The organism is Saprospira sp. CCB-QB6 (assembly GCF_028464065.1).
Classification (GTDB): Bacteria; Bacteroidota; Bacteroidia; order Chitinophagales; family Saprospiraceae; genus Saprospira.
This window is the reverse complement of sequence record NZ_CP116808.1, coordinates 1095271-1152941: the sequence shown is the minus strand read 5'-3', so window position 1 is coordinate 1152941 and position 57671 is coordinate 1095271. Positions and strand designations below refer to the sequence as shown.

At 46.6% G+C, this 57671-nt stretch carries 39 protein-coding genes and 3 tRNA genes (1 of these 42 running past the window's edge); 28 read left to right on the top strand and 14 right to left on the bottom strand.

Annotation, left to right across the window (positions count from 1 at the left end; genetic code table 11):
- Positions 1–252 precede the first annotated feature (252 nt).
- The gene (locus tag PPO43_RS04405; RefSeq protein WP_272620597.1) at positions 253–1647 is read right to left on the bottom strand and encodes a DASH family cryptochrome; all 1395 of its coding nucleotides are present in this window, start codon (positions 1645–1647) and stop codon (positions 253–255) included.
- Positions 1648–2168: 521 nt separating this feature from the next.
- Between PPO43_RS04405 and PPO43_RS04400 the strand changes: the two genes are divergently transcribed.
- From PPO43_RS04400 to PPO43_RS04380, 5 genes are all read left to right on the top strand, one after another.
- On the top strand, positions 2169–7826 hold the full coding sequence (locus PPO43_RS04400) for an Ig-like domain-containing protein (protein ID WP_272620596.1): 5658 nt from the start codon (positions 2169–2171) through the stop codon (positions 7824–7826).
- A gap of 234 nt (positions 7827–8060) precedes the next feature.
- A complete protein-coding gene (locus PPO43_RS04395; RefSeq protein ID WP_272620595.1) occupies positions 8061–8693 on the top strand; it encodes an ABC transporter ATP-binding protein in 633 nt (210 codons plus the stop codon).
- 193 nt (positions 8694–8886) lie between these two features.
- Entirely contained in the window at positions 8887–9597 is a 711-nt protein-coding gene (locus PPO43_RS04390) for an NRDE family protein (protein WP_272620594.1), read from the top strand.
- On the top strand, positions 9594–10277 hold the full coding sequence (gene mqnB / locus PPO43_RS04385) for a futalosine hydrolase (protein ID WP_272620593.1): 684 nt from the start codon (positions 9594–9596) through the stop codon (positions 10275–10277). Before PPO43_RS04390 ends, mqnB begins: the two co-directional genes overlap by 4 nt.
- 446 nt (positions 10278–10723) lie before the next feature.
- The gene (locus tag PPO43_RS04380; protein WP_272620592.1) at positions 10724–11746 is read left to right on the top strand and encodes a TQO small subunit DoxD; all 1023 of its coding nucleotides are present in this window, start codon (positions 10724–10726) and stop codon (positions 11744–11746) included.
- 738 nt (positions 11747–12484) lie between these two features.
- On the opposite strand, the gene PPO43_RS04375 is transcribed toward PPO43_RS04380, so the two are convergent.
- Together PPO43_RS04375 and PPO43_RS04370 are read right to left on the bottom strand one after the other, a co-directional pair.
- Entirely contained in the window at positions 12485–17188 is a 4704-nt protein-coding gene (locus PPO43_RS04375) for a S8 family serine peptidase (protein WP_272620591.1), read from the bottom strand.
- Positions 17189–17503: 315 nt separating this feature from the next.
- A complete protein-coding gene (locus PPO43_RS04370; RefSeq protein ID WP_272620590.1) occupies positions 17504–19510 on the bottom strand; it encodes a M1 family aminopeptidase in 2007 nt (668 codons plus the stop codon).
- Positions 19511–19968: 458 nt separating this feature from the next.
- Between PPO43_RS04370 and PPO43_RS04365 the strand changes: the two genes are divergently transcribed.
- From PPO43_RS04365 to PPO43_RS04350, 4 genes are all read left to right on the top strand, one after another.
- On the top strand, positions 19969–21000 hold the full coding sequence (locus PPO43_RS04365; protein ID WP_272620589.1) for an alpha/beta hydrolase: 1032 nt from the start codon (positions 19969–19971) through the stop codon (positions 20998–21000).
- A 7-nt stretch (positions 21001–21007) separates the two neighbouring features.
- Positions 21008–21763, top strand: coding sequence for a TerB family tellurite resistance protein (locus tag PPO43_RS04360; RefSeq protein WP_272620588.1), 756 nt, complete (start codon positions 21008–21010; stop codon positions 21761–21763).
- Between the two features lie 222 nt (positions 21764–21985).
- A complete protein-coding gene (locus PPO43_RS04355; protein WP_272620587.1) occupies positions 21986–22336 on the top strand; it encodes a bactofilin family protein in 351 nt (116 codons plus the stop codon).
- The gene (locus PPO43_RS04350; RefSeq protein ID WP_272620586.1) at positions 22309–23328 is read left to right on the top strand and encodes a polysaccharide deacetylase family protein; all 1020 of its coding nucleotides are present in this window, start codon (positions 22309–22311) and stop codon (positions 23326–23328) included. The genes PPO43_RS04355 and PPO43_RS04350 overlap by 28 nt, the downstream gene beginning before the upstream one ends.
- Here the strand turns inward: PPO43_RS04350 and PPO43_RS04345 are convergent.
- The 6 genes from PPO43_RS04345 to PPO43_RS04320 form a co-directional block, all read right to left on the bottom strand.
- Positions 23262–24419 carry a glycosyltransferase family 39 protein gene (locus tag PPO43_RS04345; protein WP_272620585.1) on the bottom strand — a complete coding sequence of 386 codons (1158 nt, stop codon included), beginning with the start codon at positions 24417–24419 and terminating at the stop codon, positions 23262–23264. The two genes, PPO43_RS04350 and PPO43_RS04345, sit on opposite strands and share 67 nt — an antisense overlap.
- Complete coding sequence (locus PPO43_RS04340; RefSeq protein ID WP_272620584.1) at positions 24397–24780, bottom strand: hypothetical protein; 384 nt, start codon at positions 24778–24780, stop codon at positions 24397–24399. Before PPO43_RS04340 ends, PPO43_RS04345 begins: the two co-directional genes overlap by 23 nt.
- Before the next feature lie 192 nt (positions 24781–24972).
- Complete coding sequence (locus PPO43_RS04335; RefSeq protein ID WP_272620583.1) at positions 24973–25323, bottom strand: hypothetical protein; 351 nt, start codon at positions 25321–25323, stop codon at positions 24973–24975.
- The gene (locus PPO43_RS04330) at positions 25310–25621 is read right to left on the bottom strand and encodes a hypothetical protein (RefSeq protein WP_272620582.1); all 312 of its coding nucleotides are present in this window, start codon (positions 25619–25621) and stop codon (positions 25310–25312) included. The genes PPO43_RS04335 and PPO43_RS04330 overlap by 14 nt, the downstream gene beginning before the upstream one ends.
- A gap of 11 nt (positions 25622–25632) precedes the next feature.
- The gene (locus tag PPO43_RS04325) at positions 25633–25956 is read right to left on the bottom strand and encodes a hypothetical protein (RefSeq protein ID WP_272620581.1); all 324 of its coding nucleotides are present in this window, start codon (positions 25954–25956) and stop codon (positions 25633–25635) included.
- A gap of 9 nt (positions 25957–25965) precedes the next feature.
- The gene (locus PPO43_RS04320; RefSeq protein WP_272620580.1) at positions 25966–26271 is read right to left on the bottom strand and encodes a hypothetical protein; all 306 of its coding nucleotides are present in this window, start codon (positions 26269–26271) and stop codon (positions 25966–25968) included.
- Positions 26272–26419: 148 nt separating this feature from the next.
- Between PPO43_RS04320 and PPO43_RS04315 the strand changes: the two genes are divergently transcribed.
- The 3 genes from PPO43_RS04315 (at position 26420) to PPO43_RS04305 (ending at position 30428) form a co-directional block, all read left to right on the top strand.
- Positions 26420–27922: a hypothetical protein gene (locus PPO43_RS04315; RefSeq protein WP_272620579.1), complete on the top strand. Its 1503-nt coding sequence runs from the start codon at positions 26420–26422 to the stop codon at positions 27920–27922.
- A 7-nt stretch (positions 27923–27929) separates the two neighbouring features.
- Complete coding sequence (locus tag PPO43_RS04310) at positions 27930–28973, top strand: diphosphomevalonate/mevalonate 3,5-bisphosphate decarboxylase family protein (RefSeq protein WP_272620578.1); 1044 nt, start codon at positions 27930–27932, stop codon at positions 28971–28973.
- Between the two features lie 273 nt (positions 28974–29246).
- Positions 29247–30428, top strand: coding sequence for an amidohydrolase family protein (locus PPO43_RS04305; protein WP_272620577.1), 1182 nt, complete (start codon positions 29247–29249; stop codon positions 30426–30428).
- 929 nt (positions 30429–31357) lie between these two features.
- Here PPO43_RS04305 and PPO43_RS04300 read toward each other — a convergent pair.
- The 4 genes from PPO43_RS04300 to PPO43_RS04285 form a co-directional block, all read right to left on the bottom strand.
- Entirely contained in the window at positions 31358–33052 is a 1695-nt protein-coding gene (locus PPO43_RS04300) for an amidohydrolase (protein ID WP_272620575.1), read from the bottom strand.
- 12 nt (positions 33053–33064) lie between these two features.
- Positions 33065–33715 (bottom strand): glycoside hydrolase family 73 protein, encoded by a 651-nt coding sequence (locus PPO43_RS04295; RefSeq protein WP_272620574.1) that lies wholly within the window; start codon positions 33713–33715, stop codon positions 33065–33067.
- Between the two features lie 171 nt (positions 33716–33886).
- Positions 33887–35794, bottom strand: coding sequence for a molecular chaperone DnaK (gene dnaK, locus PPO43_RS04290; protein WP_272620573.1), 1908 nt, complete (start codon positions 35792–35794; stop codon positions 33887–33889).
- Between the two features lie 280 nt (positions 35795–36074).
- Positions 36075–37292, bottom strand: coding sequence for a hypothetical protein (locus PPO43_RS04285; RefSeq protein ID WP_272620572.1), 1218 nt, complete (start codon positions 37290–37292; stop codon positions 36075–36077).
- A 204-nt stretch (positions 37293–37496) separates the two neighbouring features.
- Between PPO43_RS04285 and PPO43_RS04280 the strand changes: the two genes are divergently transcribed.
- From PPO43_RS04280 to sppA, 15 genes are all read left to right on the top strand, one after another.
- Positions 37497–37569 (top strand) — tRNA-Phe (locus PPO43_RS04280).
- 624 nt (positions 37570–38193) lie between these two features.
- Positions 38194–38748: a nucleotide exchange factor GrpE gene (locus tag PPO43_RS04275; protein ID WP_272620571.1), complete on the top strand. Its 555-nt coding sequence runs from the start codon at positions 38194–38196 to the stop codon at positions 38746–38748.
- A gap of 18 nt (positions 38749–38766) precedes the next feature.
- Positions 38767–39945, top strand: coding sequence for a molecular chaperone DnaJ (gene dnaJ / locus PPO43_RS04270; protein ID WP_272620570.1), 1179 nt, complete (start codon positions 38767–38769; stop codon positions 39943–39945).
- An 80-nt stretch (positions 39946–40025) separates the two neighbouring features.
- Positions 40026–40101: transfer RNA gene (locus tag PPO43_RS04265), tRNA-Pro, on the top strand.
- A 932-nt stretch (positions 40102–41033) separates the two neighbouring features.
- Positions 41034–41654, top strand: a complete 621-nt coding sequence (locus PPO43_RS04260) for an outer membrane beta-barrel protein (protein WP_272620569.1) — start codon at positions 41034–41036, stop codon at positions 41652–41654.
- A 9-nt stretch (positions 41655–41663) separates the two neighbouring features.
- The gene (locus PPO43_RS04255) at positions 41664–43319 is read left to right on the top strand and encodes a hypothetical protein (RefSeq protein ID WP_272620568.1); all 1656 of its coding nucleotides are present in this window, start codon (positions 41664–41666) and stop codon (positions 43317–43319) included.
- A gap of 463 nt (positions 43320–43782) precedes the next feature.
- On the top strand, positions 43783–44877 hold the full coding sequence (hppD, locus tag PPO43_RS04250; protein WP_272620567.1) for a 4-hydroxyphenylpyruvate dioxygenase: 1095 nt from the start codon (positions 43783–43785) through the stop codon (positions 44875–44877).
- 455 nt (positions 44878–45332) lie between these two features.
- Positions 45333–45419 (top strand) — tRNA-Ser (locus PPO43_RS04245).
- Positions 45420–45565: 146 nt separating this feature from the next.
- The gene (locus PPO43_RS04240; protein WP_272620566.1) at positions 45566–46429 is read left to right on the top strand and encodes a MotA/TolQ/ExbB proton channel family protein; all 864 of its coding nucleotides are present in this window, start codon (positions 45566–45568) and stop codon (positions 46427–46429) included.
- A 40-nt stretch (positions 46430–46469) separates the two neighbouring features.
- Positions 46470–46952, top strand: coding sequence for a hypothetical protein (locus PPO43_RS04235; RefSeq protein ID WP_272620565.1), 483 nt, complete (start codon positions 46470–46472; stop codon positions 46950–46952).
- Between the two features lie 18 nt (positions 46953–46970).
- Positions 46971–47504 (top strand): ExbD/TolR family protein, encoded by a 534-nt coding sequence (locus PPO43_RS04230; RefSeq protein WP_272620564.1) that lies wholly within the window; start codon positions 46971–46973, stop codon positions 47502–47504.
- 18 nt (positions 47505–47522) lie between these two features.
- Entirely contained in the window at positions 47523–47990 is a 468-nt protein-coding gene (locus tag PPO43_RS04225; protein WP_272620563.1) for an ExbD/TolR family protein, read from the top strand.
- Between the two features lie 115 nt (positions 47991–48105).
- Positions 48106–50511: a YfhO family protein gene (locus PPO43_RS04220; RefSeq protein ID WP_272620562.1), complete on the top strand. Its 2406-nt coding sequence runs from the start codon at positions 48106–48108 to the stop codon at positions 50509–50511.
- 199 nt (positions 50512–50710) lie between these two features.
- The gene (locus PPO43_RS04215; protein ID WP_272620561.1) at positions 50711–51487 is read left to right on the top strand and encodes an enoyl-CoA hydratase/isomerase family protein; all 777 of its coding nucleotides are present in this window, start codon (positions 50711–50713) and stop codon (positions 51485–51487) included.
- Positions 51488–51855: 368 nt separating this feature from the next.
- A complete protein-coding gene (gene sppA / locus PPO43_RS04210; protein ID WP_272620560.1) occupies positions 51856–53670 on the top strand; it encodes a signal peptide peptidase SppA in 1815 nt (604 codons plus the stop codon).
- A gap of 136 nt (positions 53671–53806) precedes the next feature.
- Here the strand turns inward: sppA and PPO43_RS04205 are convergent, their stop codons facing one another.
- The gene (locus PPO43_RS04205; protein ID WP_272620559.1) at positions 53807–54790 is read right to left on the bottom strand and encodes a hypothetical protein; all 984 of its coding nucleotides are present in this window, start codon (positions 54788–54790) and stop codon (positions 53807–53809) included.
- A gap of 904 nt (positions 54791–55694) precedes the next feature.
- Between PPO43_RS04205 and PPO43_RS04200 the strand changes: the two genes are divergently transcribed.
- Positions 55695–57671, top strand: partial view of a RelA/SpoT family protein gene (locus PPO43_RS04200; RefSeq protein ID WP_272620558.1) — the 5' portion only. 321 nt of this gene lie beyond the right edge of the window; the window shows 1977 of its 2298 coding nt (coding positions 1–1977); the start codon lies at positions 55695–55697; its stop codon lies off the right edge, out of view.

Genomic DNA, 57671 nt, shown 5'->3' with positions numbered 1-57671 from the left:
GCGCCTTGGCTGAGGGATGGAAAAGGGGGGGCGTAGGCCAGACCGAGCCGCTGTAAGCGGTGGCAACAAGGCTGAAGGCCGCAGTTCGATGACCGAAGGGAGTAACGGCCGAGCGAATAGCGAGCCCTGACAACCAGCCCCTAAAGGGGCGCCAGTTCGACGACCAACGGGAGTACCCCGCCCGACCCGCCTGCAGGGCGGGGCAGCCCCAGAAAATAAAAAAAGTCCAGCAGAAGCGCTGGACCTTGAATATTATTGCTTTGGTTCTTTGGTTATAAATTGGCGGCTATCCAGCTCGTGGATATCGCGGCTATCCACCTCTTGGAGTTCGGGCAGCCAATATTTGATATATTCGCCTTCGGGATCGTAGCGTTTACTTTGGCTGATGGGGTTGAAATAGCGATCTTCTCTGGGGTCGTTGCCAACGCCAGCGATGTAGAGCCAATTGACCCAGTTGCTGGTCACATCATAGTCAATTAGGGTCGATTCGAAATATTCGGCACCTAGTTGCCAATTGACTTTGAGGTCGTTGATCAGGTAGCTAGCGACATTTTGGCGGCCGCGGTTGGACATAAAGCCAGTTTTGGCTAATTCTCTCATGTTTGCATCGATAAAAGGTTGCCCAGTTTGGCCAAGCATCCAATTTTCAAAAGCCTGCATATTATTGGAGAGTGATTTTTTCTTCTTGCCACGGAGTCCGGTGTATAAGAAAATTTGGTGGCCATATTTTTTGCCCATAAGGCGGAAGAAATCGCGCCAGAGCAGTTCAAAATAGAGCCAATAGGTTGATTTATTCTTTTTCCGTTCGTTTTCGTAGCGTTTCAGCTCGGCATAAATTTGTTTGGGGGAGAGGCAGCCTTGGGCGAGCCAGGGGGAGAATTTGCTAGAGTAATCGGGGCCCAGCAGGCCGTTGCGGGTCTCTTTATATTTAGCGATCGCATCGGATTCCCAGAGGTAATAATGTAGGCGTTTGAGACCTTGAGTTTCTCCGCCTTTAAAATGCAACACGCTACGTTCGTCCTTGGGGGGCGTTTCCCAGCCAAAATCGCTTAATTGTGGAAGTTCTCCCAGGGCTAATCGGTGGCTCCAGGCAACAAAACTTTGGGGTTTGGGGAGCGGTTCTCGAACAGGCGTTAGCTTTTCAACTTCCTTGCGAAACTGAGTAAAAACATCGGGTGTATGGGCAATAGGGAAGGGGAGATCTTGGGTGTAGTAGAGCATTTTGCCTCTAAAAAACCGAATTTCTTGCCCAATCGTCCAAAGTTTTTCTTCTAAGCGATTTTGTTGAACTTCTTCCTCATAAGTCTTTTCTCGGTTGCAAAACACCCAGCCTGTTTTGAGTTCTTGGGCCAGCTGAAAAATCTCTTCTTCGGCCTTTCCTGTACGGATAATGAGATCAATGCCAAGGGCTTGCAGTTGTTGGCGCAGGTCGGCCACAGCCTCAATAATAAATTGGCAGCGTCTGGGGCCCGTTTTGGCAAAGCCTGCTTCCGTTTTGCCCTTAAATGTCCGTTCATCAAAGACATAGACGGGGTACACCTCCTCGCCAGCCTTCAGGGCTTCGGTGAGCATTTCATTATCATGTAGTCGCAAATCTAGGCGAAACCAAGCGATAACTCTTTTCGCTTTTTTGGGCGGAGCAGACATATATTAAGACTTATTTTAAATTCTAGCTGTTAAGCTAACAATATCTAGGCTTTTCTTTTTTTTTTTTTCTGCTTTTTTGTCTTTGAGGATGTGTAGTGAAATATATTATTGTTTGAATATGGGTTTGTTTTGGGGCTGCCCCGCCCGAAGGGCGGGTCGGGCGGGGTACTCCCGTTGGTCGTCGAACTGGCGCCCCTTTAGGGGCTGGTTGTCAGGGATCGCTGCTCGCTCGGCCGTTATTCCCTTCGGTCATCGAACTGCGGCCTTCAGCCTTTTTGTCGCCGCTTACAGCGGCTCGGTCTGGCCTACGCCCCCCTTTATCCATCCCTCAGCTAGTCGCTTCGCTCCTAAAGTAGGGCTTTATTGGTCTAGTTAGCGGAGAGAATAAAAACAAAATATGAAGATATGTTATGTAACAGGGATAGGCGTTAAAGAGGGTTTGTTTTCAATTGAAAAATCCTTAACTTTACCTAGGAAGATTTCACTAATTTATAACTCTTCATCAAACTTAAATTTAAACGATGCGAAAAACGTTAACACAATTAGGTTACTGTGTAGCGCTGTTTTTGGCTAGTTGGACCTCTTCGCAGGCTCAGCTAAGCCTCCCTTATAATGAGGATTTTGAGGGCGCCACAGCGGGTACTTATGTAGCCACGACCAACCCTGTTCCTGGCCTTACAGGTACAGGATACCAATGGGAATTTGAGGAAAATACCACGAACTGTCGTCTTCGGACAGATGCTGGCTCTGCCTTTTATCATGGAGGTAGCCGAGCAATGACATTAGATGCAGAAGTAAGTGGTACCTTAGGAATTTCTTATTTAACCTTTACAGGGGATTTATCCCCCTACCTTGGATCTAATGATCTAGAACTTAGCTTCTGGTGGATGGATCATGGTGATGAGGTGCACCCTGAAGATCGCGTTTGGATCCGTGGTAGCAATACTGATGCTTGGATTGAGATCTATGATTGGACTGCAAATACTACTTTAGGGACTTACTTCAATGAAACAGGATTTGATATTGATGCGATTTTAGCCGCCAATAGTCAATTGGTCAGTAGTACTTTTCAAGTGCGTTTTGGTTGGTCCGACAACTTTGAAGCAACTAGTACTACAGGTTCTGACGGATTCACCCTAGATGATTTCAGTATTACAGGAACAGCTCCAGTTCCAGATAATGCTGGAATTACAGCTTTGGTCGCACCAACAGTACCGGGTATCGCTGGTAACCAAGCAGTAGATGTGACGTTGACTAACTTTGGAACTAATGCCCTAAACTCAGTAAATATTGACTGGGAAATGAATGGGGTGATGCAAACGCAGGTAAATTATAGCACTTTAGTAGCACCTCAGGCTAGCGTAAATGTGAACTTAGGTAACTACAACTTTGCTACTGGTTCAACGACAATTAGAGCTTGGACTTCTTTGCCCAACGGCAATACAGATAACTTTCCTGGCAATGATACTTTGACGCTGACATTTTGTACTAGCCTAAATGGTAGCTACACTATAGGAGGTGCTGCTGCCGATTTTGCCACAATTGGAGATGCTGTAGCTGTGATGTATAGCTGCGGAATTAGTGGTCCAGTTACGTTTAATATTCAGCCTGGTACTTATACAGAAAACATTGCTTTGGTTGGCCCTATTGTAGGAGCTTCTGCAACTAATACGGTAACCTTTGATGGTGGAAACCCTGCCACTACTATTGTAACTCATGATGGTTCTGGCACAGATGGTAATGCTACCGTTGCTCTTGATGGAGTAGAGTGGATACGCATCCAAAACTTAGGTATTCAAAGTACTGGATCTACAGATATTTGGGGGGTATTCTTGACTAATTCGGCCAATAATAACCAAATCCTCAATAACCAAATTACAATGCCTTATACATCAGGTATTTTTGATGTAATTGGGATTTTAGCTTCAGGAAGCTATATCAATAACTATACAGAAGGCGATAATGCAAACTATAACCTTATTCAAGGTAACGCTATTTCTGGAGGAGACTATGGAATCCGCTTTGAGGGGGCTAGCGCAACCCCCAACATAGGTAACCGCTTTGTGAATAATACGATCTCAGGTGTAGATGACTATGGTATTTATATGGATGACCAAGATTCTGTAGACATTATTGGAAACAGCGTGAATGACCTTCGCTATACCTATGCTGATGCAATTTATTGCTTTGACTTGATGAACTTCCGTATCAATAGCAATAATGTGTATGCCCCAGATTATGGTATCTATGTTTCTGACGGAAACTTTGATGCTACGCCTACTCGTCGTGGAGAAATTATCAATAACATGTCTATCGCTGAAGGTACTTATGCCATTTATCTAGATGATGTGAATGAGACTGATGTTTTCCATAATAGTACCTGGAACAAAAGCACGAGTACTACTAGTGCTTCATTCTATGGTAATGACTTGCTAGATGTAAATGTAGTGAACAATATCTTTACTGCAGACTTCGGTTATGTTTTCCGCCATGCTGATGCTTTGGCCCTAACCGATATGGATCACAACTTGTTCTTCCGCTTTAACGCTGGAACAAACTTTATTCAGTTCGGCACATCTAACTATGTAGATGTAGTGACTTGGCAAAATAGTAACACTTTCGGCCATGGTACTAACTCTGTGGAAGCTGATCCTGTATTTTTTGGTCCAACTGATCTACACGTAGATGGAGCCTTTGCCAATGATGCAGGAGATAATACCTTAGGCGTTACTGTGGATATTGACGGAGAATCTCGTCCATTTACAGGCGCAACAACTGTAGACATTGGAGCAGATGAATATCGTCCTAAAGATAATGACGCAGGTGTTGTCGCTTTAGTGAACCCTACCTCTCCTTTAACTTCAGGCTTTCAAGCCGTCACTGTACGTGTACGCAATTTTGGTGTACAAGATTTAACGACTTTTAATATTGATTGGACCTATAACGGTGCCACTCAAGGAACAATTGGCTACACTGGAGCTCCTGTTGGACCTCAGCAAGAAGTAGACGTTACCCTAAGTAATATCAACTTCCCCGCTGGACAAAATGTAGATTTTGTTTTCTGGACCAGCATGCCCAACGGCCAAATCGATGACCGTATGAGCAATGATACGCTCTATGCCGAGCTTTGCCAAGGTCTAGTTGGTACTTATACTGTGGGTACACCCACTTCTGACTTTCCCGCTATTACTGATGCCGTTGCTCGCCTTTACCAATGTGGTGTGGCTGGTGCCGTCACTTTCCAAGTCGCTCCAGGCGTCTATGCTGGGCAACAACTAGCCCTAGTCGGAGAAATCACTGGCGCAAGTATGACGAATACTATTACTTTTGATGGTGGCGATACCGCAACTACTTTCCTTACACATGACGCTTCTAATAGCCAATATGCTACTGTGTTGTTTGATGAAGTCGATTATGTAACGGTACAAAACTTCAATATTGCGACTACTGCCGCTTCTGGAGATGATGGTTGGGCTGTACATTTTACCAATGGTGCAGATCATAATAGCATCCGAAATAACTACATCTCAGCGACTTTCCAAACTTCTGTCTTTGATGTGATTCCTGTGGTTATTTCAGGAGAATATACCAATGACTATACAGAGGGTAATAATGCTAATTATACTCTTATTGAGAATAACTATATCACTGGTGGTGAAATGGGAATTCACATCGAAGGCGCTAGCGCCGCTCGCAACAAATACAACCGTATCATCAACAATACAATTGTAGATTTTGATGACTATGGTATCTATCTCGACGACCAAGATTCTATCGAGATTAACTACAATACGATTGAAACAACTGTGGGCTCTACTTTCAGTGATGCAATCTATTGCTTCGATATTATGGACTTTACGATTAACTACAACCGTGTAGTGACAGAAGATTACGGTATCTATATCTCTGATGGTAACTTCGATGGCGCTATCACTCGCCGTGGACAGATTATCAACAATACTGTCTTCTCTAAGAGTGATGATGCACTCTATATGGATGATATCCAATATGTAGATATCTGGCACAATACACTAGTAGGTTCTGGAAGCTCTTCCGCTTCTGGTCTTTATATGAATGACCCCACCGACCTAGATATTCGTAATAATATCTTTGTGGCCGATAATGCTTCTGCCTACGCTTTCGAATCTGCAGATGCCCTGCCCTTGGCCGCTATGGATAATAACGTATTCTATAAGGCTAGCGGAACTAACCATATCGATTATGGTACAACTACTTATGACTTGGCTACTTGGCAGGCCTCTGGCCCCTATGGCTATGATGCCAACTCTTTGGATATCGACCCTCAGTTTGTCGCTAACTACACTGACCTACACGTTCAAAACATCCAACTCAACGCCGCTGGAGCCCTTGTAGGTGTTGCCACTGATATCGATGGAGAAACTCGCCCCTCTGCAGGGACAAGCTTGCCCGATATCGGAGCCGATGAGATTACTATCTTTACGGATGATGCCGTAGCCGTTGGTGTTGACGCACCTAGCGTAGGAACCTGCGAAAACGCCAATGAAGTTTTAGTGATTACGCTATCTAATAATGGGAGCAACAGCATCAGCAATGTACCCGTAACCGTAAATTTGAACGGCCCCAACGGTACGCAAACCTTTAACGCTACTTACGCAGGTCCACTAGCCTCTGCCGCTCAAGATACTCTCACTGTAGGTACCTTTAACACTACTGGTGGCGGAAACTATTGCTTCGAAATTATTACACAGCTAGCTGCCGACGCTAACGCAAGCAACGATACCGCAAACGTTTGTGTGAGCATCGCTAATCCTAACCCCACTTTCATGGGAGACACTACTTGTGTAGGAAATAGCGCTAGCTTGACCTCTATGCCCGCTGGCGGAATTAGCTGGTACGATCAAGCTACTGGCGGTACACTCTTGTCTACCGATCCCGTATTTACTACTCCTGCTCTTCAAGTATCTACTACTTATTATGCAGAGATCACTTCTTGTGCTGGTGGTACAACACGTACCCCCGTTACGGCTACAGTTGTCGCTACCGCTAACCTAGACCTTGGCCCCGATGCAACTATCTGTGAAAGCAGTCCTATTGGATTGGCCGCAGCACCTGGCGCTCAAAGCTATCTCTGGAGTACTGGCGAAACTGTGCCCGGAATTATTACTAGCGTGGAAGGCCAATACGCCGTGACCATGACTGATGGAAATGGTTGTGTTTTGACCGACTCTATCCAAATTTCTTTCTTTCCCGCCCCCACAGTTAGCGCTCAATTGAGCACACTTAGCTGCGGACGGGACGGTAACGGTGCTGTTGATATCAGCCTAACTGGCGGTACCGCTCCTTTCTCTTTTGATTGGACCACTGGCGCTACTACTGAAGATATCTCTGGACTAGATGTTGGAACTTATACCGTAACAATTACCGACGATAACGGCTGTGAGTTTACCGAAACTTATCCCGTTAATGGCCCAGCCCCGATCAACTTTAACTTTGTGGCTAATGGTGTAGACTGTGGCAATGCTGGTACCCTCCAAGCAGGCGTACAAGGTGGTACAGCTCCCTATACTTACAACTGGAGCAATGGCGCAACTACTGCCGCTCTAAGCAACGTCCTCGATGGCGAAACTTATAGCGTAACCGTTACCGACGCTATCGGCTGTACTTATGACGAAAGCTACACAATTAGCGCTAACCCCGCTTTGACAATCAATGTAGATAATATCGTAAACGAAAGCAGCGACTTCGCTGGCTCTATCGATATTTCTGTCTCTGGCGGTGTTGGTCCTTACTATATCGTTTGGAATACTGGAGACACTACCGCTAGCATCAATAACCTCGTTTCTGGCCAGTATGAAGTTACTGTCTACGATCGAGTAGGTTGCTCTACTAGCCAAATTATCACTGTGGCTTATACTCAACCCACTAACATCAATGGAGTTGAAGGCCTTAACCAATTGAACCTCTTCCCCAATCCTACGCAAGCTGTTGCTCAGCTTCAACTTGAACTAGCCAAGGAAGAAGAAGTACAATTGACGATCTTTAACCTCAATGGCCAAGAAGTACAACGCTTCCCCAGCCAATTGGGCCGTAACCATAACTACCAAATTAACCTAGCCAATTATAGCGCTGGCGTTTATCTCGCTCGCATTATCGTGGGTGAGCAAGTATTGACCGAACGCATTATTTTGCAGAAATAAGCCAAAATATTGTACTTTTGAGGGGAGGACAGTTCGCTGTTCTCCCCTTTTTTATGCCCTTTTGGGGCCTCCGCAGCAAGCTGCGGCGCTACGTTCCGGGGCTCGCTATTCGCTCGGCCCTTCAGCGCTGCGCGCTTCGGTCTGGCCTTCGGCCACCCCTTCACGCCCCTAGGCCGTTTGGCCTGCGGCCAAGGCGGCAAAGCCGCCATTTTTTGGACCAGAAACTTCTTTCCTATGGACCTACACGTTCAAGATGTTAGTTACCAATATCCCGATGGAAAACAGATCGATTTTCCCAATTTTACTTGCCCCGCCGGCGAACAACGCCTGCTCTTAGGCCAATCCGGCTGCGGCAAAACCACCCTGCTCCACCTGATCGCTGGCCTCCGAAAATTACAAAGCGGAAGTATCCGCCTAGGAGAGCTAGCCCTAGAAAATATGAAGGGCCAATTAGATGAGTTTAGAGGCCAAAAGGTAGGCGTCGTCTTTCAACAGGCCCACCTGGTCCGCTCCCTAAATGTAGAAGAGAACCTTCTAGCCGCTCAGTATTTTGCCAAAATCAAACAAGATAAAAACGCCATTTCCCAGTTGCTAGACCGCCTAGGCCTAGCCGATAAAGGCAAGGCCAAACCCCATCAATTAAGCCAAGGCGAACAACAACGCATCGCTATTGCTAGAGTGCTACTGCGCCGCCCCCAACTCATCCTCGCCGATGAACCCACGGCCAGCCTAGACGATAAAAATGCCAAGGAAGTGGCCCAACTCCTCCGCGAACAATCAGAAGCCCTAAACGCTAGCCTGCTGATTGTAACCCATGATGCCCGCCTCAAAAAACTCTTTCCCCAACAAATTTTATTGGGCCAATAATTTGCAGCGAGCAGGCGCAAAGCGCCTCGGCTGAGGGATGGAAAGGGGGGCGGCGAAGCCGCAGACCCAGCGGGCAAAGCCCGCGCAGGGCCGAGCGAACAGCGAGCCCCGATACAGCCCGACCCGGCCCTTGGCCGGGGCAGCCCCAAAATATCCCCAACCCCCAACCGAAAAACAAGAACTTTATAATATTATGTGTACCGTAACTTACTTGCCCCTAGGCAAGGACCAATTTGTACTGACGTCTAACCGAGATGAGAGCCCCCGCCGCCAACCCGAGGGGATTTTTAAGAATGAGGAAAAGGGGTTGATTTACCCCAAAGAGCCGAGCCAAGGGGGAACTTGGATTGCCGCCTCGGATAATGGCCGCCTGCTTTGTTTGCTCAATGGCGCCTTTGTGAAACATAAACACCAACCGCCTTATAAGCGCAGCCGTGGCCTGCTGGTCCTCGATTTCTTTGATTATGAAGATGCGCCCAGCTTTTTTGAACACTATGATTTTGAAGGGATCGAACCCTTTACTTTGGTCATTTATGACCGAGGCAGTTTGTACCAATTGCGCTGGGATGAGGAAAGGGCTCATGTAGAAGAATTGATGCCCACCGAAGCCTATATCTGGTCTTCTGCCACTCTTTATCCCGCTCCGATTCAGGCCCAAAGAGCGGGCTGGTTTAGCGATTGGAAGGGCCAACAAGGCATCTACCGCCCAGAATCCGCTTGGCAGTTTCATCAGGAAGGTGGCCAAGGCGATATCGAAAATGGCCTAGTGATGTACCGCAATAATGGCATTGTGCAGACGGTTAGCCACACTCAAGTGGTCCTCGAAAATGAGCGCTTTAAGATGCGCTATTATGACCGCCTCAGCCAAGAAGAATATCTCGCCGAACAAGCCACTCAACTATGAAACTCCTGATTGTCGCCGCTACCGAACTAGAAATTTCGCCCCTTTTGCAATGGCTGTACAAAAACTGGGAGCCCCAGCGCAGAGCGGGTAGCTTTAAGCAAGGCCAACTAGAACTACATTGCCTAATCACTGGGGTGGGCAGTATGCATACCGCCCATGCTTTGGGCCAAGAGCTCCTCTTAAATCCCCCCGATTTGGCGATTAACCTAGGGGTAGCTGGAGCCTTGAATCCCGATTTGGTTTTGGGCCAGCTCTATCACGTTCGGGCCGAAATCTTAGGAGACCTAGGGGCCGAGGAAAAAGACGGTCGCCTATTAGATCTCTTTGATTTGGGCCTCTTAGAACCAAGTAATCCGCCTTATATCAATAAGCGGCTTTATAATCCCCAGGCCGATGAAAGCGAGTTTTTGCCCCTGGCTACGGGCCTAACGGTCAATAAAGCCCATGGTTCTGCCCATTCTATCGAGCAGATTCGGGCCAAATATCCCGAGGCCGATTTGGAGAGTATGGAGGGCGCTGCCTTTTTCTTTGCCTGCCTGCAAGCCAAACAGCCTTTTGTGGCCCTGCGGTCTATCTCCAATTATGTAGAGCCCCGCAATCGAGCCGGCTGGCAAATGGAAAAAGCCCTAGACAGCTTGTTTGAAGGGGCTAAAGGACTTTTGGAAAGCTTTAGCAAATAGCTAAGAAAAGCGCAAGGAATAAAGCCTTATGTTTGTGCCTATGAAAAGGCTTCGCAGATATATTGGCCTGCTCTTTTTGGGCAGCTTGCTCTTGCTGGCTCCTTGCAAAATGCGCTGGGCCCTGCAAAGCAGTTTGGGCCAATTGCCCACGGCTGTGGCCGCAAAAGCCAAAGGCCTAAGCTGTGCGAAAACAGAACAAAAAAGCGAAAACAGGCTTCTGCAATGGAGCCAAACGATAGTGAAGCTAAAGAAAATAGGTCCAAAGCCTCTTTCTTCGGCTTCGCTATTTTTTTTGAGCCAAATGAAGCGGAAAAATAGAGCTATGCTCGATGCCGAAGGCCCTCGAGGCCCTCCTCGACCCTACTTTCTGCTCTACCAACAATGGAAAAATGAGTTGATGAATGCTTGGCAATTAAGCAATTCATTCATTAAAAAAACTCATTTATATGTCAAATCAAACAACAGCCTTGCCCCAAGATGGGCAGCAGTTCCTTTCTTATAAATTATTGGGCGTCTTTAATTTGGGCCTCCGCCTAGTGGTGGGGTGGACCTATTTCTCGGCTTTTTGGCGCCGCCTGATTCTCTCTAATAAGCTAGACCCCGATGCGGCTAATTATATCGGCATCAAGTTTAACCATTTTTTGCCGCAGGCCCTAGGCATTGGCCCAATCATCGAGTTTTTGCTCGAACATCCCGCCTATCTCTGGTGGGCCATGCTCTTTTTTACTTTGGTAGAGGGTGTTGTGGGCCTCTTTTTTATGCTTGGCTTTTTAAGTCGCCTGATGAGTCTGGCCGTTTTGGGCCTTGCCCTAGGCATTTTGCTGGGTTCGGGCTGGTTGGGCACGACCTGCCTAGATGAATGGCAAATTGGCATTTTGGGGGTATCTGCTGGGGCCAGTATATTTATGACGGGCGGAGGCCGCTATAGCCTAGATCATTATGCTTTGGAGCATTGGGGCTGGAGCAGTTACCTGTCGTTCTGGAGCTCTGGCCCTATCCGCTGGGAACGCTTCCAAAAGCCCGTTTTATGGAGCAGTTTGCTCATCTTGGCCCTCGCCCTTTATACCAATCAATATTTTCATTCGGGCCTATGGGGGCAACTACACAACAAATCTGTTAAGCCCAAATTGGCCCTATCAGCCCCGCTTCTTCAGGCCGATAGTCTGAGCTTTGAGCTCTATCGCATAGAGGGCGTAGATGTCTATGGCTCCTTTATCATCCAGATTGAATTGTTAGATGAGAGAGGGCAAGTTCTAAAGACCTGGGACCAAAAGGTGCTTTCTAGCCTGCCCGACCAACAAATTCAGAATGCTTATCCCGCTAAAATCAAGGCGGGGGCACATAGCCTAGTGGTTCCCTTGGGGGCCAAGGCTCGCCTGAGTCTGCCCCTTAGCAAAAGGCTGGCGGCTAAGGCCAAAGCCCTAAGATTAGTCGATATTTCGGGTTTGAGTTGGGAGTTATCGCTTTAGGATTGGAGGATTATTTTTTGGGGCTGCCCCGCCCTGCGGGCGGGTCGGGCTGTCCGCAGCTCGCTGTTCGCTCGGCCCTGCGGCGCTAAAGCGCCTGGGGCTGCCGCCTAGGGCGGCCCTGCTCTCATCCCTCAGCCTGCGGGCGCTTTGCGCCCTGCTAGATCCATAAGATTTAGGGCCAGCTATTTAGCTGGCCCTTTTTAGGTCCTAGCCTAAAGAGAAAAGTTTCTTTTAGCTATTTGCTCTGCAAAAACTAGCGATCAAAAGGCAGGGAAGGCATATATCTGTGCAAAAACTAGCGATCAAAAGGCAGGGAAGGCATATATCTGCGTAAAAACTAGTCATCAAAAGGCAGGGAAGGCATATATCTGCGTAAAAACTAGCGATCAAAAGGCAGGGAAGGCATATATCTGCGCAAAAACTAGTCATCAAAAGGCAGGGAAGGTATATATCTGCGCAAAAACTAGTTATCCTAAGATAGGGATGGCATATATCTATAGAGAGAATAGCTTAAAGTAGCCTTTTTTTATCAAAGGGGGGCAGAAGCGAAGGGTTCCCATTTGGCCTAGGGGCCTGAAAGGGTGGCCGCAGGCCAGACCGAAGCCCGAAGGGCTGAAGGGCCGAGCAGACCTGCGAGCCCTGCAAGGGCCCGGCCGCCAAAGGCGGCAGGCCCCAAAAAAAAGAGACCTCCTGAAAAGAAGGTCTCTAAGTTTGAATATCAAGAAAAATCGGGAGGGATTAGTCTTGGATAATCCATTTGAGGGTAAGTTGTTCTTCTGCCTTTTGGAGGCGCAAGAAGTAGAAGCCGGGGGCTAGATTTTCATTAAGATCTAGTTTGTTTTGGCCGGCGGGCAGTTCATAGCTTTTCAAGAGGCGGCCATCTAGGGAGAGTAGTTGGATGCTCAAGTTTTGGCTAAGTGCGCTAGAGAGTTGCAGTTGGCTTTGGCCAAGGCTAGGGTTGGGGAGGAGGCGAACATCTGTGCCATTGCTCCAGCTTTGGGTAGCGGTAGGTCCGACAGTGACTGTATCGGTAAAGCTACAATTGCCGTTAATCGTCAGTTGAACGACATAAACGCCAGCGGCAGCATAGGTATAGCTAGGATTTTGTTGGCTAGCGCTATTGCCATCGCCAAAGTCCCAGTTCCAGTTATTGGCTCCAGCGGATTGGTCCGTGAAGTTAACGGCAAGGGTACTAGCATTTGCGTCATGGTTAAAGTTAGCTTGATCGGCGGAAACATTTACCGTAACGGCAGCAGAGCGGCAGGGGGCATCTTGGATCTCCCAATCATAGAAGAAATAGTAATAATCGGAGTTAAAAGAAGAGCCAGTAATGCTAATTAGGCCGGCGACACTATAGGGGTAGTTGGCTCCACTACTATTTCTGTAGAAATCAAAGGCCGTTCCTCCGATGCTGTAAGTGCCTGCAGCGGGTAGTACAAAATTAAGTGTAACTCGACTTTGGCCGCTGGGAACATTTACGGTAGTTGATTGGATGAGGGTGCCTCCGCCATTGATGGCATCATAGAGCTCGATTGTTCTATTTCCAGCAGTATTGGCATCGACCAAAACAGAGACGATGCGAATGGGGCCAGAAGCGTCGAAATTGAGGTATTGAGTACCCGTGAAATATCCACCAGGGCCTACAGTTGTGGGGGTAGCAGGGCCAACTTGTTGAGAAGGAGAAGTAATTACACTTTGGACCAAATAGCTACTACTTGTAGTTGAGGGGATCGCATTATAATTTTGGCCTTCAAAGAGGAGGTTGCCATTTGCGTCGGACCACCAGATATCGTTAGTGCTAGAGGCGCTAAGGGCGATAGCTTGTCCAACACAGCCATTAGCTGTAGTTGGTGCAGAGGGGGCGCTAGGGAAGTTAACGGTTATGTAGTTGGTTTGGGTAAGTGTATCGCTTCCCAATTGATTGCTAGTAATTAGCTGCACGGTATAGCTACCATTGCTAGCGTATTGGTGGTTGGGGTTTTGTTGGTTAGAGGTATTGCCATCGCCAAAATCCCAGCTCCAAGAAGTGGGGCTATTAGTAGATTGGTCTGTAAAAGAGATAGCGCCGCTACAGCTAGTTGTGCTATTTACATTAAAGGCTGTTGTAGGGACGTTGTTGACTGTGTTAATGTTGATATTATCTAGAAAAAGGTCGTTGCCAAAGCCACAAATATTGACAAAGCGGAAAGCTACATTATTGCCAACATAAGGGGCAAGATCAATAATTTCTGTGCGCCAGTCACTAGCATCAGAGGGGCTAAATTGCCCAGTTTGCGTACCTGCTGTAGCTAGGTTGAGATTTTCCTTAAAGTAGAGTTGGCTGTAAGTTTGTCCGCAATCGGTAGAGACTTCTACGCGTAGGCCATCGTATAGAGAGCTGCTGTATGCGGCATAGGCTACGTCAAAGCTCAGTTGGGCAGCGGGGGCATTGGTGAGGTCCATGCTAAAAAAGCCAAGGACATCTTCTTCGCCAGCGGCATTATAGGAAAAGTTATTGACTCTAATAGCGGTAGTAGGGCTGCCATTGCTGCCCGTCACATTATCCTCTCGCCAGCTAAGGCTTGCGTCATTATTTTCTAGGTAAGAATTTGCTGGAGGGAAGACGCCTGATTCAAAGTCTTCGATATAAGGGAAGCTGCTAATCGTTGTATTAAAGTCAATGGTCATACTAATGGTATCATTACAGCGGGCGCCATCTCCAGGGATATTGGTCCATACCTTAAATTGATATTGGCCGGGGCCGGCTAAGACTACAGGTTGACTAAAGCTAAAATTAGTGAGGCTACCGGCGGCTAGTGTACCTGTAAAGGTATCAGTAACAACAGTTTGGTTGTCTAGTTGGTAGTAGACTTCAAAATTGCTTTGTGCTTGGTTACTGATGTTGGTTAGTTCTACGTCTACGGCTAGTGTATCTCCATTACAACTTTGTTGAAGGGCTTGAGGGCTAAAAACTTGATTGATTCCAGCGTCATCTGTCAAGCTACAATCCATCATACAGGCTGAATTACCGCTATTGCCTCCTTGCATTTGCACGGCAATAGCTCGTCGGCCTCTAAGCCCGTTGGGACCTTTAGCCCGAACAGAGAACCACTGATCATCATTGATATTGTTTACGGGAACATCAAAGCTTAGGGTTGCTGTAGAGCCAATAGAATCCATATGAGTTGCACCAAGAACAAAGACATCGTATTCGGTGGCGCCAGCTACGGCATCCCAATTGATGCGGACGGTATTGGCAGAAGTACAAACGGCTACGATGCGAATATTTTGAGGTGTTTCAAGGATAGAAAAATTGGCATCGCTAAGGTCTGTATTTGTTCCTCTTGTAATGCGGATAAGTCCTTGCCCAGTTACTGTAGCGGGAACGGTCCAATCAATAAATCGAGCGCTACCAGCTACATTAGTTTGTACAGTACTCCAAGCGTTGCCATTGTCGGCACTGTACTCAATATTGAAGCTGTTTGTTGTTCCATAGGCATCCCAATGGATTCGGTCTTGAGTTCCAGGAATAAGGCCTTCGCCACCAACGGGATAGGTAAGCATAATCTCATCGGTTAGGAATTCATAGACGATATAGTAGTTTTGAGGACCAAAAGGAACGCTTGTGCCTGCTACGTTAATCGTGTAAGTTCCTGCGCTAGGGTTGTCGATAGCCACTTGTTCCACATTGTTAAGGGTATCTACACCTTTAGTTGCAGGGAGAGCTAGGGTAGAGGCAAGGGGGGCTGGATCTAGGATCCAAGGGAAGTGTGTCGTGTTGCTAGGGTCATTAACACTAAGGTCTAGGTTATTGACAAGTGCTAAGGTAGAAGAAGTAGAGGCTTCTTTATCATGCCAGTAGATCATAATTTTAGCACGGCGCACATTTGCTGGAATGTTGATGGTATGTGTTGCGCTAGCTGCTTGTCCAACTGCTCCATTGATATAACGATTATCTTCTAGGGTTTTGAGGGCGCGATAAGCATTAACCTTACCCCAACCAAAAGAAAAGTCAGGACCATCATTACCCAAATCATTGGCAGAGTTGAGCAAAGCTGCTTTGAGTAGGGCAGAGGGGGCGTCAGTGCCTGCATTCATGCTGCGATAAGCTTGATGTAGTTGAGTAAGCACTCCTGCGATGCCAGGGGCTGCCGCAGAGGTTCCACCACCAACGGCATAGCTATTATCTGGGTCGGTAGAGACATGGCCTTGACCATGTGCTGCGATATCTGGTTTGATCCGACCGTCTGAAGCGGGGCCACGGCTACTACTAGTCGCTAGGTCATCATCATTATGGAGATTAGCTGTTGCTAGAACATTTTTCCCCATTTTATGTCCTCCTGTAATGTTTCCCCATTGACTGCCAGCGCCGTAGCCACAGTCGCTACCATTGCTGTTTCCGCCAGAGAAAACTTGGATGAGGTTGGGGTTATTATAAATTTCTTGGTCTACGGTACGGGTAAGTGTGGTATAACCAGCATTACATCCGTTGGAGTAAGAGCTAGAGAAAACCATAACGGAGCTATCTTGGTGAAGGGCAACCGTAGCAGGGAGGCTGCTATTATATTGGCGCACGTGTAGGTAGGCATTGGGCGCCATTCCTCGCATGATTGGATTGAGGTTTCCTGCTCCACCAACAATACCCACGGTCATATCGCCATGTGTTCCGGTCATATCGCCAGCTACATCTTGTTGGTTGGCTCGACCTTTAAAGTCGATATGGGGGCCGACAAATCCATCATCGTTAATAGCGACAGCTACGCCTTCTCCATTATAGGCGTAGGCACCATAATAATCGCCATCGATAAGGTTGGCGCGGTGAAGGTTACGTCCATCATCTGATTCGGGTTGCCCTGGATCTGAAGGAAGGTCTAGGTAGCGAACAAAGGGTTTTTTGGCCAAGTTTTCAATTTGGCTAGGGGCTAAGCTAGTGACTAGCGTTCTACTCATTGGGTTGACAAAGAGTAGGGGGTAGCCTTCTGCTTGGAGTTGGGCCAAAGACTGTTCCCAGTTAATATTTTGATGAATTTGGACAAAGAGCTTGAGTTTCTGTCCCTGCATGGCCCAAATAGGAAATGGACGCTCGTCTAAACGGGCATCCATTTTATGTTTGGGAGCTAAGGGTTTGAGCCCACGAATTCCAAAGTTTTGTAGGTCCTGAATATTCAGGCGAGCAGGAATAGCCAGTAGGTAGGTATTTTTAGGCAGGTATTCCAAAAATACAATGCCTTGTTCATTCATGGCAGCCCGTTCTTTGGCATTGGGGAGTTGGCTAAAGTTGGCTAAGCGAAAGAGCTTACCTTGATAAACATCTTGTTGCTGGGGACTGCTAAAACTACTGAGATCAGCAGCAATAAATTCTCTGCCTGACTTGAGTTCTAGCCAGTCTCCTGCTCCTGTTTGGGCCTGAAGCCCAAAACTAGAGAGCAGCAAGGCAGCGGCAAAAGCATAAAGTATACGCATACATTGTAAGGTTGTAATGAAGAATTGGTTTGCCCTCTAATTTAAAATTTTATTAGTTGAATTGTGCTTTTTCTTATTTTAAGTTCTGATTTGAAATTATTCTGAATATGAATTTCAGGACACTACAGGCCCGAAGGGCCGCAGGCCTAGGGGCCCAAAAAGGTGGCCGCAGGCCAGACCCAGCGGGCGAAGCCCGCGCAGGGCCGAGCAGGCCTGCGAGCCTTGTAGGGGCCCGGCCGCCGAAGGCGGCAGGCCCCAAAAAAAGGCTAGCCCAAAAATGGACTAGCCTTATGAATGTATTGCAAAAGTGCTTTTTTATTTAAAGCGTTCTTCTAGCTGAGTGACGCGGATGACCTTAGAAAAGACATCTGATTTTCCGATAATTTTGAGTTCGAAAACGCCTCGGCTTTTGGGCGGAACGGGCAATTTGAAGCTCAGTTCTTTTTGGCCCTTGATTTTTTTCAGCTCTTGGCTTTGAAGTATCTTATCTTCTAGGATATCGACTCCATTGGCTTTTTGGATGAGTTGGATTTCGATATTTTGTTTTTTGGGGCTATCGAAGCTAAGGGCAATTTTTCGACGGCCTTGGCTAGTCGTAATGCTCATGTTTTCGATGGGGCTGCGGCTAGAGAGAATCTCTCGGGTATATTGTAGGTCTTTAAAAATCCAGTTGAAGGGATCGAATTCGAGTTTATTAAAGTTTTGCTCTAGCTCGACTTCTATACTTTGATCGGCTTGGGCCTTGAGTTGCACGACCTTTTCTACTGTGCTGCCATCTTCTAGGGTAAAGCGAAGGCGGGCGGGCATTTCAAAGAATTGTTCTTGGCCTTCTACTTTTTCTTGTAGGATGCGTAGATTGATGCCGTTGCGGCTTTTTTCATACTCTACTTTATAGGTGGGGTAATATTCGCCAAATACCCATTGATCAAAGAAGTATTTGAAGTCTTTGGGCTCATTTTCACTAGCGTAATATTCGCAAATTTCTCTAAAGCGCTCGGTACTCAAATAGGTGCTTTTGCCTCTTTTGAGTTCGGTAATTCCCTTGAGGGTTTCGTAAAAATATTCGTCGCCCATAATGCCGCGAAGCATGTGAATTACATACATGCCCTTTTTAGAGAGGCGTTCTTGAGAGTACTCATTGATATTATCCAAATAGAGTTTTCCGCCTTCGTAGTATTCCTTTTGGTCCAAAATAATTTGGTAAACGTTTAGTCCACGCTTATACTCTTGCCAGGTGGCTTCGGCATAGGTGGCTAGGGCTTCCGTGATCCAGGCATCCTGCCAAGCTTCTGGCGAAATATGGTTGCCAAACCACATATTGGCTGCTTGGTGCACCACTTGGTACATATGAAAGCTCTTGAGGTCTTCTACCAAAACTGCTGTTTGGGTGGGCATACCATCTAGACCTAAAGGCAAGCCCAATTCAATGACGCTAAAGCCTTCATCTTTATAGGGGTAGGGGCCAAAAGTGCGGCTCAAACAAGCCATGATTTCCTTAGAGCGATTGATCGTTGCATTGGCTTCTTCCAAATGCTCTGGAAAGATATAAAAGTTGATCGGGAAGCTATAGCCTTTGGCTTTGTACTCCACTTCCATTTTGGCAAAATTAGAAATAGCAATGGTCAAGTGGTGGGGCGCAATACGATGACGGTGACGCCATTTAAATTTGCGCTTTTTGCCATCTTCGATAATTTCTGTCCCTTCCAAAACACCATTAGATATGGCTGTATAGGGAATTTTTCGCTCTTTTTCTTGTACCATAGCCGTACTAAAACGAACGGGGATGCTCACATCTACATAAACAGAATCTACCTTGTCCCCAATACCTCTGCGGCAGGGAAACCAACGATAACCCGCCTGAGGATAAGCCGCTAAGGCAACTAAGCGACTCTGAAATTTATCCTTTCCACGGTTTTTGACTAGTAACCCTTTGGTTACGGTTTCTCCATCGACATTAACCTGCTCATTTTCTGGAACACCCTCATAATGCACCGTGATTTTACCTCTTTCTTCTTTGCGCAACGGACGGCTCGATAGCTTAACCAAGACTTCCTCCCCTTCTCGTTCAAAAGAGGCCGCACCATCGATTTTTGTTATTTCCATCCCCTCGCCAAGGTCCAAATAAAGCGTTTCTACCTGGTCTTTAACCGCTACAAATTCCATATAGACCTTGCCCTTGATTTTAGGATTGTCAATGTCTATATCAAGGTCCAAATGATAAAATTTCATGTTTACATTGTATAGCCCATCAGTATCTTGAGCCCCCAAACTAAGCGGCAAAAGAAATAGGACCATCATGGTAAGTTTCAATAATTTTGGCATAAGATATCTTAGATTAAATTAAACCTCTGGCCGCACTGCCCAGTAAGTTCTTCAGTTAAATTAGGAGTTGAGGCTGAAAATACGAGGAACTCATTTAAAAATGACCTTTTGGCAGCAGCAGACTAATAAATTTGCCCCTTTTAGGCGTTTTTTAATGCGTTCGGGAACGAAACGATTCCCTAAAAAGTAAAATAACTGATTTTTTAGCTGCTCCTCCTTTATCTTTGTTATTTTTCTGTTTCCAAAGGCTTAAAGCAGCTCCTTATTTTGTTCTTTAGGGGCCCGCGGCCAGCTAGCCAAAGGCTAGCTTGGCCGCCGCTATGCTTCGCGGCTCGCAGGTCTGCTCGGCCCTGCGCGGGCTTTGCCCGCTGGGTCTGGCCTGCGGCCACCGCTGCGCAGCGCTGGGCCATTTGCGCCCCCTTTTCTTTGGTCATCACGCGTTTAATTAAGTCAGAACTATGCCAAGTATACAATCGACCTTTGTCAAATACGCTATGCGCGCCATGCGCCAAGTGAGCCTCAATTATTTAGATGATATTGAGCGAATGAGAAAAGAACACGATAAAGCCTTGGCCCGCTTGTCGGCTCCAAAAGAGCTCAATTATGAGGAAATAGAACTGCCCAACTGCTCGGCAGAGTTTTGTCGCCCAAAAGAGAATAATAGCCCCAAGATAATTTTATACCTACATGGCGGGGGCTTTGTGTTGGGATCGGCTAGGGCACATCGGGCTTTGGTGGGCAAAATTGTAGATCAGTCAGGCATTCCCGCCCTAAGTGTAAATTATCGCTTGGCGCCGGAACATCCTTTTCCAGCTGGATTAAATGACGCGCTTTCGGCTTACCGCTATTTATTGGACCAAGGCTATTCTCCTCAATCCATTTTTGTGATGGGCGATTCTGCTGGAGGTGGTTTGGCCCTCAGTTTACTCCTAAAACTTAAAGAGATCCATTTGCCCCAACCTTTGGGGGCGGTGGTGCTCTCTCCTTGGACCGATTTGACCTTGTCTGGCGAAAGCTTAGAAAGTTGCCAAAAAAATGACCCAATCCTATTGGCTGAACATGCTGGGGATTGGGCCAAATCTTATTATGGAGAGTTGGCTCCCAATTCGCCTTTGGTTTCGCCTTTGTTTGGCGATTGGAAGGATACAGCCCCTATTTTGGTGCAGGTAGGTACTGCCGAAATTCTCTTAGATGATAGCCGCCGCCTAGGCGAAAAAGCCGCCGCAGCTGGGGCCAAAATTTGGGTGGACCTCTGGGAGGGTATGCCGCATGTTTGGCAGTTTGCCTGGGCTTATGTGCCCGAAGCCCAACAAGCTATTGATAAAATTGCTCGATTTTTAGCCATTTTGAGTGAAAAACAAACGCCTAAAGCTGAGGATCCAATTTTAGAGCAGTTGTCAACAACAGAAGAGAATAACCACCCTATGCTAGAATGGTGGCAAAAAAGTAGTGAGTGGTTACAGCAAAGCTGGCCCTTGGGTAAAAAATAATGCGTAGATGAATTTACTGAAACAACATATTGGGAAGCTTTTGGGGCTGCTGTTAGGCGGATTGCTTTATTTTCCAATAGGTATTTTATTGGGCCTTGGAATTGGCTTTTTTATAGATATGTTTCTCCAAAAAGGAGGGGGGGCGCCAAAAAGACGCAAGAAACAATTACCTCAACCGAATGATAGTACGAACTTTATCCTCAGTTCCCTAATTTTGGCTGCTGCTGTTGTTAAGTCCGATGGAGAGGTAGAAGATTTGGAGTTGAGTTATATTCAGAAGTTTTTGGTAGAGCAGTTTGGGCAAGATAACTTGCAGGAGTATATGGGAATCCTTAGTGCTGCTTTGGAGCAAGATTGGGAGCTCTCTAAAATTTGTCGACAAATTTATTTGAGTAGCAATTATGAAACCCGCCTGCAGATGCTTTATTTCCTTTTTGGTATTGCCAATGCAGATTATAGTATCGATCAGGTGGAGGTAGATACTATTAAGCGGATTAGTTTAGAGTTGGATTTGCCACATAGTGACTTTGTCTCAATCAAAGCGATGTTTTATGATGAGATGGATAGTCATTATAAGATTTTAGAGTTGCCGCCATCGGCTTCAGATGCTCAGTTAAAGGCGGCTTATCGGAAGATGGTCAAGAAATATCATCCAGATAGTTTGGCGAGTTTGGGGGAAGCGTTTCAGAAAGTGGGGGAGTCTAAGTTTAAGCGTTTGCAAGAGGCTTATGATACGATCTGTGAAAAGCGAGGCTTGAAATAGGTCCAACTGCGTTTTGCAGGCCCGAAGGGCCGCAGGCTGAGGGATGGGAGCAGGGCCGCCGAAGGCGGCAGACCCAGCGGGCAAAGCCCGCGCAGGGCCGAGCAGACCTGCGAGCTGCGGAGAGCCCGACCCGACCGAAGGGCGGGGCAGCCCCAAAAAAAGAAAAAACTTGGCCTATTAAGTAGAAGTTATTATCTTGAAGGCCTAATTAGAAACAATTTTATGGAAGAAAAGAAAGCAATTGCGGCCAAAGAGGTTTGTATTTTGGCGCAGGGTACGATTATCGAGGGGAGTTTGGAAACCAATTCTAATATCCGATTGGAGGGGGAATTGCATGGCGAGCTAAGATGTGGTGGCCGTTTGGTAATGGCGCCCAAAAGTAAGGTGATGGGCCAAATTAACTGTAAGGAGCTCATTTCGGAAGGGGAGAGCAAGGGGAATGTAAAGGCCAAGTCGTTGGTGTATTTGCAGGCTTCGGCTCAGTTGACGGGAGATATAGATTGTGAGCGATTGCAGATTGAACAAGGAGCAATATTTAATGGCCAATGTACTATGCCCAAAGACAAGGCTTAGGTCCTTGGATGAAGAATAATATGAAAAAAGGTCTGGACCAATTGGCTCAGGCCTTTTCCCTTTCTTTTTGGCAAGAAAAAGCAAAGGTAGAAGCGTTTTTTCCCTTTTATCATGCGGTAGAAGCGGAGCCGCAGCCACATATTTCGCCCCTTTATCCCTTGATTTCGCCTCAGCAGTTTGAGGTGGAGTTAAAGTTGATTTTGGCTCATTTTGAGCCCATTGATTTAGGGGAGGTACTGGCTTGGGTTGAAGCGGGGCGCCCAGCTCGAAAGCCATTTTTTCATTTGAGTTTTGATGATGGCTTGAGTAGTTGTTATCATATCATTGCGCCTATTTTGTTGCGCTTAGGGATTCCAGCTACTTTTTTTATCAATGGGGCTTTTATCGATAACAAGCGTTTGATGTTTAGGCATTTGGCGGCCCTGATTTATAGCCATTTGGAAGAGCGAAAAGAGTTGGGCCAAAAAGATGCGGACTTACTTTTTTCTGCGGGCTATGCTCAGGAGGATGAGCTTTTGGTTTGGGCGGAGCGTGTGGGCTGTTCAGTAGATAATTTTTTGGTCCAACAACAGCCTTATTTAAAGCTAGAAGAGCTGAAAGCCTTGCAAACTATGGGCTTTAGCATAGGCGGGCATAGTTGGAATCATCCTTTATACAAAAAGCTCTCTTTAGAAGAGCAATTGGTTCAGACAGAGAAAAATCAGCAGCAGTTGGCGGCTTGGTTGCCGCAGCCTATTCGGGCCTTTGCTTTTCCCTTTACAGACCATGAAGTAGAGTTGGCCTTTTTTGAGCGGGCCAATTTGGACCTTAGTTTTGGTGGGGCGGGGATTAAGGAAGAAATGCAATTGAGCCAGCATATACAGCGTTTTCCGATGGAAGAAATGCGGATACGGCCAGTGGAGCAAAAATTAAAGTCGGCTTTTGCTTATGGGAGTTTGTTACGGACCTTAGGAAAGAGCAAAATAGATAGGAGTGCAGCAAAAAGAAGATAGCCCCAGAGCAACCAACCGCTTTCTGCATATTTATAAATGCGGTAGCAGATAAACAGGCTGCTGCTGCCTGCTAGAAAGAGTAGGGCAAAACTACTTCGTCCTGAGAAATACTGCAAAAGTCGAGGATATAAGAATAGAAGAGGGAGGCTGCACATCATCAGGATGCGGTCCATATAGTAGGGCCAAGCAAAAGGGAAAAGCAAATAAGCTAGGCCGACGGTAGTTAAAATGGCCCATTCCCAATACTGAAATTGTTTTTTAAAGTAACTGAGTAGGACAAAAGCGAAAGGGAAAAATAAGAGATCTAAGGTTCTGGCCAATTGCTGGAAATAGCCAATGATTGGAATTGTATATTCAATAGGGTCGGTATGCGCAAAGCGCCACCAACTAAAAAGTGATTTTCCAAATTGCCATTCGGCCCAAGCGGAGCCAGTGAGAAATAGCAGCAGAAAACCGCTGCCAGTAGCTAGGTAGAGACGTAATTTTTGGGTCCAGAGCAAATTGGTTTTAAAGAGGAGGAGCAAGGCCCAAAGTAAACCCGCCATCAGGATAGATTCTTTGACTAGAATACCGACTCCCATAAAACAGCCCAGCCAAAAGGCGGTGCTATAATTAGGTCTTGCTTTTTGGATTAGCCTCAACGCCCAATAGCTGGCCCAAAGCTGCATGGCCCAGCCGCTGCCATCAGTCATGCAGACGGTAGAGAAAATAGCGTAGGGAGGGGCCATCAGGCTAGTGCTAAGTAGTAGGATAGGGGCCCAGGCTTGCTGGGGATAGAGTAATTTTGCAATTTTATAGAGGGCCAAGGCCGAAAGAAAATAGCAGAGCCATTGCTGCCCCAGGATTCCCCAATAAATGGGCAAGCCTAATTTGGCCCAAAGGGCAATAGGGTAGAAGGGGTAAAATTTGGCGAGGCGGTGCGAGCTATCTAGGCCAATATCTTTTTGGCCCAAAATAATTTCTACTGCTTGGATGTAGCTATTGGTATCGGTTTGATATTGCAGAAACCAAAAAAGGCCCAAACTTAGGCCAAAAAGCGCAAGGACCAACACGATAGCGGCAGATGGCCTAGGGCTGTTGATTGTCGGCATTAGGCTGATTTTTACTAGGGCGGATAAGGAATTCTCCTATGCGCAAACTTAGCCATAAGGCGGAAAGGAAGCTAAGGGCTAGGCAAAAATAGAGTAAAATGGATCCAAATAGTTCTGCTTCCTCTACGGTCCCCTCTATTGAAAACTGCTCTAGGTAAAAGAAGTAGCCTAATCTAATCGTGCGATATAGTAGATCAGCTAGCAGAACAAAGAGCTCTTCGCAGAAGTAGTAGATAGGAAGACCAATAAGGCCCCAAGTTAGTGGATTTTTATTGTGGCGAATGGCTTTCTTTCTGTAGAGATAAAAGTTGAGGCCAAGCGTAAGAAAAAGAGTACTATGATAGATGTAGTAGGTTGTCATGGGCGTGTTTTATGATAGGTTTAGGGATGTAGGGGGCGAAGCCCCCTTGGCCCGCTGGGCCAAATGGCCCAGCGCTGCGCAGCAGTGGCGCAGAGCGCCAGACCCAGCCGCCTAAGGCGGCGCAGGGCCGAGCGAACAGCGAGCTGCGCAGCATAGCGGCGGCTGCCCCCTATAAAGGGCGGCCGCGGGCCCCTAAATATCCGCATCTAGAATATCTGAATTGGAGGAGGAAGGAGCGGGTCTTTTTGCTTGGGGAGCAACAAAAGAAGGGGTTAGCTTAAGGCTAAGGACGCAGGCGATTAGGGGGAGAAGGAGTAGGCCAATCGCCCAATAATCATTGATGGGCCAAGAAAGGATTTTGAATAGGCCAAAAAATACCTTACTGAATAGGATGAAAAGGATAGAGAGGCCCGTCTGAAAAAGAAAGCCAAAAGCCGCCCATAGCAAGGTATTCTTGCTGTGTTTACGGGCAAGAGAAGCATAATAAAATAGGCTGAGCAGGCTGAGGATATAAGTGAGGAGATGGGGGCTAATCGCGTTCATGTTCTGCTGTTGTTTGGACCGTAGAAATTAGGTAAGGGGCCATAAAGAAAATGGCTGCAAAGCTAATGAGGCTGCCTGCCAGACTGAGGGCCAGAAATAAATTTTCATTACTGATGCTCTCGCTAAGGGCAATAGTGAGCCGGCTGAGATAATGGCTAAGCCCAAAGAAAAGAATGGGGCCAGCTAGGCCCCATACTTCTGGATTTAGTCTAGCAGCTTGAGCTTTGAGGCGGTAATGTCCGTAAAGGACTAAGGCCAGAAAAAAAAAGAACAGGAGTAAGTAAATAGTCAACTGCATAGAAAAATGGTTTAGATATCCGCGTCTAAGATATCTGATTTTTGGGGAGGGCTATAATTTTCTAGCCAGCGTTTGTTGCCCCATTTGCAGACACTAATAGCAAAAGAGGCGGTAATAAGAATTTTGCCAATTTCATGTATACCAATGGCCAAATCGCCAAAAACGAACTCAAAAACTAGGGAGACAACTATTCCAATTAAGATATAGCTGCCAATAAATAGGCCCATACCAATGAGGAGCCATTTGAGTTTGGGCAGGGATTGCTCGGCGGCGCTATCCCAATACCATTTGCCAATGGCTAGGGCGCCCGCAAGGATAATAGTGAGTATGATCATAATGATAATTTAAAGGCCAGCATCTAAGATGTCGTCTTTTGTAGTTGATACTTTCTTTTTTAGTAGAAGAGGGGCCATCAAGTAAGTCCAGATTAAAGCGAGCAAAGAAGCGATCAGCTTAATACTCGTTTCTGATTTAGTGCTGACATTTAGGTCTACTTCTAGTAAATAGACAAATAGAAACATGAGGCCAGAAGCTAGAATAGCATAAATAGAAAAAGCTAAAAATGCCCATAAATAAGGGTTTTGGTCTATTTTTTTTGCTAATCTCCAGTAATAGCGTAGAATAATTAGGAGTAAAATTAATGAGATCATGAATCGAAAATAGCGTTTTGGTTTTAGATAAAAAGGACTGTGGAGTTATATAAGAAATAAATTTAAACCGTCAACTTAGCTTTAAGTTTCATCTATTTCATTTGGACCTAATTTTTTAGTCTGTAATTTTACATCAAACCATCTATACATGCATAAAATTATACTTCTATTATTGATCAGTTTTTTCCCTTTATTTTTGGGTGCACAAGGTCTGTTTTTGGGCGATCGCCAAGAGCGACTAGGCGGTTATAAAACCTATGCGCTCTTAGAATATGAGGAAGATCGCTTTCAAATCTTGCGTTTTAATAAGCAATTCGATAAGGCCGAAACCGAAATTTACGATGGTCAGCTCAAGTTAAAAGGGCGTTATATATCGAGCGATAAAAAGCGAAAATATGGAGGCGCTATGCACATTCATGGCAAAAACTACTTACTCTATTCTTATTATATAGATAATAAAGTACTCAAACGCTATGAGGAGGTGAGTCTTTATGCTAAGGAGATTGTACCCGATAGTTTTCAATTGACTCCAGATAGCATTACCCTAATTCCTCCCTTTGATATGAAAGAGCGTCTCTATCGGGGAAATTTTGTTCTTTCTCCTGATGGCAGTAAATTATTGCTCTATGACTATGAAGAAGAAGGCGACATTGAAGATATCCGAGGACTAACCAATAGCATTCGCCTTAGAGTATTGGATATGGATTTAAATCTGCTTTGGGAACGCAAACTGGATCTTTCTCCCAACCAAAGTGGAAAAAGAGTGATCGCCATTCAAAAACTTAAAATCAGCAACGAAGGAGTGGTGGCTATTCTCAGTGATCAGTTTCGAGAAAAACGCTCTTATCAGCTTAAAAAAGTGACCGCAGATCCCGTAGTCTTTTTTGTAGGCCAAAAACCTCAAGAATTTGTCCGCTTTAGTCCCAAATTGGGCGATTTTTTCTACAATGAAATGGACCTTCTCTTTGATGCAGAAGGAAATATTTACTGGACGGGCTTTTACTCTCAAAAGAAATACTATAAACAAGGCGGCTATTTTCTCATCAAAATCAATGCGGAACGCAGCCAGGTTTTGGCCAAAAAGAAACAGGCCTTTTCTAAGGCTTTAAAAGGTCAGTTGCTCCACCGAAAAGCTAGCAAAATCAAAGAAAAAACAGAATTACGCAATTATAACTGTATTAGCTTCCGCCAACTGGCCGATGGCCGCCTTATCCTACTGGCCGAACAACGACCCTACGGCATCCACAACTTCAAAAGCCATAATATTTTTGTGCTCTGCTTCTCTGAAGCTGGAGAGTTACTTTGGGAACAAAGTATTCTCAAACACAACTCTTTTCCTAAGTCTAAGGCTACCTTTTTACGTCCCTATCTTTGGGAGAAAGCTGGAAAGATCTATTTGCTCTTCAATAGAGGCCTCTACGGCCGAGAGTCAGGGGCCTATCTGGCCCAAATTGATGCCCAAGGACAGCTAAAAGAAAAACAGTTACTATCTTACGAATTCAAGGACGAATTGCTCTGCCCCGAATTGAGCTACCCTCTTCAAGATGGTCGCCTGTTTATCGGCCTGCAATCTCTCTATTTCAGATATTATCAATTTGGTTTTCTAGAGCCCCAAAGCTTTATAGAGGCCCCAGAATCAACATCAAAATAATTCTATCATGAATCAAATTTGCTGGAAAAGCCCCTCCAATATCGCCATCATTAAGTATTGGGGGAAGTATGGTCGCCAACTTCCCAAAAACGCTTCCCTCAGCTTTACACTTTCTGAAGCCTATAGCCAAACCAGCCTCCGCTATAGCCCCAAAACAAAAGGCGGTATCCAATTGCGCTTTTTGTTTGAAGGTCAAGAAAAACCAGCTTTTGCCCAACGTATCCAGGGTTTCCTAGAAAGTATCCTCGATGAGCTCCCTTTTCTCGATGAATATAGCCTCGAACTAGATTCTAAGAACTCTTTTCCCCATTCTGCCGGCATTGCCTCCTCCGCTTCTAGCATGAGCGCCTTAGCCCTCTGCCTCTGCGATATGGCCGCCGAACTAAACCTTGGTCCCCAATCCGATCAAGCCGAGTTTTGGCAGAAGGCTAGCTATTTTGCCCGCCTAGGCTCTGGCTCCGCCTGCCGATCCCTCTACCCTATGGCTGCCTCTTGGGGCGAATCTAGCCAGCTAAAAGATAGCGCTAACCTCTGGGCAAGCCCCTGTGCCAACTTCCTACACGATGATTTTAAGACGGTCCAAGATACTATCCTACTTGTGAGCCGTGCCGAGAAATCTGTCTCTAGTACCGCTGGTCACAAACTCATGGAAGGCAACCCCTTCGCCCCCCTTCGCTACCAACTAGCCGAGGAAAATCTAGGCAAACTTTTACCCGCCCTCCAATCTGGCGATTGGGAAACCTTCGGCCAAATTGCCGAGGAAGAAGCCCTGATGCTACACGCCCTCATGATGACTTCTCGCCCTTCTTACCTACTGATGCAACCGAATAGCCTCGCCCTGATCGAAAAGATTCGCGACTGGCGCCAACAAACAAAACTCCCCCTCTATTTTACCCTAGACGCAGGCCCCAATCTACACCTGCTCTACCCCAAATCGATCCTGCCAAAGGTCCAACCCTTCCTTGAAGAGGAATTACTCCCCCTCTGCGAAAAGGGCGGCTACTTAGCCGACGAATTAGGCTGTGGACCCGAAAAATTAACGCTGGTCTAACCACCAACTAAAAGCTTCCTCTAGGAGGCTTTTTTTATGCCGCTATTTTGGGGCTGCCCCGCCCTGTGGGCGGGTCGGGCTGTCTCGCAGCTCGCTGTTCGCTCGGCCCTGCGCCGCCTTAGGCGGCTGGGTCTGGCGCTCTGCGCCACTGCTGCGCATCCCTCAGCCAGTCGCTGCGCTCCTATGCGGCGGCTTCGCCGCCTGTCTCAGAGATTTCTAAAGATAAATCAACAGTTTTTTCTATTTTTGGCCCCTAAATTAAAGACATATACCATGAGAAAAATAAGCGCCGATTATATCTATCCCATTAGCGATGCCCCCATCAAAGAGGGCGTTTTGGTCCTTGATGAAGAGGGCCGCATCCTAGAAATAGGCCAACGTACAGATTACCCCCAAGAAGAAATCGAAATCCATAAGGGGATTTTGGTCCCCGGCTTTATCAATGCACACTGCCACCTAGAGCTTTCTCATATGCTCGGAAAAGTGGAAACAGGCACTGGCCTAATCGACTTTATTAAACAGGTGGTTTCTAGACGCAATGCCCCCGAAGAAATTATTGCCGATGCTATCGCTTGGGCCGAGGACCAAATGATCGCTAATGGTATTGTGGCCGTAGGCGATATTACTAATGTTCCCGATACCTTTGCCCAAAAGGCCAAAGGCCGCCTGCGCTATTATAGCTTTGTAGAATGTTTCGACTTCCTACAAGCCGCCAATGCCGAAACCGAATTTGAAAAATACAAGGCCGTCTATGACGCACTTCCCCTAGCGGAAGGCAGCAGAAAAGTCATGGTGCCACACGCACCTTATTCCGTTTCTCCCCAATTGTTCGAACGCATCAATGCCGCCAATCAAGGAGAAGCCCATACGGTAAGCATTCATAACCAAGAGACGCCTCCAGAACAAGAACTCTTCCTCAAGGGAACAGGCGGCTTTGTCGATTTTTATGGCCAATTTGGCTTCTCTTTGGACCAGTTCCAACCCAGCGGAAGAACAGCCATCCATTACGCCCTCTCGCAAATGGACCCAGAACAAAAAACGCTCTTTGTTCATAACACCCTCACTTCTGAACAAGATATTGCTTTCGCCAAGAGCTGGGGCAAGGCAGTCTATTGGGCCAGTTGCCCCAATGCCAATCTCTATATCGAAAATCGCCTCCCCAATTATCAAGCGTTTTTGAAAAAAGGCGCCAAAGTTTGCCTAGGTACCGATAGCCTCACCTCTAATTGGGCCCTTTCTATCCTAGACGAAATCAAGACTATCCGCCGCTACCAATCTTATGTCCCTTTTGAGACGCTCTTGCAATGGGCCACGCTAAATGGTGCCGAAGCCCTGGGCTTTGAAGAGGAGTTGGGTAGCTTTGCCCCTGGCAAAAAACCTGGCGTTAATCTACTCACCGTAGCTCCTGGCCAAAACTATGGGGATGAAAGTACTGCCGTCCAAAAATTAGCCTAATTTCCTGCTCTTGAGGAGGCCAAAAAGCGGTATTCGTCGCTGCGCTCCTCATTCGCAATATAACCCGCCCACCCACCCCTCTACGGGATTCCTTACGGAATCCCTTGGGATGGATGGGCTTTTTTATTTGTAGGTGGGACTATTTAAAATTTTGTGTGCGCCCTTGGCCCTAGGCGATGATTAGCCTTTTATAATAACTGTAGGTTAAAACCTACAGCCATATGTGGTATTGCTGCGCAATGATGTATGAATGAGGGTTAAAACCCTCATAAAATTTAAAGGCCAAAATTTTATTCGGATACACAAAATTCTGAACAGTATCAGCCGGTTATATTTTTTACCTAGCTAGTTAGCTCCCAGACATAGCCAGTTATGTCTGGAACATAACTTTTGCCCTTTTTGATTTTGTTACATTATTTTTATTTTTAACAACTCCCTAACAATTGGGGGCGATTTAGCCAATCATTGCTTAGCGGCTTGTTCTTCAACAGCAAGAAGTTGTTTAGGGCCATGGGCTGAAGCCCATGGTTGTAGGGCTGTGCAAACTGGCGAGCTAAAGCCCTTGTTTGCTATAAATGATATGGGCCGATGGTTTCAACCATCGGCTCATTTTTATTGCGTTTAGTATGGCCTCTTTTGTTGCTGTGGGTTTCAACCCACAGGTTCAAAAAAAAATCCCCTCGAAGGAGGGGATGACGATGATTCTATAGCCAAGGCCCTTGGGTTCCTATGAAAATTATGGGGAATAAAAAACGAAAGCCAAACTGCCGAAGAAAAAAGTTAATAGAAAAAAATGGATGAGCGGCCTAGCGATGTGCAGCAGTGGCCGTCAGGCCAGACCCAGCTGCCTTTGGCGGCGCAGGGCCGAGCGAATAGCGAGCTGCGGAACGTAGCGCCGCAAGGCGAAGCCGCAGCGGAGGCCCCAAATACTACTTCCTCAAATAGACTGTTTTGCCATTTACAATAGTTTGGAGGACCTTAGTTTGTGGAATATCTTGGAGGGGGACCTGCATAATATCTTGGGAGAGGATGGCAAAATCGGCAAACTTTCCGAGTTCTAGGCTGCCTTTTTCTTTTTCTTGAAAGGCGCCATAGGCGGCATCTAGGGTATAGGCTTTTAGGGCTTGTAGGCGGCTAAGTTTTTGGTCGGCTTCATAGATTTGGCCATCATTGGCTTGGCGGCTGACGAGGCTATAAAAGCAGGCGATGGGATTGATAGATTCCACGGGGGCATCGGTGCCGTTAATTAGTTTAGCGCCAGAGGCCAGCAATTGTTTCCAGCGGTAGGCGCCCATAGCGATGCGCAGGCGGCCGAGGCGGCTTTGGGCCCAGGGGCGGTCGGAAGAAAAGTGGATGCCTTGGATGGAGGCAATAACGTCTAGTTTGGCAAATCGGGGAATATCTTGGGGGGCAATATGTTGGGCGTGTTCAATTCGGAAGCGGTGGTCTTTGGCGGCTTGGGGATGTGTTTTTAGGACTCGTTCATAGATATTGAGTAGTTCTTGGTTGGCGCGATCGCCGATAGCGTGGGTACAGAGTTGGAAGTCGGCCAGCAGGGCTTTTTCGGCAATTTCTTCAATTGTTTTTAGGGGGAGGGTAGGGTGGCCAAAATGGCCGGCGCGGTCGCTATACTCTTCGAGCATCCAGGCGCCTCTAGAGCCTAGGGCGCCGTCGGCATAGAGTTTAATGCCTCCGATGCTGAGAAAGTCGCCTTTTTCGGGGCCTTTTTGCAGCCATTTTTCCAGGAAAGGGTCTTCTTGGCCTTGGACATCGGCGGCATAATTATTATAGGCCAGCATGACCCAAAGGCGGAGGGGGAGTTCATTTTGGGCCAGGGCTTTTCGGTAAAGTGCGATAGCGGCAGAATCGGAGCCTGCATCTTGTAGGCTGCCGATGCCATAGCTGAGGGCTTCTTGGATACCGGCTTGTAGGTCTTGGTAGCGGCTATTTTCGTCGGCTGGGGGAAGGGCCTCTTTAATAATAGACATGGCATTTTCGGTAAAAATGCCTGTGGGGCGGCCATTGGGAAAGCGGATAATTTCGCCTTCTTCATTCATTTGGGTTTCGGGGCTGAGGCCAGCTAACTGCATAGCTTTTTCGTTAGCCATTAGGGCGTGGGCGCTAGCGTGCATCAGCAAAACGGGATGATCGGGGACAGCTTGGCTGAGGGCATCATGCGTTTGGTAGCCTTTGATAGAAAAGGGGAGGGAGTCCCATTTACTTTGGTGCCAGGCACGGCCGATGATCCATTCTCCTTTGGGAGTATGTTGGGCTTGTTCTTGGACTATTTTGATGAGTTCCTCATAGCTTTTGACTTGGCTAAGGTCCAGTTCTCGTTTAAATTGTCCGAGGCCCAGAATATGGGCATGGCTTTCAATAAAGGCGGGAATCAGGGTTTTTCCATTGAGGTCAAGCAGTTCGGTATTTGGGCTTTGGTATTTTTGGATATCTGTCCAATTTCCGAGGGCGATAATTTTTCCATTGGCTACGGCTAGGGCTTCGACCTGAGCTTGGCTATTATCTAGGGTATAGATGGGGCCATTAAAAATGAGGAGTTCGGCTTTGGGGGCTTCATTTTGGCAAGCGAGGAGTAGGCTAAGGGCAAAGATATAGAGCAGGCGCATAGAGAGGAGAGATTAGTCGAAAGAAAGGGTATCTGGAGCTACGACCCAGGGGGATTCTGGGCGGAGCAGGAGTTGATCGTATTGGTCGAGTTTAAATCGTTCGATCAGAGAAATGAGTTTATCGGGATATTTGGGGTCGGTGGCATAGCCAGCGGCTTGTAGGCCTTTGGCCCAGGCTTTATAATCGCCAGAGGGGAGGAGAAAGAGTTTTTGGTAGTATTTGCGGTAGCGGAGGAAATCGGAATGGGCACGGAAAGAGGCTTCGGCGGATTCGAAGACGCGGAAGCAGGCCAATTGTCGGTAAGATTGGGCTTCATTATTCCATTCTCCGGTAAATTTGGAGTAGCTATCGCCCTCCCAGTTGCCGCCGCATTTCATTCCAAAGTGGTTATTGGCTTGTTGGGCCAGTTCACTTTTACCGTAACGAGATTCTAGGATTCCTTGGGCGAGGGTAATGCTAGCGGGCACGCCCATTCTTTGCATTTCGGCAATGGCGAGGGGGTGGAAGCGATCTACGTAGGCGGCAATAGCCTCATTATTGGCTGCAATTTGTTCAGCTTTGCTAGCTGTTTTGGGTTGAATCCAATGGAACCAAAAAAGGAAAAGAAAATAAAGCAGCATAGGTATAAGCAGAAAGTAGCGGAGCCGGGGGGATGTCGCCATAAGTTAGATTTTGGCTCAAAGATAATAAAGAATAGAAATGCGGGGAAGAACTGATTTAAAAACAGCATTGCGCTAATTTTTTAGGCTTGCTTGGGCCGTTCTTGTTAGAGATAAAAAAAGGCGAGTCAACAATTGTTGACTCGCCAGTATTAGCGTCTTTTGAGAAGAAGATTATTTGTTGTTATCTACTTCTTCAAATTCTACGTCGGTTACATCATCGCCACCGGTTTGGCCTTCGTTAGCGGGACCTTGGGGACCAGCTTCGGGGCCTCCAGCGCCAGGTTGTCCACCCATTTGCTGGCTAGCAGCAGCCCAAGCGTTATTTACAGCCTCGATACCTTTGTTGATAGCATCTAGATCTTGTGCTTGGTGAGCAGCTTTTAGTTCGGTTACTGCTTTTTCGATATCGCCTTTGAGGTTTTCGGGCAATTTATCGCCATACTCCGTCATCTGACGTTCAGTTTGGTAGATGATAGAGTCAGCCTCATTAAGCTTATCTACTTTTTCGCGAGCTTGGCGGTCAGCTTCGGCATTTGCCTCAGCTTCTTGCTTCATTTTATCAATTTCTTCTTGAGAAAGACCAGTAGAAGCCTCGATACGGATCTTCTGTTCTTTTCCGGTAGTTTTTTCTTTAGCAGAAACGCTAAGGATACCGTTAGAGTCAATGTCAAAAACTACTTCAATTTGAGGTTCGCCTTTGCGCATAGCGGGGATACCCTCTAGTTGGAAGCGACCGATTGTGCGGTTTTGATTAGCCATAGGGCGCTCTCCTTGCAAAACGTGGATCTCTACAGAAGGCTGATTGTCTTGAGCCGTAGAGAATACCTGAGAGGCACGTTTAGGAATAGTCGTGTTGGCTTCTACTAGGCGAGTGAATACGCCGCCATAAGTTTCGATACCCAAAGAAAGGGGAGTAACGTCTAGGAGAAGAACATCTTTCACTTCACCAGTCAATACACCACCTTGGATAGCAGCACCTACGGCAACTACTTCATCAGGGTTTACACTCTTATTGGGTTTCTTGTTAAAGAATTTTTCTACAGCTTCCTGAATAGCAGGAATACGAGTAGAACCACCCACTAGGATAATCTCATCAATATCGCTGATAGAAAGACCCGCATCATCCAATGCTTTTTGGCAAGGAGTAAGGGTACGCTGTACCAAGTTGCTAATGAGTTGCTCAAATTTAGAGCGGCTCAATTGGCGAACCAAGTGCTTAGCGCCACTTTCATTGAAAGAGATATAAGGAAGGTTAATGTCTGTAGAAGAACCACCAGAAAGCTCAATTTTAGCTTTTTCTGAAGCTTCTTTTAGACGTTGGATGGCCTCTGCATTTTTGCTAAGGTCAATACCTTCTTGATCTTTAAACTCGCTAATGAGCCAGTCCATAATCACGCGGTCAAAGTCGTCACCACCAAGGTGAGTATCACCATTAGTTGATTTTACTTCGAAAACACCACCGCCCAATTCAAGGATAGAAACGTCAAAAGTTCCTCCACCAAGGTCATAAACAGCGATAGTTACATCTTCATCAGCTTTGTCCATACCGTAAGCAAGTGCTGCAGCAGTAGGTTCGTTGATGATACGACGAACTTTAAGGCCGGCAATTTCGCCAGCTTCTTTAGTGGCTTGACGCTGAGAGTCGTTAAAGTAAGCAGGTACAGTAACTACAGCTTCAGTCACTTCTTGGCCCAAATACTCTTCTGCAATGCGCTTCATTTTTTGCAGCGTCATGGCCGAAATTTCTTGTGGGCTATATTCACGATCGTCAATTTTTACGCGAATAGTATCATTGGCCCCTTTCAAAATTTCGTAGGGGACCTGGTTCACATCATCGCCAGCCTCGCTATAACGCAAGCCCATAAAGCGTTTGATAGACATGATTGTTTTGTGTGGGTTGGTAATAGCTTGACGCTTAGCGGGATCTCCGATTTTGCGTTCGCCATTATCCAAAAAACCAATAACAGAAGGCGTAGTGCGCTTACCCTCTTCGTTGGTAATCACTACAGGTTCGTTTCCTTCCATTACAGATACGCAGGAGTTGGTAGTTCCTAAGTCGATTCCTATAATCTTACCCATAACTTGTAGATATTGAATTTGTTAGTTTGATAGTCAATTATTGTTCGCCTCATTGAGCGACACTGCCCTAAGATCAAGGCTTGTACCAACACAATTTTTTTTCTTTTTTGCCCTTTTTTTTGCCAAATCGGCTGTTTAGATGTCATTTTCAGCCTGACAAGCTGCCATTTTTACAGTTTTCTCTGTTTTTATTGTCAGTTAAAGAAGCTAGCTGAAGGCTTAGTGAATCGAGTTGTTTGAGGACATAAAAAAAGGCCCTAACAAGAGGGCCTTTATATTTTTAGTTACAACTGTAATCTCTAAATCCTAGATCACGAGTAATCTCCCCAAATTTAAGATACTCCAAAACCTCATCATCTAAATCATAGCCTTTTTTATTGGTAAACATCTTTGTAGTAAAAATACCATAACCATCAGGTACATTAGTATAGGGCTCTGCGGGAAATAGTCCACCCACTAAAGTCTGATTCGCCGCATTGGCTTTTAGATAGTTAGCCAAATCAACCCCCGCAGCATCTACCTGAACATCAAAGTGGCTAAAACAACGACGAATGTTATTGTCTGTTGTGCTAGATAGATTACTGGCCAAATAACGGAAGAAGTTTTCGCCATTAATCTCTTGCGCTACACTTCCATCACCTTCTACAAAACGCTCATAGGTGGCTGGACAAGCACTGCAAAGCCCCTTGGGCTCAGAAGAACCAGAAGCCATAATAGAGCGGAAGGGGGTCCAAGTTAATGTTTTGAGTACACGAGTACCCGCTATCTCAGGCTCTCCAGTTTGACTTTCATCTACCTCAAATTCATAATAGTGGATATCTAAAGATAAATCGTAAACAGCAGCATCAGTTGGTGTTGCCCAATTAAAATTGATGTCTCTGAAAATCCAATCCTGAGAACCTTGATCATAATTGACCCACTTTACCCCTAAAGAGGTAGATGGCGTGTTAACTCTAAAGTTGCGAAAAGTCTGACCCGTAAGGTCGAGATCACCAGCTTGAATAGCTTTTGTATAGATGTCATACTCTTTTCCCGAACTCAAATTTTTTACTTTTAACATCAAGTATGCCCCCACAGGTACAACCGCATCACTCTTATATATATAGTTGGGACTAGCCGCAAAAATGCCCTCTTCCCGGTCTCCAAATCCTTCATCTACCGCACTAACACGCTCTAAAGTATCTAAAGCAGTACTAATAACCTGCGAACCCTGTAAGCTTTGCTGAAAAAGAATGACCTCCAAATCAAAAGGACCATAATATAGGGAGTCTGGCCGTTGCGCAATCTGAAAAGCATCGGTGCGAGGATCCAAAAAGGCCTTCTCAATGCGAATATAATGCGGCTCCATCGGCTCAAAAAGAGGTAGCGGGTTAATCACCCCATAAACAACAGGCACCTCTTTCCAGTCCCCAACCACATCTACTTCATTATCGCAGCTATTCGTCAAAAGGCCAAAACAAAGGAGCAGGGCCAATACACTCCATCTTTTTAAATACATAGATTTTAAATTCTAAGGATGAGACCAAACATTTTTGGGCAAAAAAGCAATCGGGCAAATTTAATAAAAGGGCCCGCTATTCTTAAATTTTTAAAAAACTTTAAGTCCGAAGAACCACACAGAATAAAAAATCACTTTTTTTTAGCAAAGCTTTGGAATTTTAAAAAACTGCCTTATATTTGTGCCACGCAAAACAAAACAGCGGGTTTCGTAGCTCAGCTGGTAGAGCATCGGACTGAAAATCCGTGTGTCGGCGGTTCGAGTCCGCCCGAAACCACTTCAACCTTCAAGCTTTTGGCTTGGAGGTTTTTTTTTGCCTTTTTAATAATGATTTGGGGCTGCCCCTTCCGCCAGCTTGAACGCCAGCGCAAAGCGGTATCGCTTTGCGAAGCTCTACAAAATGAGGGTTAAAACCCTCATGAATTATCGGGCGGGTCGGGCTGTTCCGGGCTCGCTGCTCGCTCGGCCCTTCGCAAAAAATGCTGCGCATTTTTGCTCGGTCTGGCCCTGTGGGCCACCCTCTCCATCCCTCAGCCGCGTCGCTTCGCTCCTTCATGGCCTAGCGATGTGCAGCAGTGGCCCGCAGGCCAGACCGAGCCAGCTTAGCTGGCGAAGGGCCGAGCGACCCGACCAACGGGAGCCGACGCAGCGAAGCAAGTAATAGCGAGCTGCGGAACGACAACAAGGCTACAAGCCGCAGTTCGACGACTGTAAGGAGTAACGCCCCAAAAAATCAATAAAAAAATAATCGCCCCGCCTTAGCCTGTCAGACTAAACTGACAAACTGCCAAAAAGCAAGAAAAAACTGACAAGATGTCTTTATCTTGCGGCTGGCAAAAAACTTGAAAAGGGCCAAAGTGAAATCGTTTAAAAACCGTCTTACTATATATTATATACTATCATGGAAGAAAAGAAGCAGGAGGAACAACTAGATCCTCAGGAGGAGCAACAGCAGCAAGAAGAACAGTTGCAAGCAGATGCACAAACTCAAGAGGAGACTGTAAAGGAAACCGCAGCCCCCAAAGATGAAAAAGAAAAACTGGCCCAAGAATTAGCCGAAATGAAGGATAAATACCTGCGTATTTATGCCGAATTCGACAACTTCAGAAAACGCAACGCCAGAGAAAAATTGCAGCTCATCCAAACTGCCGCAGCCGATACCATCAAGTCGCTCTTGCCTGTACTCGACGATTTTGATCGGGCCGTAAAAGCAGGCCAAGACCTAGACGATGGCATTATGCTCATCTATGAAAAAATGAAAAAAGCCTTGGCCCAAAAAGGATTGGAAGAAATGGAATCTACTGGCCAAGCCTTTGATCCCGATTTCCACGAAGCCCTCACTAAAGTGCCCGCTCCCACAGAAGAGCTCAAGGGCAAAGTGATTGATACGGTGGAAAAAGGATACATTTTGAATGAAAAAATCATCCGCTACGCCAAGGTTGTAGTGGGCCAATAAAAAAGAAGATAAAGAGTCATGGCGCAGAAAAGAGATTATTATGAAGTGTTGGGCGTAGATCGGAATGTGGATAAGGCGCAACTCAAAAAAGCCTACCGCAAGGTGGCTATGAAATACCACCCTGACCGCAATCCCGATAACCCCGAGGCAGAAGAAAAATTTAAGGAAGCAGCAGAAGCCTATGAGGTGCTCAATGATGACCAAAAACGTGCAGCTTACGACCGCTACGGTCATGCTGGCGTTAATCAAGGAGCTGGACCAGGTGGTGCAGGGGGCTTCTCTATGGAGGATATTTTCTCTCAATTTAGCGACATCTTTGGTGGTGGCGGCGGAGGAGGTTTCGACTTCTTTGGCCAACAGCAAGGCGGCCGCGGCCGCAGAGCAGCCGGTGGCCAAAAAGGCTCTAATCTCCGTATTCGCGTTGGCCTGACCCTAGAAGAAATTGCTAAGGGAGCCAAAAAGAAGATTAAGGTCAAGAAATATGTAAATTGCCAAAGCTGTGGCGGCTCTGGGGCCAAAGATAGCAGCTCAATCAAGACTTGTAGCGGCTGTAATGGTAGCGGATATGTCCGCAAGGTGCAAAATACCTTCTTGGGCCAAATGCAAACCACGGTCGCTTGCCCCCAATGTAACGGCTCTGGAAAAAGCATTACCAGCAAATGTACAAGCTGTAAAGGCGAAGGCCGTACCTATGGCGAAGAAACCCTAGAACTCGAAATCCCCGCTGGCGTATCAGAAGGAATGCAACTTTCTATGAGCGGCAAAGGGAATTCTGGCATGAACGGTGGCCCCGCAGGCGATCTACTCATCAATATCCAAGAAAAGGAACATGAGCTCTTTGCCCGCGATGGCAACAATATTCACTATGAACTAGATGTCAATTTTGCCGACCTAGTACTAGGTACCGCTGTCGAAGTGCCCACCCTAACCGGTAAGGTGAAAGTTACCCTACCCGCCGGAACCGAAGGCGGCAAGGTGTTCCGCCTAAGAGGTAAGGGCCTCCCTTCTCTAAGAGGCTATGGCCAAGGCGACCAACTCATTCACGTCAAAGTTTGGGTGCCTCAAAATATCTCTTCAGAAGAACGCCGCGCCTTAGAAAAAATGCGCGACAGCAAAAATTTCATCCCCAATGCTAAAGAAAAAGGCGGTAGAAAGGGCTTTTTAGACCGTCTCCGTGATGTATTTGGAGGGAATTAGGAAAAATAATCGCTAGAAGTTTGGATCTTAAAAATATCGCCCTATATTTGTGACCACAAACAACAACGCTACTAGCGAATCGGGATGTAGCTCAGTTGGTAGAGTACTCGTCTGGGGGGCGAGTGGTCGCTGGTTCAAGTCCAGTCATCCCGACCAAAAGCTGAATAACTTTACAGTTATTCAGCTTTTTTTTTGTGTTTATTGAGATATTTTGGGGCCTCCGCTGCGGCTTCGCCTTGCGGCGCTACGTTGCGGGGCTCGCTATTACTTGCTTCGCTGCGTCGGCTCCCGTTGGTCGGGTCGCTCGGCCCTGCGGCGGCTGCGCCGCCTTGGTCTGGCCTTCGGCCACCCCTCCACATCGCTAGGCCGTTTACTGTAGGTTGAAACCTACAGCAAGCAAGGTATTGCTCCGCAATATTTTTTATGGAATGCGGGTTGAAACCCGCATGGATTGAAATCTTTTGGCCTTTTATCTTTCTCACTTAGTTAATCAATCCTTTTCTAGCTATGGGCTGAAGGTTTTAACCTTCAGCCCATTTTATTGCGTTTAGTATGGCCTCTTTTGTTGCTGTGGGTTTCAACCCACAGGTATATATAATAGCGTGATTTCGGAGCCAAACCCCAAACAATTCAAAGGGAAAGCTATTCGGGATTTGTGAAATAGCATTTGTAAAGTCGGGTAAGAGACTGTCAGGATTTTGTGTATCTGAATAAAATTTGGGCTGTTTAATTTTATGAGGGTTTTAACCCTCATTCATACATCATTGCGCAGCAATACCATCTGGCTGTAGGTTTTAACCTACAGTTATTATAAAAGGCCAATAATGGCCTAGGGACAAGCCCCTAGGCTAATCAAATGGAGTCCGCCTTAAAGGGCCTCAAAGGTTGATGTACATTACCGTACTAAGTAGTTATTGCAGAGAAGGTCCTTATCCAAAGGCCCTCTTTAGAGGGCTGTCTGAAAAGCTAGCCTAGGGGCTTGTCCCTAGGCGCAGAGAAGGCAAAACCATCAATAAAAAACAGCCCCCGCCTTTCCAATCCCCTAAAAGCGCAGTATTTTGAGCCCTTCACATTAAATAAAATGTATTATGCGACTTAATATCTTATGCTTTCTTGCCTTATGGATTGGAGCGCTACAGCTTCAGGCGCAATCTTCAGATTATCAGAATCGCTTTTCGGCTAGTATTATAGCGGGGATCAATATGGCCCAAATAGATGGGGATGAGGCTGCAGGCTATACCAAGCCCGGCCTAAACATTGGGGCTAGGGGAACGGCCCGTTTGGCGCCTATTTGGGACCTAGGCGTAGAGATTCTTTTTTCTCAGCAAGGCAGCCAGTCGCCTTCTCTTCAGGGGGCGCCCCGCAACTTCTACCTACATCTTAATAATATAGAGGTGCCAGTCCTCATCTTTCTCAAAGATTGGGAGGTCTCTACAGATGGGAAGGACAGCTACCACCGCATGCACTTTGGGGCGGGACTTTCCTATAATCGCATCCTCAATGCCACGGTAGAAATCAATGGGCAAGATGATCCTGCCGTAATTGATAAGTTCCGCAAGGATTATGTCATGCTAATGGCCGATCTGACCTTTTATATCACCAAAAACTGGGGCATCAATGCTCGTTGGCAGCGGGCTCCGATGAACATCCGCAAGGATACTTATTTCAATCCCTATATGTTTAGCCTGCGGGCCATCTTTACGCTCTAATTCGTTTTCATGAAACAGCTGATTTATCTCTTTCCCCTTTTGCTTTCGGCTAATCTTTGGGCGCAGACTAGCCAATATAGCCCATTGCAAGGCCCTTCAGATGATTATTTGGACCGAGAGCAGACGCTTCAACCAGCAGTAGAGGGCGCACATACGAGTCTGCGGCCCTTTTTGCGCAGCGATCTGCGTAAGTTGGTCGCCCAAAGTGCAGATTCTAGCTATCTTCTGGCTGATAATGCCCTTTGGGATAGCTTGGCCCCTGCGCCCCAGGGGTTTTGGTCGCATTTCTATCAGCAGAAGGCCAATCTATATGCCTTGCAAGCGGGCGACTTCTATTTTTCGGTCAATCCCTTATTGCATTTGCAAGCTGGAGGCGAGCGCCTAGAAGATGGAACCCAAAACCTGCTCTTCCTCAACCGCAGAGGCCTGCATTTGGAGGGAGATATTGCCAAGCGGCTGTTCTTCTCGACGACCCTAACCGAAAACCAGGCGGCTTATCCCGCTCATATCCAAAACCGGATTAGCGAATTTGGGGCAGTGCCCGGGGCGGGCTTTTATAAGGTATATGATAGCCAGTTGACGGATGCGCCAGAAGATGGAGTAGACTATCTATTGGCCCAGGGACATATTGGCTTTCAGCTTATGCCTTATATCTCTGCCCGTTTGGGCCATGGGCGCCATTTCATTGGCGATGGGCACCGCTCCTTATTATTGTCTGATTTCTCGAACAACTACTTTTACTTACAACTAGATACTCGGATTTGGCGCTTCCACTATCGCAATATCTTTGCGGAATTGACGCAGGATCATGCACCAGTGGCCAATGGGCTCTATCCCAAAAAGTATTTGGCGGCGCATTATCTGGACCTCAAGCTGAGTAAAACCCTACAAATTGGCTTATTTGAGGCCATCGTTTTTGGTCGAGAGCAAGGTTTTGAGTTGCAATATCTTAATCCAATTATTTTCTATCGGGCGGTAGAGCAGGGTTTGGGCAGCCCAGATAATGCCATGCTGGGGCTCAACTTCCGTTGGGATTTTCTGCGGCGTTTTGCCTTTTATGGGCAAGTTGTGATTGATGAGTTTGCCTTTTCGGAGGTGTTCCGTTCGCCTTCTGCGGCCAATGGGGGCTGGTGGGCCAACAAGCAGGGTCTACAATTGGGCCTCAAATACCGAAATGTGGCCAATATCAATCATTTAGATCTGCAATTGGAGTTCAATACGGTCCGTCCCTATACCTATACCTTTAGAGATAGTTCAGCTAGTTATACCCATTATAATCAGCCCTTGGCCCATCCCTTAGGGGCCAACTTTAGAGAGTTTTTGGCCATTATTCGCTATCAGCCGATGCCCAAGCTACAGCTTAGGGCCCAATGCACTTATGCCTTTTATGGACAGGATAGCAGCGGGAGTAACTGGGGCAGCAACATCCACCTCTCTTATATTACGAGAGAGCAGGAATATGGCAACCGAATAGGGCAGGGGCTGGCCACTCATTTATTGTATTTGGATTTATTGGGCAGCTATCAGCTCTATCATAATTTATATGTAGATCTGGGGCTATCTTTCCGCCAAGAAAAGATAACTGGCCTAACAGAAAGCCCGCAGGCAGTTTGGGGCCGCTTAGGCTTGCGTTGGAATATGCTAGAGCGGAGGCAAGATTTTTAGGTCCTACAGGCCCGGAGGGCCGCAGGCAATAGCCAGATTTAAACGCACTCACTTTTATAGTTTGCAGCAATTTCCCGCTAGTCGGCCCTATTTTTCTCGGCCATATCGAAGGTTATGCCCTTAAAAAATAGCTGGCCTAGCCAAAAAATCATAGCAAAGGATGGCCAAAGCAGCGCAATTAAATCTGGCTGAGGGATGGACAGCAGTGGCCGAAGGCCAGACCGAGGCGCTGCAAGCGCCGAAGGGCCGAGCGAACAGCGAGCTGCGACACAGCCCGACCCGACCGATAATTCATGAGGGTTTTAACCCTCATTTTGTATAAGCTCGCAAAGCGATGCCGCTTTGCGCTGGGTTTCAACCCGGCGGAAGGGGCAGCCCCAAAAAGCAATAAAAAGAGCTAAAAATTGCTTAAGTTTAGGCGCAGAACAGCAAGATCATCTAAATACGTTAAAAAAACAGTAACATGAACCAAGATGCAATGCCCCTATTGGGGACCGATCATGTGGAGTTTTATGTGGGAAATGCCAAGCAATCGGCCCACTATTATCAGACGGCCTTTGGCTACAAGTTGGTGGCTTATAGAGGGTTAGAAACTGGCGATAAAGAGCTTTGCACCTATGTATTGGAGCAGGGTAAAATTCGTTTGCTTTTGACTTCGGCCCTAGTGCCCGATCATCCTGTAGCGGAGCATGTGAAAAAGCATGGCGATGGGGTAAAAACCTTGGCGCTTTGGGTAGATGATGCAGAAAATGCTTATCAAGTAGCGGTAGAAAGAGGGGCCAAATCGGCTTTTGCGCCAAAAACCTTGACCGATGAGCATGGGGAAGTGAAGTTAGCGGGGATTTATACCTATGGCGAAACCATTCATACCTTTGTAGAGCGCAAAAACTATAAGGGGGCATTTATGCCGGGTTATATTGCTAAGGAAAGTCCTATGAAAGTGCAGTCTGTCGGCCTAAAATATGTTGACCATTGCGTGGGCAATGTAGGTTGGGGCGAGATGAATAAATGGGTAGAATACTATCAGAAAGTGATGGGATTCAACCTGCTCATCACCTTTGATGACAATGATATTTCTACAGAGTACACCGCCTTGATGAGCAAGGTAGTTTCTAATGGCAATGGCTATGTGAAATTTCCGATTAATGAGCCCGCAGAAGGTCGCAAAAAGTCGCAGATTGAGGAGTACATTGATTTTTATCAGGGGGGCGGCGTGCAGCATATTGCCGTAGCCACAGAAAATATCATCGAGACTGTTAGTCAGTTGAGAGCCAATGGGGTAGACTTCCTTTATGTGCCCGATAACTACTATGATACGGTTTTGGATCGCGTAGGCGAAATTGAGGAAGATTTGGAAGAGTTGAAGAAACTCAATATTTTAATCGACCGCGATGAAGATGGGTATTTGTTGCAGATTTTCACTAAGCCGGTACAGGATCGTCCCACCGTTTTTTATGAAATCATTCAGCGTTGTGGGGCTCAATCTTTTGGCAAAGGAAACTTCAAGGCCTTGTTTGAAGCCATTGAGCGCGAGCAAGAGCTAAGAGGAACCCTTTAAGGGGATATTTGGAGCAGGTCGTTTTTAATTTGGGGCTGCCCCTCGCTACGCTCGGGTCGGGCTGTGTCAGGGCTCGCTGTTCGCTCGGCCCTTCGCAAAAAATGCTGCGCATTTTTGCTTGGTCTGCGGCTTCGCCGCCCCCTTTTCCATCCCTCAGCCGTTGGGCCTTTGGCCCTTTAGGACCTGCTCCAAATTCACTTAAGGTCAAATTTATTAGAAAAAAAAGGGAGTGCGCACACCCCTTTTTGAAAAAGAGGCGTCTAGAAAACAAATATTGGCCCAAAAGGTCAAGGATAAGAGGAAATTAGGCGGCTGCTGAAAATGAGGGAAATAAAGCAAAACAGAAGCTAAAAAAAGGGCCTTGTTAATTTAGGCCTAAAAAAAATTTTGTTTTATAACTTTATTTTACAAATTTTGTGCGGTTCCGAAAGCCCCGAGGGCAGTAGGAAGTAACAGGAGAGGTGCCGGAGCGGTCGAACGGGCACGCCTGGAAAGCGTGTGTGCCTTTACGGGTACCGCGGGTTCGAATCCCGCCCTCTCCGCTAATTTTCGAGCGCCTAAAGTTATTTGGGCGCTCAAATTTTCAACTACACTTTAACTTTACAGCTGCTTTCTAAGAAGCATTTAATTACTTCTTGGCAAAGACGAAAAGTAATTTTCCGAAAAACTGTTAAATCGCACATCTATTATGAAAAGATTGTTTGCTTTGTTGCTTGTGCTTGTTTTGGGAGCAACGATTTCTACCACGGCACTTTACGCCCAAGATCCTCCCGCTGATAATGGCGACTCTACTGCACAAGTAGATCCTGAAGCAGAAACTGATCCTGCTGCTACTCCTGAAGCTGCCCCCGAAGAAGAAACTGGCGCTGATGTAGAAACTGTAGATGCTGAAACTGAGAAAGTAACATTCTACCAGCAAATTAAGAAATACTATATTGATGGAGGTTGGGAATTCATGACCTTCGTATTGGTTTGTTTGATCCTTGGTTTGGCTGTAGCTATTGAGCGTATCATCACCCTTAGCTTGGCGACCATCAACACCAAAAAGTTGTTGACCAAAATTGAGGAGCATGTTCGCGCCAATGATATTGCAGGTGCTCATGAGCTTTGCAAAGCTACACCTGGCCCCACTGCAGAAGTACTTGGAGAAGGCCTCCGCCGCGTAGGCGGTGGTTTGGATGCTGTAGAAAAAGCCATCGTATCTAACGGTAGCGTACAAATGGGCCTTTTGGAAAAAGGTTTGGTTTGGTTGGCGCTATTTATCGCCTTGGCTCCCATGTTGGGCTTTATGGGTACGGTAATCGGTATGATCTCAGCCTTTGATGCGATCGAAGCCGCTGGTGATATCCGTCCTTCTGATGTAGCGGGTGGTATTAAAGTAGCCCTTTTGACTACTGTATTTGGTCTAATCACAGCGATTATCCTTCAGATTTTCTACAACTTGATTACCAACAAAGTAGACTCTCTATCTAACAAAATGGAAGATGCTACAATCTCTATGATTGACATCCTTCTAGATAACGGTCACAACAATAAAGGCAAAAAAGCCTAATTGATTTTCTCCATTCACATCCAAAAATCAGAAATGCCTTATGAACGGTGCATATCAGTTTTTGAAGAAACATGGGGTGACAATTAGCTTCTCTTTAGGTGCCTTATTGTCTCTCATCTCTATCTTCGCCATTGTTGGAGGTTTTCCAGAGCAAGCAGATAAGCCTACGCTTTATGCTTCAGGAATCTTCAACCCTGCGCTAAATATTACTTATCTACTCATTGCTATTTGTACTCTTGTAGCTATTGTAGGCCCTATTCTTTATATGGCCTTCAATATCAAAGAATCAATCAAGTTCCTAGCTATCGCCGGAGCAATGTTGGTTGTTTTCTTTGTCACTAAAGCAATGGGCACTACTCCCACTGCCGAAGAATTGGTCGTCTTTCAAGGAAACCATAACCACCACCTAGAAGGAGCCGATGTCGCTTTTGTCGATGGCCTTCTCCTCTTTGCTGTGGTCATGATCTTCCTCAGTATTGCTGCCTGGGTCTTCTCTGCAGTTTGGGACACCATTAAATCATAATCATAGAAATCAAGAATTATGGCTGAAAGACAAATCCCAGAAATCAACGCAGGCTCTATGGCCGATATCGCCTTCCTGCTTTTGGTTTTCTTCCTCGTTACTACGACTATTCAAACGGATTCTGGACTACAGGTGACTCTCCCCCAATGGGTAGATGAACCCGTGGACCCACAGGATAAAAACTCTCGTAACGTTTTAGAGGTGGTGATCAATGGGGCTAATCAGCTTGCTGTAGAAGGAGAGCCTGGCTTTCCTGTAGAAAGCCTTAAGGAAAAAGCAATTCGTTTTATCACTAATAATGGCTCTGACCCTAGTATGTCAGATAACCCCAGAGCAGCAGTGATTTCGCTGCAAAATGATGATGGAACTGATTATACTACCTACCTAGGAGTCTACAACGAACTAGAAGCTGCCTATAACGCCATTTGGGAGTCAGAAGCCCAGCGCCGCTTTGGCCGCCCATACAAAACTCTAGAAAAAGAGGACCGTATGGCTATCCGTGAGGATTATCCAAAATTCCTCTCTGAAGCGGAGCCCACTCGATTTGATTAAATCTTAAACCACTAGACCATGTCTAAATTTAAGAAGAATAAAAAGAAGGATGCCCCCGGTATCACCACTGCCTCTTTACCCGATATCGTTTTTATGTTGCTCTGCTTCTTTATGGTAGTAACCAAAATGCGTGATGCGGATGTAAAAGTGCGGGTGAGAATTCCCCAAGCTACCGAATTGGAAAAGCTGGAGAAAAAATCTATGGTGAGCCACATCTTCATCGGTCCTCCTTCACCCATTTATCAAGCTCAGTTTGGTTCAGCTCCTAAGATCCAACTCAACGATGCTTTTGCTACTCCTGATGATATCATGCAATTTGTCAATGTAGAACGTTCGGCTATTAACCCCGAACGCCACAACGAAATGACTTGTGCCATGAAAATTGATGGGGAAGTGAAAATGGGACTCATCACCGATGTAAAAACAGAGCTGCGTAGAGCCAACTTCCGCCGAGTAAGCTATTTGGCCAACAAACGCTCTAACTAGTTATAACAAGCAATCTTTTCTATAGGCTCTTCTCTTAGCTGAGAAGAGCCTTTTTTAGTCAAATTTAGTTAAACGGAAGTCCCTTAAATAGATCACTTCCTTAATTATTTGCCTTATGTCCTCTTCGCTTATTCCCCAAAAATGGCTGCCCTATAAGACTTATATCTTTTTGGGCCTGACTTCAGTCCTTTTACTCTTGGCCTTTAGCGCTTTTCTCTTTGGTCCAGACCTTTTTCTTTTTAAAGATATTGGGAGCGATACCCTCAATGTATTTTACCCCCAACTCCATCATGTTGCCGATTACCTCCAAAAAGAGGGACTCCCTACTTGGTCTTTCCAACAAGGGATGGGACAAAATATTCTCCCCCTTAGCCTAGGCGACCCCTTCCAATGGCCCCTCTATCTCCTCGGTCCAAAACAGCTGGCCTATGGCATCGCTTGGATGGAAGCGCTCAAGCTTTTTCTGGCCGCTTTCTTTTTCTTTCGCTTTTTAGGCTATAGACAGTTGGCGCCCCTGGCCCAAATGGCGGGGGGATTAGCTTTCGCTTTCTCTGGCTTTCTGCTCATTGGCGCAGGCTGGTATGTCTTCAGCACCCAAGCCGTTTTTATGGCGCTTTGCCTCTGGGGCTTCGAGCGCTTGCTCGCCAAACAAAAAGGAGAGACTTTCGGCCTCTCGGTCTTTTTTTTGGCCCTCAATATGCCTGTGGATCTCTATATTATTGGCCTTTTTGTAGGCGTTTATAGCATTTTCCGCCTCTTGGAGCTAGACCAAAAAGATAAAAAAGCCATTATCCAACTCTATCTTGGGCTAATGATCTGGGGAGCTGCTGGCCTACTCATGAGCTCGGTCCTCTTGATTAGTACCATTGACCAAATTCTCAATAGCCCTCGAGTCGGCGGAGAATCCGCCTTTTTTGCCCAATTGATGCAGGAAGGCCTCGGCAGTACCCAAAAGGCAGAAGCCCTGACCATCCTCGGCCGACTCTTTTCTCCCAACTTTTTCTTTGGCGCAGCCTACGAGCAATTGCCCAATGGTCAAAATGTACTGGCCTATAAGGGCTGGAATAATTACCTAGAGGCTCCAAGCCTCTATATCGCCCTCCCGCTGCTCTTGCTCTTGCCCCAAGCCCTGTTTTTTCAAAAGGGCAAGCAACGCTACCTAAGCTTGGCCGCCTTGATTTTACTCTTGCTCCCGCTTTTTGTGCCCTTTTTCCGATATAGCATTTGGCTGTACGCAGGTAATTATTACCGCATTTACTCGCTTTTTGTGGCCACAGGCCTGCTACTTCTGGCCCTAAAGGGACTCTCTAAGCTTTTGCAAGGGGCCAAACCCAATATCGGACTGCTCATTTTTAGCTTTGTCTTTTGGGCGGCCTTGTTATATGTCCCTTTTCTATCGGCCAAAGAGGTGCAGGTAGATCAGAGTTTGCAAAATCTGCTCTTTATCTTTTTGCTGGGGGCTGCTCTAGCCATTGCGGCCCTAGCCATTGAAAAATATCGCTTGCAGGCCTTTGGTTTTCTGGCCCTCCTCTTTTTGGGCGAGCTGATTTTCTCGGCTAAGCAGGTGTATAGCAGCGACCGCCAAATAGTCAGCAAAGAAGAATGGTCCCAAAACATAGGCTACCAAGATGAGAGCATGGCCGCTTTGGCCAAAATTGAAGCCCAAGACAAAGGCTTTTACCGCATAGAGAAGATGTATAGCTCTAGCCCCGCTATGCACAATGGCCTCAATGATGCCAAGGTCCAAAACTTCAAGGGCTCCTCTTCTTATCACTCTTTCAACCAAAAGAATTATATCCGCTTTTTGGCCAAAACAGCAGTGATTGATCCCAAGGACGAAAACCAAACCCGCTGGGCCCCCGGTATTCGCCAGCGGCCTTTGTTGCAGGTTTTGGCCAGCAGTAAGTATTGGTTGGCCAAGGAGCCGGTCAATCCTTTCTTCTATGTTTTGCAAGATAGTGTGGGGCCCGTCAAGATTTGGAAAAATAGCATGTATCTCCCGCTAGGCTTCACTTACGATAGCAAATGCGCCGAAAAGCAATGGGAGGCGCTCCCCAATGATAATCAGGCCATTCAAAAACAGATGGCTTTGCTCAAAACTTTGGTGCTGGCCCAAGAGGATCTAGCGGCTTTTGCCGCCCTGAAGGATAACCCCTTGAACCATCTTAACCCTCAGGCCTATGGCCCAAATGAGCTGGGACAAGATGTGGCCAACCGAAGCCGCAAAGTCGTTAGCTGGAGTAAGCTGGGCCAAAAGCATCTCCAAGGCGAAATAGCCTTAGAGCAGCCCGCAGCCCTCTTCCTCTCCATTCCTTTTGATCCCAATTGGCAACTTTTGGTCAATGGAGAGGCGCAGCCGATTTATCGGGCCCAACTAGGGTTCATGGCCATTCCCCTGCCGGCGGGCCAACATCAGCTCGAGCTGCAATTTTCGCCCCCTTATTGGCAGCCCGCTCTTTTGGGCAGTTTGCTCGGCTTTCTTATCTTTGGGGGCTTGCTGTTCTGGCAAAGAAAGCGATAGCTTTCTGTTTGGGGCCTCCGCTGCGGCTTCGCCTTGCGGCGCTACGTTCAGCAGCTCGCTATTCGCTCGGCCCTGCGGCGCTTGCAGCGCCTAGGTCTGCGGCTGCGCCGCACTGCCTACCATCGCTAGGCCGGCTCGCTGCGCTCGCCTCTAGACGCAGTAAATCGAAAAATATCCATTTGATCAATCAGATATCATTATGACTTATCAGAATCTTTTGGCCGTTGAAGAAAACGGCATTATTACTTTGACTATCAATCGGCCCAAAGCCCTCAATGCGCTCAATCAACAGACCTTGAAGGAGCTCAAGCAGTTCTTTGGCCAAGATGCCCTAGCCGTAGAAGGCCTTAAAGGGGTGGTTCTTACTGGAGCGGGCCCCAAGTCTTTTGTTGCTGGTGCCGATATTAGCGAGTTTACTGGCCTTGATGCTCAGGAAGGTTTGGAGATGGCCCAGCATGGCCAAGATATTTTCTTTTTGATTGAAGAGTTTAAGCTGCCTGTGGTAGCTGCCGTAAATGGTTTTGCCTTGGGCGGTGGTTGCGAGCTAGCTATGGCTTGTCATCTTCGCGTGGCTAGCGAAACGGCTCGCTTTGGCCAACCCGAAGTAAACCTAGGGATTATTCCTGGTTATGGTGGAACACAACGCTTGATCCAATACTTGGGTAAAACGAAAGCCGTAGAATTGCTTATGACTGGCGACATGATTAAGGCGGAAGAAGCTTATCGTTTGGGCTTGCTTAATTATGTAGTGCCCGCAGGCGAGGAAGTGGCCAAAGCTAAGGCCCTATTGGAGAAGATTTCGACTAAAGCGCCTATTGCTATCCAAAAAGTGATTGAATGTGTAAACAGCCACTTTAGCAAGACTGGCTTTGGCAAAGAAGTAATTGAGTTTGCCAATGCGGTAAATACGGAAGATTTTAAGGAAGGGGCTTCGGCCTTCTTGGAGAAACGTGCGCCCAATTTTAAAGGGAAGTAGGTTTTGTCCGAAATATCTGTGGGGCTGTCGACTTTTAGGGGCAGCCCTTTTTTTGTCCCAAAAACTTTAGCTATTTTCTCTAACTGATTTAGGCAGAGGACTATCTTGGTCCAATTAGGCGGCTTGGCCGCCTTCATAGCGGGCTTTAGCCCGCTATTTAAGCGAATAGCGCGAAGCGCTATGCCACTTGCTGCGGCTTTAGCCGCAGAGGCTGAGGGATGGAAAAGGGTGGTCGATAGGCCAGACCCAGCGGGCGCAGCCCGCGCAGGGCCGAGCGAATAGCGAGCCCTGGCACAGCCCGACCCGACCGCAGGGAGGGGCAGCCCCAAATCATTAGCAAAGAAAAGTATCTAATAAATCAATCATCTATGAAGAATTTTATCCGTGAGTTTTTTGCTTCCTGCTTCGGGACCATTGTCGGTCTTTTTGGTTTGGGAGCTATTGTGATGGCTATTGTCTTAATGAGCCAGCCTGGTGATCCAGAGGTAGAGGAAAATAGCATTTTGAAGTTGGATTTTGGGGCGGCTGTTCCCGAATTGAGCAATAATATCAATAAAAACGGGGCGACTGATTTGGAAAGCCTCTTTGCCGAGAATGTAGGTCTAGCCGATCTTTTGCAGTTGATTGCCATGGCGAAGGAGGACCCAAATATCAAGGGGATTTACCTTTCTCCCAAAAGCAGCCCAGGTGGTTTTGCTAGCATGAAGAAGGTCCGTGAAGCCCTAGCTGATTTTCAGGCTTCGGGTAAGTTTGTGTTGGGTTATGCCGATAACTATTCACAGTCTACTTACTATCTGGCTTCTGCCGCAGACAAATTGTATGTGCACCCTATGGGCGGTATTGATTTCATGGGCTTTGGTGGACAAATCATGTATTATAAGGGCCTAATGGATAAGCTGGGGGTAAAAGCACAGATCTATTATGCAGGTAAATTTAAGAGTGCTACGGAGCCTTTCCGCAGAACGGATATGAGCGAAGCCAACCGCAAACAAGTGCGGGAGTACCTGTCTGGAGCTTATAAGCAGTATTTGGAGGTAATTGGCGAGAGCCGTGGGATCTCTGCTGATAGTCTATATCAATTGGCCAATCAGGCTAAGATCCGCAATGCGGATGCGGCCCTACAATATGGTTTGGTAGATGGCTTGAAGTATAAGGATGAAGTCATTAAGGAATTGCGTGAATTAGTGGGCATTCAGGATGATAAAGAGGCTAAATTAAAGTTTGTAGGCCTTTCTGGCTACTATGATGTGCAAAAGAAGAACTTGCGGAAGCGCTCGGCTAATGCCGATAAGGTAGCTGTGATCTTTGCTGAGGGAAGCATTGTTGATGGCGAAGGGGAGCGCGGAAGCATTGGTGGCGAGTATTATGCCCGTACCATCCGCGAAATCCGTGAGGATGATAAGGTGAAAGCCATCGTTTTGCGTGTAAACTCTGGTGGGGGGTCTGCCTTTGCCTCTGAGGTGATCTGGAGAGAAATCGAGTTGGCTAAAGAGCAGGGCATTAAGGTAGTGACCTCTATGGGAGACGTAGCAGCTTCGGGCGGTTATTATATTGCCTCCAACTCGGATAAAATCTTTGCCGAAAGCAATACCATTACGGGGTCTATTGGGGTATTCGGGATGATTCCGAATATGCGTGAGCTTTATGAAGAGAAATTGGGCTTGACGATGGATACCGTAAAAACGGGTAAATTCTCGATCATGAGTCGTGATATGGGGCAATATTACGCCTTCAATGAAGAGGAGGGGGCCATCATTACGCAATCAATTGAGGAGATTTACGACTTGTTCAAAAACCGTGTGAGCGAGGGCCGTGGCCTCAAGCGCGCAGATGTAGACAGTATTGCACAGGGCCGTGTATGGTTGGGCACTGCTGCCTTGGAGATTGGATTGGTCGATAGCCTAGCGGGCTTGGATGCTGCTGTTAAGGAAGCCGCGAGCTTGGCCAATTTGGGCGAAAGCTATGATGAGGTACATTATCCCAAAATCAAAAGCTTTGAAGAGGAGTTGATGGAAGGTTTGACTGGAGGTAAAAAAGTTGAGTTTTCTCCTGGCGAATGGCAGAAAAACCAAATGCTTGAGGGACTTGATCCAGAGCTTTTAATCTGGATGCAGCAGGTAAAAGACTTGCGCAGCATGCAAGGGCCACAAATGCGTTTGCCTTTTGAATTGAAGGTAGATTAAGCCGTAGGCGCTGCCAAAACGAGCGGCCTAGGAGAATTTCTCCTAGGCCGCTTTGTTTTTTGGGGCGATCAGAAGCCTGTTGATCGGGCAAAGAAAAAGGAATCTCCTACAGGAGATTCCTTTTTTTCATTGGGGGCTAGTTAGGGAGTAGTTCAAGCTCTATGACTGCATTCTGATTGCTGGGATTATCCAAAACAATGAGGCGTTGTCCTAGAGGGACGTTAATTTCAATCATTTGATTGGGCAGTAGTTCATACTGTTGGTCGGGGCTATCATTAGCTTGGGCCAAAAAGTAGTAGAGGACTGCTGCGCCACGGATATGTTGCAATCGAATTCGTTCGCCACCGAGGAGGAGGCCTTCTAGTTGGGTTTGGTTGCTGCCTGGGCTGAGTTCGACTTCAAAATGGCTGTAATTATCGTCTTCCTCTTCTTGCTCTGTATTGTTGTTCTTGCTTCTGCGGAAATACTTGAGCTCATAGAAGTTGTCTACCCGTTTTGGGTTACGGTAGTAATGGGCCAAAAGGCGAGCAAAGGCGCCATAGAGCACAATGGCGAGTTCTTCGCGCTTGCTTTCCAAGTCGTCCACATTATCATCGGTATTGCCTTCTACGCCTTGTTGTTGGCTGCGGAGGTCTTCTAGTTGCTGGCCAAAAGCGAGGACTGTTGCGCCTAGTCCCTGAAGTTGAGGGTCATTGCTCAAGAGGTCGCCCAAAGTCATGACCGCCTCGATGCGCATATCGTAGGTCCCTTTTTGGAAGGGCTTTCTGCCATCGGGGAGGAGTCGGTTGTAATCGCTAGTGATGACATCATAAGTCATTTGGATTTCAATATCCCAACGGCGAATTTCAACGCTGGACAATTGTGCAATTAGGGCTTCAAATGCTGCTGTTTTTTGATGGTAGCCTCTTTGATCGATGGTATTCTTGCGGTACTGAAGAAGAAAGTCATCATAAGCGGGCAGAATAAAGTTGAGGATGTCTTGAATGACAGGATCCGAAGCGGCTTTTTCGGTCAATTTGTGAACATGATCCTTAGCTAAAAGGTACATCTTCTTTTTGTTGTCTTTGGTGATGGTATAGACGAAGTTTTCCGTCTTAATCCAGCCTGTAATTTCTATCATAGTATAAAAACTTGAGGTGATGAAAAGGAGTTACGTTATAAATATACGTATACACATTTATAATGTCAAGACTTTTGGTGGAAAAACTATAACTTTTTAATAGTTGCTGTTTACGTAGATATTTTAATGCTGTTTTTAATGATGTTGATAAAGTAGGTTGTATCTATTTGTAGTGTCTGCTTAAAACTCTCTTTTAGCTTGAGGCCAGAGCTAAATGTAAGGATACAGATGCCTCTGGCCTGGGGCCAGAGCTAAATGTAAGGATACAGATGCCTCTGGCCTGGGGCCAGAGCTAAATGTAAGGATACAGATGCCTCTGGCCTGGGGCCAGAGCTAAATGTAACGATACAGATGCCTCCGGCTTGGGGCCAGAGCTAAATGTAACGATACAGATGCCTCCGGCTTGGGGCCAGAGCTAAATGTAACGATACAGATGCCTCCGGCTTGGGGCCAGAGCTAAATGTAAGGATACAGATGCCTCTGGCCTGGGGCCAGAGCTAAATGTAAGGATACAGATGCCTCTGGCCTGGGGCCAGAGCTAAATGTAACGATACAGACGCCTCTGGCTTGGGGTCAGAGCTAAATTCAAGTCTAGAGTTCCTTACAAAAGCTAACTTGATGCTTGCTGATAGCTTAAGGTGGGCTAAAAGGGGGGGACTAAGCCTGTGGAAGGCGTTTAAATTCTTTGATCCTTGGACAATAGCTTAAAAAAGTTTGGAAAAGCAAGGGCTTCTCTCTAAATTTCTTTTTTGCTGCTGCTGTCCTCTGCGCTTAGAAGTTAGAAGAGGGGCGCTCTTGTCTTTGGGATAAACATTTTTTGTTTGTAGGGCAAAGCAAAAAATAAAGTGGCGGCCTAGCGCCAAATTTATGGATAAGCAGGCTGGCTCAAAAAAAGGATAAAACTATGGTAGACTATATAGAAGAAAAGCTGGCGCCATTAAATTTGCCAGATCCCACCGCTGACCTCAATGCAGAGGAAGAAAAAGAAGTTTATGCAGCTTTTGAGCATTTGCTTGGCAGCCTGCGAATGGATTATCCCCCAGAGGAAGAAAGAGAAATGCGCTTAGCATTTACCTTAGCTTTTCGGGCGCATGCTGGGCAGAGACGAAAGTCGGGCGAACCCTACATTTTGCATCCGATAGAGGTGGCTCGTATTTGTGCCGATGAGTTGGGCTTGGCGCCTCGCTCAATTAAGGCGGCCCTTATGCATGATGTGGTTGAAGATACGGAGGTAACTTTGGCTCAAATTCGCTTTTTGTTTGGGCAAAAGGTCAGCTCTATTGTAGATGGCTTGACCAAGTTTTCGGGTATTGCCAATGCCAATAATGTACAGGGCGACAAGATGAGTAGCCCACAGGCCGAAAACTTTAAAAAAATCCTGTTGACTATTGCCAAGGATGTGCGGGTCGTGCTCATTAAGATGGCGGATCGTCTACATAATATGCGGACGCTGGGCTCTATGCCTCATCATAAGCAATTAAAAATTGCTTCAGAAACCTCTTATATCTATGCTCCTTTGGCCCACCGTCTGGGATTCTATTCTATTAAAACGGAAATGGAGGATTTGGTCATGAAGATCATTGAGCCCGAAGAGTACCAAGATATTGTCAAGAAACTTCAAGAAACTAAGGACGAGCGAGAGGCCTATATCGAAGATTTTATTGCTCCTGTGCGCAAGGCTGTAGAAGCCGCAGGCTATAAGGCCCGCATCTTTGGTCGGGCCAAGTCCATTTCGTCTATTAACAACAAGCTGAAGAAGAAGCAATTAGCCTTTGAGGAAATTTATGACTTCTTCGCTATTCGGATTGTTTTAGATTTGCCCATTGAGCGAGAAAAGGCGGCTTGTTGGAATGTTTATTCCATCATTACAGATTATTATACCCCTGTGCCCGAGCGCCTAAAGGATTGGGTATCTATGCCAAAGACTAATGGCTATGAATCTTTGCATACGACGGTTATGGGGCCCAAAGGGCGCTTTGTCGAAGTGCAGATTCGCTCTGAGCGGATGGATGAGATTGCTGAAATGGGTTTTGCGGCACACTGGAAATACAAGGGGGTTAAGTCTAGTCAAAGCAGTACTTTTGAGCGTTGGCTAACCAAAGCAAGAGAAATGCTGGAGAATCCAGAAACCAATGCTATTGAGTTTTTGAACAGCTTCAAATCAAATCTTTTTGCCGAGGAGGTTTATGTGTTTACGCCTAAGGGAGATCTTCGCTTTTTCCCGAAAGGGGCCACGGCTCTAGATTTTGCTTTTGATATTCACTCTGAAGTGGGCTACCATTGTAAGGCGGTCAAGGTGGCCGAAAAGATTGTTCCGCTTAGCTATCGCCTCCGAAATGGAGATCAGTTGAGAGTAGTAACAAGTCCCAATCAAAAGCCAACAGAGGGTTGGTTGAAGATGGTAGAAACTGGACGGGCAAGGCATAAGATCCGTCAAGCGCTTCGAGAGGAGCGCATGAAGCTGGGGGCTTTGGGGAAAGAAACCCTAGAGCGAAAACTCAAAACCCTCAAGCTAGATGCCGACGAGAATATAGATGTTCTAGTCAAGTACTATGGCTTAGAAAATCGGCCAGCCCTTTATTATGGGATTTATCAGGGGCAGTACAATCTAAATGAGATTAAGCTCTTGCGGCAAGAGCAAGGAAAATTATTTCCAGAGTTAGCAGATACGCCCAAAGAGGAGATTGCACAGATGGAAAAGCCCAAGGGCCCGAGATTACGCCCCTTGGCTAGTCGCAAACAGTTTAAGAAGCCCAAATTGGTTGTTGATGGCGAAGATGCGAGCAACTATACTTATTCCTTGGCGACCTGTTGCAATCCAGTAATGGGAGATGATATCTTTGCTTATGTGACCTCTAAACATGGCTTAAAGATTCATCGG

What these genes read in the sequence shown, in the direction of transcription:
- PPO43_RS04355 (WP_272620587.1), top strand. Translation starts at nt 21,986, where the DNA reads ATGGAAGAAAAGAAAGCAATTGCGGCCAAAGAGGTTTGTATTTTGGCG.
- PPO43_RS04315 (WP_272620579.1), top strand. Translation starts at nt 26,420, where the DNA reads ATGCATAAAATTATACTTCTATTATTGATCAGTTTTTTCCCTTTATTT.
- hppD (WP_272620567.1), top strand. Translation starts at nt 43,783, where the DNA reads ATGAACCAAGATGCAATGCCCCTATTGGGGACCGATCATGTGGAGTTT.
- PPO43_RS04305 (WP_272620577.1), top strand. Translation starts at nt 29,247, where the DNA reads ATGAGAAAAATAAGCGCCGATTATATCTATCCCATTAGCGATGCCCCC.
- PPO43_RS04235 (WP_272620565.1), top strand. Translation starts at nt 46,470, where the DNA reads ATGAACGGTGCATATCAGTTTTTGAAGAAACATGGGGTGACAATTAGC.
- PPO43_RS04380 (WP_272620592.1), top strand. Translation starts at nt 10,724, where the DNA reads ATGTCAAATCAAACAACAGCCTTGCCCCAAGATGGGCAGCAGTTCCTT.
- dnaK (WP_272620573.1), bottom strand. Translation starts at nt 35,794, where the DNA reads ATGGGTAAGATTATAGGAATCGACTTAGGAACTACCAACTCCTGCGTA.
- PPO43_RS04365 (WP_272620589.1), top strand. Translation starts at nt 19,969, where the DNA reads ATGCCAAGTATACAATCGACCTTTGTCAAATACGCTATGCGCGCCATG.
- mqnB (WP_272620593.1), top strand. Translation starts at nt 9,594, where the DNA reads ATGAAACTCCTGATTGTCGCCGCTACCGAACTAGAAATTTCGCCCCTT.
- PPO43_RS04350 (WP_272620586.1), top strand. Translation starts at nt 22,309, where the DNA reads ATGTACTATGCCCAAAGACAAGGCTTAGGTCCTTGGATGAAGAATAAT.
- PPO43_RS04295 (WP_272620574.1), bottom strand. Translation starts at nt 33,715, where the DNA reads ATGGCGACATCCCCCCGGCTCCGCTACTTTCTGCTTATACCTATGCTG.
- PPO43_RS04360 (WP_272620588.1), top strand. Translation starts at nt 21,008, where the DNA reads ATGAATTTACTGAAACAACATATTGGGAAGCTTTTGGGGCTGCTGTTA.
- PPO43_RS04225 (WP_272620563.1), top strand. Translation starts at nt 47,523, where the DNA reads ATGTCTAAATTTAAGAAGAATAAAAAGAAGGATGCCCCCGGTATCACC.
- PPO43_RS04215 (WP_272620561.1), top strand. Translation starts at nt 50,711, where the DNA reads ATGACTTATCAGAATCTTTTGGCCGTTGAAGAAAACGGCATTATTACT.
- PPO43_RS04230 (WP_272620564.1), top strand. Translation starts at nt 46,971, where the DNA reads ATGGCTGAAAGACAAATCCCAGAAATCAACGCAGGCTCTATGGCCGAT.
- PPO43_RS04370 (WP_272620590.1), bottom strand. Translation starts at nt 19,510, where the DNA reads ATGCCAAAATTATTGAAACTTACCATGATGGTCCTATTTCTTTTGCCG.
- PPO43_RS04285 (WP_272620572.1), bottom strand. Translation starts at nt 37,292, where the DNA reads ATGTATTTAAAAAGATGGAGTGTATTGGCCCTGCTCCTTTGTTTTGGC.
- PPO43_RS04375 (WP_272620591.1), bottom strand. Translation starts at nt 17,188, where the DNA reads ATGCGTATACTTTATGCTTTTGCCGCTGCCTTGCTGCTCTCTAGTTTT.
- PPO43_RS04255 (WP_272620568.1), top strand. Translation starts at nt 41,664, where the DNA reads ATGAAACAGCTGATTTATCTCTTTCCCCTTTTGCTTTCGGCTAATCTT.
- PPO43_RS04390 (WP_272620594.1), top strand. Translation starts at nt 8,887, where the DNA reads ATGTGTACCGTAACTTACTTGCCCCTAGGCAAGGACCAATTTGTACTG.
- PPO43_RS04335 (WP_272620583.1), bottom strand. Translation starts at nt 25,323, where the DNA reads ATGAACGCGATTAGCCCCCATCTCCTCACTTATATCCTCAGCCTGCTC.
- PPO43_RS04275 (WP_272620571.1), top strand. Translation starts at nt 38,194, where the DNA reads ATGGAAGAAAAGAAGCAGGAGGAACAACTAGATCCTCAGGAGGAGCAA.
- PPO43_RS04240 (WP_272620566.1), top strand. Translation starts at nt 45,566, where the DNA reads ATGAAAAGATTGTTTGCTTTGTTGCTTGTGCTTGTTTTGGGAGCAACG.
- PPO43_RS04405 (WP_272620597.1), bottom strand. Translation starts at nt 1,647, where the DNA reads ATGTCTGCTCCGCCCAAAAAAGCGAAAAGAGTTATCGCTTGGTTTCGC.
- PPO43_RS04340 (WP_272620584.1), bottom strand. Translation starts at nt 24,780, where the DNA reads ATGACAACCTACTACATCTATCATAGTACTCTTTTTCTTACGCTTGGC.
- PPO43_RS04320 (WP_272620580.1), bottom strand. Translation starts at nt 26,271, where the DNA reads ATGATCTCATTAATTTTACTCCTAATTATTCTACGCTATTACTGGAGA.
- PPO43_RS04220 (WP_272620562.1), top strand. Translation starts at nt 48,106, where the DNA reads ATGTCCTCTTCGCTTATTCCCCAAAAATGGCTGCCCTATAAGACTTAT.
- PPO43_RS04345 (WP_272620585.1), bottom strand. Translation starts at nt 24,419, where the DNA reads ATGCCGACAATCAACAGCCCTAGGCCATCTGCCGCTATCGTGTTGGTC.
- PPO43_RS04325 (WP_272620581.1), bottom strand. Translation starts at nt 25,956, where the DNA reads ATGATCATACTCACTATTATCCTTGCGGGCGCCCTAGCCATTGGCAAA.
- PPO43_RS04205 (WP_272620559.1), bottom strand. Translation starts at nt 54,790, where the DNA reads ATGATAGAAATTACAGGCTGGATTAAGACGGAAAACTTCGTCTATACC.
- PPO43_RS04310 (WP_272620578.1), top strand. Translation starts at nt 27,930, where the DNA reads ATGAATCAAATTTGCTGGAAAAGCCCCTCCAATATCGCCATCATTAAG.
- PPO43_RS04300 (WP_272620575.1), bottom strand. Translation starts at nt 33,052, where the DNA reads ATGCGCCTGCTCTATATCTTTGCCCTTAGCCTACTCCTCGCTTGCCAA.
- PPO43_RS04395 (WP_272620595.1), top strand. Translation starts at nt 8,061, where the DNA reads ATGGACCTACACGTTCAAGATGTTAGTTACCAATATCCCGATGGAAAA.
- dnaJ (WP_272620570.1), top strand. Translation starts at nt 38,767, where the DNA reads ATGGCGCAGAAAAGAGATTATTATGAAGTGTTGGGCGTAGATCGGAAT.
- PPO43_RS04330 (WP_272620582.1), bottom strand. Translation starts at nt 25,621, where the DNA reads ATGCAGTTGACTATTTACTTACTCCTGTTCTTTTTTTTTCTGGCCTTA.
- sppA (WP_272620560.1), top strand. Translation starts at nt 51,856, where the DNA reads ATGAAGAATTTTATCCGTGAGTTTTTTGCTTCCTGCTTCGGGACCATT.
- PPO43_RS04400 (WP_272620596.1), top strand. Translation starts at nt 2,169, where the DNA reads ATGCGAAAAACGTTAACACAATTAGGTTACTGTGTAGCGCTGTTTTTG.
- PPO43_RS04260 (WP_272620569.1), top strand. Translation starts at nt 41,034, where the DNA reads ATGCGACTTAATATCTTATGCTTTCTTGCCTTATGGATTGGAGCGCTA.